A 56,660-nucleotide genomic window follows, 5' to 3' on the forward strand; every position below is an offset into this window, starting at 1 on the left:
TCCCAGCCGGTGAGCTGCGGGTCAAACATCGAGCTGAGCGGGAACCAGCCGAGCTTGAAGGCGAAGATCAGGAGGAACATCATTCCGGTCCACCACATCGGCAGACTGTAGGTGAGCAGCGCGAAGATAGACAGACCCCTGTCGAAGACGCTGCCAGCGTGCCTGGCGGCCCTGACTCCAAGGAAGATACCCAGGATGATGACTATTATCGTCGCTGTCGTGAAGAGCAAGACGCTCCTCGGAACGGCAACCTTGATGATGTCCGAGACGTTGTTGGTTCCGAAGATGGGCGTGGTGGTGGTTCCAAAGTCGAGTTTCAGGGTGCGTACGGCCTTGTTGTAAACCTTCTGCCAGTACGGAAGGTCGAGTTCGTACTTCTCCCTGAGGAACTGCTCGTGCTCGGCCTTCGCCTTCTCGTAGGCGTCCTGGCCCTGTGTCCTCAGGATATTCTGCCCCGTGGTCCTATCCCATTGCATCATCTCATCGTTCATCTTTGCCAGGTTGCTCTGTTCCGCAACCTTAACAAAGAGTGCCGAGATAATAAAGGTCACAATCAGTAGAACGAGGATAGCGTTCAGAATTCTAAACACAAGGTACTTTAGATACCCCATTTTTTCACCCCCACGTAGGTTGCTCGTGTTTAATGTATCTTTTTCAACATTGTAAAACTGACTTTATATATCTTACTGCATAGATGTGCACATTTTCATAGAAGTGCACTATGGAGCTTGGAAAGAACCGTCAGAAACACGGGTAAAATTTCAAAAAAGAGGGGAAAGAACGAAACTACTTCACTTCTTCTTGGTGAAGTACCAGGCGGCCGCGGCGATGATGATTATCACCAGGCCGACGACGACGTAGGTGGTCGTGTTGCTACCTCCGCTCGGGGTCTCAGTGGTGGTAGCCGGAGCGGTGGTGGTCTCGCCTGGAGTGGTGGTAGTGGTGCTGGTTATCTCGTCCCAGGTGAGGCCTGAGATCTTCAGCATGACCTTGGCGAGGTCATCGACGTGCTGCTTGGTGAGGAGGTCGAGCTGGAGGAGTCCCTCACCGCTGCTGCTGAAGGAGTACTTGCTGCTGGCGTCGTAGGCGTCACTGTTGGCGACGAGCTCACCCATGGCCCAGTACATCTCCCACGGCATGCTCGGGTAGAGGATGTAGTTGCCGGCGGTAACGTCGTCCGCGAACGGGTGGACGTAGTTGCCGTAGACAACGTAGCCGTTGTCGGTGAACTGGAAGCCGAGGAAGGTCTGGTAGGTGGCGGCCGTGTCACTCAGGGCGCTGTCGTAGTACGGGTCGTCCGGGGTATCCTTGTAGGCCCAGGTGTAGTAGAAGGCGATGTAGTACTTGATGTCGTCAACGGTCATCCTCACGCCGTTCTGCCACTCACCCATGTCACAGGTGACGGTGACCTTAGCCTTGGCGGTCTCGCCAGCGTGGGCCGCAATCCAGCCCTGGGTCTGGTTGTAGATGACCGCATCGTCCGGAACCTTGAACTCACCCCTCTCAAGGGTCCACTTGCACCTGTACGGGACGTAGATTCCAGAGCCTGGTGCTGTAAACGTCGGTGATACCTCCGACCGGGTTGATGGCGCTCATGAAGAGGGCACCGGTCGAGGCGAACTGGGCAACCTTGAGGTGCTTGTCCGAGGTCTTGGCGCTCATGAGGCTCCACCTGCTGGCAATACCAACGCTCGGGTCGCTGATGATGTCGGTAACCCGCTCCTTGTTAACCGGGTAGAACTCCCAGTTCTCAACGAGGAAAATCCTGACACTGTCCATGATACCGATTGTGATACCGATCTTCTGGAGGTCCCAGTACTGGTCGGCGTTGTTGAGGATGATGGTGATGTTGGTGGCCGGGTCAGTGTACTGGGTCATAAGCAGGAGGTAGCCGATCTCCTTGGTCGTCCAGTTGAGTATCGGGCCGAGGCTCTCCTCGCTGGTGTAGTACTTGGTGTCGAGCTTCTGGAGGCCAGCGGTAACGCTGCCGTCTCCAATGTACTTGAGGGCGTCCTCAACGGTGACGTCCGGCTGGTGCCTCGGGTCGTTGAAGTTCGGGTAGTAACCGAGCGGTGAGTACCAGTAGTAAATCTGCCAGTCGGGGTACATGCTTCCGAGACCACCGGCACCCCAACCGCCGGTGTAGAGGGTCCACTCGTAGGTGCTTATCGGCTTCCTGAAGACGATCTCGCTCGCCTTCTGCCTGTCGAGGAGCATCCTGTCAACCTTGAATCCGACCTTCTTCTCGAGGAGGTCAGAGATGTAAAGGCCTATGTCCTTCCTCTCGTCCTCGGTACGGATGACGAACTTGACCTCAACCGGCTGGCCGTCGAAGTACCAGTAACCGTCATCCTTCTTCTCGAGGGTGTGGCCGGCGGCGGCGACCTGCTGGGCGGCCTCCTGCATGGCGTCGCTTATCATCTTGAGGGCGAGGTCCTCGTTGCCGTCGGCGGTGAGGTGGAGGGCGTCGTAGACCGGGCCGAAGTATTTGGCGGCCGGGTCGCTCGGGGTTATACCGCTGAGGGCGGCGGCACCGCTACCCTGGTAGATGTTCTGGATGATGTAGTTCCTGCTGATGAGCCAGTTCATGGCGAACCTAACTTCCCTGATGGCGAACGGGTTGAAGTAAACGTTGTCACCAACGGTGACGATCGGGAGGTCCTGGTCCGGGTCCTTGTACGGGTTGATGCTCAGCTCGACGGAGGAGCTGGCACTCTTCTTGAGGTCGAGGTTGGCGAGAACGTCGCTTCCGAGACCCTGGTACTTGTTGGCGCCGAAGGCGAAGAGACCGAGGTCGAACTCACCTTTAGCGACCTGGAGGATTATGGTCTCCTCGTTCTGGACGCCCTGGTACTCGATAACATCGGCGTAACCTTCCTTCGGGAGCTTGGGGTCATCGTTGAAAACAGTCCTCTGACCGTTAAACTTCTCAAGCTTGAGGTAGAGGTTCTCGGGTGAGTACAGTGAGATGATGTACGGACCGTTGCTGATCACGAAGTGGCCGTACTTGAGGTACCACTGGAGGTCGGCCTTGAACCTGTCCTTTGCATCCTGGCTGTCCAGCGGTATGTCCTTCGGCGTGTAGTCCGCCGCGCTAACCGGGTGGATGGCAAACAAACTAAACAACATCAAACCCATAATAAACAATCCCAAAGCCTTCTTCATACTCTACTGCCTCCTTCACTTTTTGGCAATATTGCCACATGTGGTGTATAATGGCATGACAATATACATTGAAAGCCTATTTAAGGGTTACGTTCTTGTAAAAGTAACGCCGATGAAAACAAGAGGACATGCGGCCAATCGCCCCGAATAAAGCCCTCACATTGTCCCCAGCCAATTGTGCCACCGCATACACTTGTACTACCATTAAAAGACAGCAAAACTCATGAAATTTCCAAAAAAGAGCACACAAGCGTGGAGAAAGCCCAAAAAATCGTTAGCAGCCTTTTTGATGGACACCCTCTCATCGAGCGAGGCAAAAAACTTAAAATGGCAACGTATCCATCCCCAAGCGGGCACTATGTACGACCTAGTTCTAAAAGGGAAGTTCCTGACGGGTGGGAAACTGATAGAAGGGAGCATAGGGGTTTCTGACGGCAAGATTCTGCGCGTCTCAACGGGCGAGCTGAGGGGAGAAGAAACCATTCAAATTGGTCGTGGAAAGGTCATACTCCCGGGCTTGATAGACGTACACGTCCACCTAAGGGATTTTGACCAGAGAAAAAAGGAGACCGTTGAAACCGGAACGATGGCGGCGGTTCACGGGGGGATAACGGCGGTCTTCGACATGCCCAACACCCAGCCACCCGTCTTGGACGTTGAGACGTTTGAGAGGAGGAACGCGCTGTTTGAGGGGAGGGCCTACGCCGACTACGCCCTGAGCTTTCTGATAAGAAACAACTGCGGGGATGCGGTGAAGGCCGGTGCGGACTTCTACAAGATATTCATGGGGGCCTCAACGGGAGGAGTTTTTTCGGAGGATTTTGAAGGGGACTACTCCTGCGCCCCCGGGATCGTAAGCGTCCACGCGGAGGACGCCGAAATTATCGCCCAAAATCCAGAGAGGCCGCCGGAAGCCGAAATCAGGGCAATAAACAGGGCATTAAACGCGGCGGAAAAGCTGGGGAAGCCACTTAACATCTGCCACGTGTCGACTGCCGATGGAATCGGGGCGATACTGGGGAGAAACCTTCCGCGGGTAAGCTTCGAGGTCACGCCGCACCATCTCTTCCTGACGAGGAAAGACTACGAGGAAAACCCGCTCCTCAAGGTTTACCCCCCTCTGCGGGACGAGGAACACAGGAGGGCACTCTGGAGAAACTTTTCCCGCATTCCACTCATAGCCAGCGACCATGCACCACACACACAGGAGGACAAGGAATCCGGCGCGGCAGGGATACCCGGACTGGAAACCGAGGTGGCCCTCCTCCTTGACGCGGTGAACAGGGGGATGCTCGAGCTTTCGGATATCGTTGAGAAGATGCACAGTAATCCAGTTAGGATATTTGGAATAAGGAACAAGGGTCTCGAAGTTGGCAAAGATGCCGACTTCACCGTGGTGAACCTTAAGAAAGAGTGGGTAGTTAAGCCGGAGGAGTTCTACACGAAGGCAAAATGGAGCCCGTGGGAGGGCAGAAAACTGAGGGGGAAGGTAGTAATGACGATTCTCAGGGGAAGAATCGTTATGGAGGACGATGAAATCCTAGGAAAGCCCCAGGGGGTTAGGATAAATGCTGGAAAGGGTAGCGCTTAGGGAAGTTTGGGATGTGGCCAAGGACGTTAAAGCCTTCCGCTTCGATAAAAAGCTCGAATTCAACGCGGGGCAGTTCATAATGGCATGGCTCCCGGGTGTTGGTGAAAAGCCCTTCAGCCTGGCCTGGAACGATTTGATAGTCGTCAAGCGCGTTGGACCTTTCACGAGCAGGCTCTTTGAGCTGAGGGAAGGGGATTACATCTGGATTAGGGGCCCCTACGGCAGGGGCTTCGAACCCGAGGGAGAGAGGATAGCTCTCGTCGGCGGCGGCATAGGAATTCCCCCGCTCTATGCCTTCGCGAGGCAGCACCGGAACAGATTTGAGAGGATAACCCTCATCTACGGTGCCCGCTCAAAGGACGAGCTAGCACTGATGGACATCGAGAACTACGTGGACGAAGTAGTAATCACCACCGACGACGGCTCCGCGGGGAGAAGGGGCTTCCCGACGGAGGTTCTCGCCGAGAGGAAGGGAGAGTTTGACCGGGTCTATGCCTGCGGCCCGGAGCCGATGCTGAGGGCCGTCCTCGGAGTCATGGACTACGAAAACGTCCAGGTATCGGCCGAGCGCTACATGAAGTGCGGAATCGGCGTCTGCGGCTCCTGCAACCTCGGAAAGTACCTCGTCTGCAGGGACGGGCCGGTCTTCGACGGCTTCCAGCTGAAGGGACTGCTCTGACCAGTGAGCTTTTTAAACCCCTTTTCTCCGCTTCGGCCGGTGAGAGAATGAGGAAGATGAGCTGGGAGGAGTTTGCGAGAAGCATGGGCGTCGAGCCCCAGATTCTTGAGAACAGGGAAGCGAGGCTCTTAAAGAAGTTCGTCATGGATTTGGAGTTCCCCACCCACTGTCAGGGCTGCCAGGGACTGGATTTGAGCAACCCGAATCCCGTTCACCACCCGAGCTATGAGCTTACCCCCGCCTGCAACCACGACTGCATCTTCTGCTACTCGAACGTTGCGGTAAAGCTCGGGAAGGCCCCGAAGCCCGGCTACTACGGCTGGGATGATCCATACGCGATAACCGTTTCGCAGTACGGCGAGCCGCTGATAAGCCCGCGCATAGTTGAAGTGAACAAGATGCTCCGCGAGAGGTTTCCAAAGGCGAGACTCGACCTCCAGACCAACGGTTCCCTGCTGACGGAGGAGCTGTGGAGCAAACTCGACTTCGACCTGGTCATGATAAGCCTCGACGCGGCGAGCAGGGAGAAGCATTTGATGATAACCAACGCGGACACCTTTGAAAACGTCGTGAACGCCCTTAGGATAGTCGGCTCGGACAAAAGCGTCCGCTCCGTCGTCAGGACGATATTCATGCCCGGCATCAACGACGATGACATACCGAAGATAGCGGAGCTTGCTTCCTCCCTCGGAATAGACGAGATGATGCTCCAGCCGCTCACAATCCATGAGCTGAACGTTGAACGCTTGAGAAAGGCCGGCCTCGACTTCGAGAGGGCGGAGAGCGTGAGGGAGTACCTGAAGGCGGCCATGGAGGCGAAGGAGCACATAGACGTTCGCATAAGCGGCTGCCAGCTGGCCGTTTACAGGACGATGGACCCGCTGACGCTCTTCAGCGCGAGGCGCGTCGCCAGGGACGTGGCACCGGCGATGAAGAGGGAAAGGGTGTAACCCCCGGCACCATTTTTCTACACAACGGGGAACATTTCCCCATCTTAATCTCTGACTCTGTTACGATGGAAATCTTTTTAAGTGGGAGGCGTACATTACCACGGTGCTCCAGGAATGGGATTCATTGGTAAAGTCCTGGAGAACGTAACACTGCTCATAATTGTTCTCATCATCACGGGCGTTCTAATAGCCCAGGCCGAGCACAAGATACACTCGATCGAGATGAACAATCTCGGAATTCCAGCGGATGGTGGGAGGGGGATAAGGGAGAGCCTGGAAAAAACCTACAGGTACGTCAATTTCTCCCTCGCCCTGTTCAGCAGGAAGAACGGAAGCGTCGTCGTGGTAAGATACGGAAACATGACGACCGAAATATACCACCCCTCTCCCCGCGAGATTTTTGAAAAGGCCTTTCGGACGACACCGGAGAGGGCAATACTGACGACTTTCACGGTTCTCCTGCTGACGATGGCGCTGGTGTTCCTGCTGGGCCTCTACTGGGGGCTGAAGGCCGGCTATCGGGGAGGCTGGTGGGACAGGGTTCTCTCCGCCCTGGCACCGATATTCTCCGCCATTCCTGGCTGGTTCTGGGCGATATTCCTGCTGTGGATGCTCTGGTGGCGGCTGGACCTTTCCACGATAGATTACATGGGCTACATCGCCCACGCCAAGGCCACGGGGGAGATAAGCGTTTTAACCTACCTGAACGCCCTCCTCCTTCCCGTCCTCACCCTGACCTTCGCCAACGTCGTCATCTACGCCTTCAACGTGAGAACCCTTGTGAAGAAGGAAACTCATGAGGAGCACTTCTTCGCCGACGTGCTCAAGGGCCTTCCCGACAGGCGGATAATGAAAAAGCTCCTCAGAACGGTTCTCCCCTCGTTCCTGACCTTCACGAGCTACAACTTCCTCGGCCTGCTGATAAACGCGATGGCCGTTGAAAAGCTCTTCAACGTGAACGGGATTGGCTACGTCTTCGCCCACTCCGCGGGAAAGGACTACTACGTATCGCCCGGCGGTGAGATAACGCAGACGTTCGCCTTCAACGGCGGGCACATCTTCTTCGTCGCCCTCGTCATGGTCCTGCTCTACTTCATCAACTCGACGGTCATGGAGGCGCTGTACCTGAAGCTCGACCCCAGGGTGAGGCGGAATGTTTGAGAGAAACCTCTCAACCCGGGCGGCGGTGGCGATAATTCTATCGTTCATCCTAGTCTCCATCATCGGTCCCCACACCCTGAACCACGAGGACGTTGAGAACTGGGACAATCTAAGCTACTGGCGTCTTAACCCGCAGGGGGTTCCGCCGGAATGGTACGGCGAGCTGGTGGGGCTTCCAAAGACGGAGTGGCTCCAGGGGGAGCGTCAGGCGGGGGCGTTCGTCTTCACCTACGACTTCCACTACTCGTCCTCACCCTCGGATATCATCTTCATTCCAAACTCGACGGGAGTGATGAGGATAAAGATCATCGGGCCGGACGGGCGGGAATACATCCTCTGGGACGGCTACGTTTTCGGCGAGATACACTTCTCCAAGAACCCCAGCGTGTTCGTCAGGATAGCGGGGGAGAAGTGCAACGTGACTCCAGACGGCGGGAACCTGCTGTTCCATGATGCCTTCAACGTGATATTCTCGAAGCCCACCGAGGACTGCCTGGACCATCCGGAATTCCTGAAGGGGGAGTACAAAATAGTGGTCGAGGGCGCGGAGAAGGAGCCGAGGATAAGGGTGCTTGGAAAGAGCTACGGCCTCCTGGGAACCGACACCGTTGGGAGGGACGTCTGGACCGGCTTCATCTGGGGAATGAGGGAAACCATAGTCATAGCCATCCTCGGCTCCCTCGCAACGGTTGGCCTGGCCCTGGTTCTGGGAACTCTGAGCGTCCTCTCGAGCTGGGTGGGCAAGATAGCGGATTTCGTATCGCGGCTCGTGACGGTAACCCCGGTTCTTCCTGTGGCCGTGTCCGCGGTGGTTCTCGTGGCGGCGATAGACGAGAACTACGTCATCAAGGCCAGTCCACTCGCGATAGCCCTCATCGTGGGAATCCTGATGATGGGGAACGTCTCCCGAAACGTCCGCTCGATGGTGGAGGAGGAGCTGAGAAAGGAGTACGTCGAATCCGCCAGGGCGCTCGGCGGGAGTTCCCTCTGGATTCTCAGGAAGCACGTCTCAAAGGTTCTGGTGCCCTACACCGTCTATCAGTTCGCCCTCGCCGTCCCCGGAACGATAGCGTTCATAACCCTCCTGGGCTTCTTCAACATCGTGCCGGGCTTCAACTGGGGAACCATAATGAGCCAGACCATAAGGGAGGGGGCAACCTACAGGCTGGCATGGTGGCAGGTGGTTCCGGTCGGGGTTTCAATAGGCCTTCTGGCGCTCTCCTTCGTGTCTCTGAGCAGGAGGATAGAGGAGGAGTTCCTGAAGCGCTGAGGGGAAGCGTTAAATAAGTGCCCGACAAAATAGAACCAGAGGGACATGGGGGGATACCCCGTGCTTCGGGAGCTCTTCGCATTCCTCTTCCTGACCGCGTTTCTCTTCATCAACCTATTCCTGATGCTGATGAGGGCCTTCGGAAGCCTGACCGGAATGGCTTGGAGGAAGGTTCTCCGCCTCGACGTTCCGGAGAACGAGAAGAAAGGCATCGCGAGACTCTACACGCTGGTCTGGCTGGCCGTGGGAGTCTGGGCGTTCTGGAAGCTCTGGGGGGCCAGCTGGAGCGCGGCATTCTTCGGCTTCCTCGCCTTCAGGAGCGGGGCGAACATAACCAAAACTCTCGTCTACGGCCTCCACGACCAGAAGATCATAGAGGAGCACACGGAGGAGGGCACGGTTCTGGGGATAGTTGGGATGGCGACCAAGCTGTCGATACTTCTCGAGACTATCTTCGTCGTCGCCTTTGCGCTGGCGTACAAGGCTTTCTCTGTAACCCTCGGCCCCAACGGAATGAGCGCAAACACGTTCATCCTCTCCCTCTGGCTCTCAGGACTGGCCTTCGGTCTGCTCTTCGGCTGGTTCATAGCCAGGAACAACAGGGGGATACTCCTCAAGAACGCCATAGCTACAGTAGGCTTCTTCGCGACGAAGAAGGGCAAGAGAAAGACCGACGAGACCGTGAAGAAGGCAAAGGACACCACAGGCAGGCTGAAGTCAAAGGTTTCAAAGAAGTCCGGATAAAGCTTTTAAGAGTCCTTCCTTTTCCCAGACCATGCTCAAGTGCTCACTCTGCATTCACGACGAGAGGACTGCGAAGATAGACATCATCGACGGAAAACCCGTCTGCAGGGAGTGCCAGGTCTATATGAGGCACCCGATGGACCGGGAGGGGATAAGGAAAGAGCTCGAGGAGCTCATGAAGGGCGTGGACAGGGCAATCGTCGCCTACTCCGGCGGTAAAGACAGCGTAGTTGCCCTCTACCTGGCGAAGGAGGTCTATAAGATTCCCAGCCTGGAGGCGGTCATGATAGACCACGGGCTCATGGCAGAGGAGGCCATAGAGAACGCCCGGAGGATAGCGGAGCACCTTGGGGTTCCATTCAAAATCCTCCGCTACGACTACTCCGACATCTTCCGCGAGGCCCTTTTGAAGGCCGAATCCCCCTGCAGGCGCTGCTCCAAGAGAACGATGGAGAAGCTGAGGAAGTACGCGCTCAAAAACGGCTACAAGTACATCATCACCGGCCACGAGCTTCCCTTCGGCCACCATCCGTACAGGCTCATGAGCGGAGGAGTGGTTCAGATAAGGCTCCTCTCCATGATGACCGAGGGGGAGAGGCTCGAAATCCTGGAGAGGCTACCCTTCGAGTTTCCAGAGCTGCCGGGCTACACCACCAACTGCCTAGTTCTGGGCCCGGCCCTCGAGAGGTACTGGGAGGTTCACGGCCACAGCTTCGAGCACCGCAGGATAGCGGCCCTCGTGCGCTACGGCCTCATGGACAGGGAAAAGGCCGAGAGGGAAGTGGCAAAGCCCAGTGTGCCGAAAGAACAGAAAAAGCTTGTATACCTGAAATTGGGCCTTGATACATCCTTACTGGAATAACGCGAGCCGCGAAAAAAGGAATAGGATCACTGGAGGGAGGCCCTCAGAGCCTCCAGGGCCTTCTTCAGGACCTCTTCCGGCGAAAGTTTGAACCCACCTCCCCTCGCCAGCACGTCGCTACCCCCACCGCCGCCACCGGCCTCCGAGAGAACCTCCCCGAGCAGTTCCCTCATTGAAATTCCCTGAACGTTCTCGTTTTTGGCAAAGACCACGTAGTTCTCCCCGACCACAAGGGCCACGGTGTTCGGGTTCTTGTCCACCAGATACACCACGAATGCCTGGGCGTCCTTCATCGGTGCCTCTTCAATGTACGAGACCACTTTAATCCCGCCGATTTCCCGGGCCTCCTCCAGGAGCGCCCTGGCCTTCCACCTCCAGAGCTCCCGCCTGAGGCCGTCCTTTTCCTCCTCCAGCCTGCCCATCTCGGCCTTAAGCTCCCTAACCCGCTCGACGAGGGGGCGGTTCTTGTTGGGCATCTCGTCGAGGCTCAGCCAGTAGTCTCCCAGGAGGTCGTCGAGGTATTCGAGCGCCCTGTTCCCGCAGACGAACTCCACCCTCCAGAGCTTCCGGCTCTTGCGGTAGAACCTGACGACCTTGATGAGGCCCACCTCGCTGGTGTTCCTCACGTGCGTCCCGCCGCAGGGTATGACGTCGACGCCGGGAATGGAGACTATCCTAATCGGGGGCTTCACCTTGTCGGAAAGCTCCTTCCTCAGCTCCCTTCTCAGGTTATCGGGAAGCTCGTCATAGACCTCGACCTCAACCTGCAGGTTCCTCCACACCACCTCGTTGGCCCTCTTCTCGGCCTCAAGAACCATCTCCCACGTCAGCTCACCGGGGTAGTCGATCTCTATCTTGTTGTTGGTTTCAAAAATCTGGAAGCCGGTGGTGTTGGCGTCGTAGAGGTCCTTGAGAACCGCGGAGAGTACGTGCTGACCGGTGTGCTGGCGCATGTTCTCATATCTCCACTCCCAGTCGAGGAGAAGTTTCACCCTCTCGCCCGGCTCCGGGAGGCGTCCCTCAAGCCTTCCCTCGTGCCATACCTCCCCCTTGCCTTCGACTCCGTCCACGAGAATCCTAAAGCCCTCGCCCACTATCGTCCCCCTGTCCGAGGGCTGGCCGCCGCCCTCGGGGTAGAATATCGTCCTGTCAAGGAGAATCCTGACCCTTCCCCTTTCAACTTCAACGTTTCTGATTACCGCCTCGGCTTCCCGGAGGTAAGCGTCGGCATAGAACAGCTTCTCAGTCATGTCATCACCGGAGAGAAAAGGGGAACTGGAAATAAAAGGTTGTTGCCTCAGGAGCCCTCGGCCTGGGTCCTGGCCTCGATGAGGGCCTTAACCCTCTTCAGCCTGAAGAAGTTCTCGCGCTCCATCTCGTCGAGCCTCTGCTTGATGAACTTAACCGTTGCCTCCATGCGCGGGATTATGATGTACTCGAGGGCATTGACGCGCCTCTTTGTGACCTCTATCTCCCTCGCGAGCCTCTTGAGCGTCTCCTCAACCTCTGCGAGGCGAACGGCCAGGTCGAGAACCTCCTCGAACTTCTCGGCGGCGAGGTCGACCTTGGCGGAGCTGGAGACGAAGGCGTAGCCGCGCTCGTTCGTGCCCCTTCTGAAGGATTCCGCCTCGATGAGCGGAACCGGGACACCCATGACGTTCCTCCTCTTTATCTCGACCTCCCTGTTGGGCTCGACGCTGAGGCTTATCTCCTTGAGACGGAGCATTCCCACGTCTATCTCCGCCGCCTGAAGGGCCCTGAAGGCCTCGTCCATTTTCCTCCCAAGCTCCTCCCTGAGCTGGAGCGCCTCATCGTATATCGTGAAGAACTCCATGATGAGGGCGTCCTGCTTGTCCTTGAGGAGCTTGTGGCCCTTCTTGGCCAGCTTAATGCGCCTCTTGAGGTTCAGGAGCTCCATACGGGTGGGCTTGACGTTGAGCAGCTCTGCCATCTCGACCACCTAAAGATTGAGGGGAGGTCAGCCCTCCCTCTTCCTGTACTTGGGGTGGTACTTGAGGATGTACTCCTTCCTGACACGCTTGAGCTCGCTCTCCGGAAGCTCGGCAAGGAGCTCCCAGCCGAGGTCAAGGGTCTCCTCGATGCTCCTGTCCTCGTCGTAGCGCTGGGCGACGAACTCCTTCTCGAAGCGCTCGGCAAACTTGAGGTACTTCCTGTCGGTTTCACTGAGTGCCTCCTCACCAACGACGGCGACGAGGTCCCTGAGCGACCTTCCTTCGGCGTAGGCCGCGTAGAGCTGCTGGCTGAGCTGCGGGTGGTCGTCACGGGTCATGCCCTTACCGATACCGTCCTTCATCAGACGGCTGAGCGACGGAAGGACGTCAATGGGCGGGTAGATACCCTTCCTGTGGAGGTCCCTGCTGAGGACTATCTGGCCCTCGGTGATGTATCCGGTCAGGTCCGGAATCGGGTGGGTGATATCGTCGTCCGGCATCGTCAGGATGGGCACCTGGGTGATGGAACCCTTCCTGCCCCTGACACGGCCGGCGCGCTCGTAGATGGTGGCGAGGTCGGTGTACATGTAACCCGGATAACCACGCCTTCCGGGAACCTCCTCACGGGCGGCTGAAATCTCACGAAGGGCTTCCGCGTAGTTGGTCATGTCCGTGAGGATGACGAGCACCTGCATGTCGTAGTCGAAGGCGAGGTATTCGGCAACGGTCAGGGCCATACGCGGGGTGATGATACGCTCGATGGCCGGGTCGTCGGCGAGGTTGAGGAAGAGACCGGCTCTCTCTATTGCACCGGTCTCCTCGAAGCTCTTCTTGAAGAAGTTGGCCTCCTCGTAGGTGATACCCATGGCCGCGAAGACGACGGCGAACTGCTCCTCCTCACCGAGGACCTTGGCCTGCCTGGCTATCTGGGCCGCGAGCATGTTGTGCGGAAGACCCGAACCGCTGAAGATGGGCAGCTTCTGACCGCGGATGAGGGTGTTCATTCCGTCTATGGCGGAGACACCGGTCTGGATGAAGTCCCTCGGGTAGGCACGGGCGACGGGGTTGAGCGGTGCACCGTGGACGTCACGCCTGTCCTCCGGGATGATTTCAGGGCCTCCGTCGATGGGCTTTCCGATACCGTTGAATATCCTTCCGAGCATGTCCATGCTGACCGGGACCTTGAGGGTCTCTCCGGTGAAGCGAACGCGGGTCGTCTTGACGTCGAGGTCTCTCGTTCCCTCAAAGACCTGGACGATGGCCATGTCCTGCCTGGCCTCGAGGACCTGACCCTTCCTCTTCTCGCCCCTCTCGGTTTCTATCTCAACGACCTCACCGTAGGCGACGCCCTTGACGCCCTGAACTATCATGAGCGGTCCGTAAATCTTGCTAACGGTTGAGTACTCCATTCCCGGCATCGACATCACGCCCCGTACCTCTTGAAGAGCTCCTCAAACTGAGCGTTCGTCTCATCAATGAGGGCCCTGACGTTCTCAATCTCGGGTTCGTATTTCATACGTCCGATCTTCTCCCTAACCGGGAGCTTGGCTATCTCGTCAACCGGAACGCCCCTGTCCACGGCCTCCATGGTCTTGTCGTAGAAGTTGAGTATAACGCGCATCATGGTGACCTGCTTCTTCGGCGGGCAGTAGGTGTCAACCTCGTCAAAGGCGTCCTGCTGGAGGAAGTCTTCACGTATCATCCTGGTGACGATGAGCACAGCTTTCTCCCTGTCAGGGAGGGCGTCCGGACCGACTATCCTGACTATCTCCTGGAGCTCGGCCTCCTTCTGGAGGAGCTCCATGGCCCTGTCGCGCATGGCCTTCCATTCCGGATCAACGTTCTGGTGCCACCAGTCCTTGATAGCGTCGACGTAGAGCGAGTAGCTCCTGAGCCAGTTGATGGCCGGGAAGTGCCTCCTCCTCGCCAGATCTGCATCGAGCGCCCAGAAGACCTTGACGACACGGAGGGTGTTCTGGACGACCGGCTCGCTGAAGTCTCCACCGGGCGGCGAAACGGCACCTATGACCGAAACGCTTCCAATCCTCTCATCGCTTCCGAGGGTCACGACACGTCCAGCCCTCTCGTAGAACTCCGCTATCTTGCTCGCGAGGTAGGCCGGGTAACCCTCCTCACCGGGCATCTCCTCGAGACGGCCCGAAATCTCACGGAGCGCCTCGGCCCACCTGCTCGTCGAGTCGGCCATCAGAGCCACGTCGTAGCCCTGGTCGCGGAAGTACTCGGCGATGGTGATTCCGGTGTAGATTGAGGCCTCACGAGCCGCGACCGGCATGTTCGAGGTGTTGGCTATGAGAACCGTCCTCTCCATGAGCGGCTTTCCGGTCTTCGGGTCCTTGAGCTTGGGGAACTCCTCAAGAACGTCGGTCATCTCGTTTCCGCGCTCGCCGCAGCCTATGTAAACGACGACCTGCGCGTCACTCCACTTGGCGAGCTGGTGCTGGGTAACGGTCTTCCCTGAACCGAACGGACCGGGGATAGCGGCCGTTCCACCCTTCGCCTGGCTGAAGAAGGTGTCTATCGTCCTCTGGCCGGTGATTAGCGGAACCTCCGGCGGGAGCTTGTTCTTGTAGGGCCTCTTGACACGGACGGGCCAGCGGTGGTACATCTTGAGCTCCTCAATGCTCCCGTCCGGCTTCTTGACCTTGGCTATGACCTCCTCGATGGTGTAGTCGCCCTCTTCGGCTATCTCAACAATCTCTCCCTCAACCCACGGGGGAACGAGGATCCTGTGCTCGATGATGCTGGTCTCGGGAACAACACCGAGCACGTCGCCGCCAACGACCTTGTCGCCGACCTTGACCCTGGGCGTGAAGTGCCACTTCTTGTCCCTCGGAAGGGCCGGGGCGGTGAGACCTCTGGCTATGAAGTCTCCGCTGAGATCCCTGAGGGCCTCGAGCGGCCTCTGAATTCCGTCGTACATTGCGGTGAGCAGTCCGGGACCGAGCTCAACGCTCAGGGAGGCACCGGTTCCCTCGACCGGCTCACCCGGCCTTATACCTGCGGTCTCCTCGTAGACCTGGATAACAGCCCTGTCACCCTCAAGGCGGATGATTTCTCCTATGAGACCCATTTCGCCGACGCGAACGACCTCGTACATCTTGGAGCCCTTCATCTCGTCGGCGACGACCAGGGGACCCGTAACACGAATTATCCTTCCCATTTCCTTTCACCTCTTCAGCTCAACACCAATTGCCCTCCTAACTATCTCCTTAATCGCCTCTTCGCCGAACCTAGAGCCGGACTTGTCCGGCACCTGAAGGATGATCGGAAGCGTAACCTCGGGTATCTCAACCCTCTGGGCGAACCTCTCAGTTATGAGTATTATTCCCACGTCGCCCCTCTCGATAAGCTCCCTGAGCTTGTTCCTGAGCCTCTCAACCTCCAGAGGCGTGTCCTCAAAGGAATAAACCTCATGGGCGCCGGCGAGCCTGAACCCCAGCGCCGTGTCCTTGTCCCCGAGCACGGCTATCTTCATGCGGCATCACCCGCCATCTCCTTTATCCTCTCTGGCTCGAGGCCGTCGCTGATGAGCTTGGCTATGGCCCTGAGCTTCCTGACCTCGCGCTCCTTCTGAATGACGTAGCCGAGCGGCGCGGCCACGCTGAGCGGGTAGAACCTGTTGAGCTCGTTCACCCGAGTGAGGATGTGCCTCTCAAGGGCCCTCTCGAGGACGCTCAGGTCCCTCTCGACCTCCTCCCTGACGTCCCTGATGACCGGGCCGTACTTGGTGGAGTCCAGCTCGGCCAGTGCCATGCTGAGGTCGTCCACGTGCAGGAGCGGGTCGAGCCTGACGCTTCCGCCGGGTATGAGCATGGGCCTGATATCCTCGGCGGACATTCCAGCGGCCTTGGCCCTGAGGACGGTGAGGATGTTCAGCTTGTCTATCTTCAGCCTGACGAACTCCTCGAGGATGACGCGTTCATCCTCCTTTCTGGAGAGGGCGTAGCTGAGCAGCTTGCCGTAGTGCATCCTGTAGAGTTCGGTCTCGAACTCCCTGGGGGTTATCTCCCCGAGGATGAGCTTCTGGTAGGGCTCCTCGTAGGGGGTGCCCTCGAGCACGACGAGTATCTCCTCCATGGTCTTGGCCCCTGCGATGGCCTTGATCTTCGGGAGCATGGTTCCGATTTCTATGACGTAGTCCGCTGCCGGCTCCCCCGCCAGCTTGGCCTTGACGACGCTCGCCACGTTCCTGACGTCCCACTCCTCAAGCATGAGCCTGAAGAAGGGAGCGGACCTCTTCGGGAGGATTTTAATCATCAGCTCATAGGTTCCGGCCAGGGCTCTCTCCAGGGCCCTCTCTATCGATTCCACGTCGTAGCTGGAGAGATCTGCGAAGTAGTCCCTGTATTCCGTGTCCTCAAGACCGACGACGAAGTTCTGGAGCGTCCTGCTCTCCGCCAGCTCGTTGAACCTCTGCTCGGTGAGGAGCTTCGCCTCCATCGCCCTTATCCTGGCGTTGGGATAGGAGTAGGGGGTGTATTTCCAGATTATCCTGGCCGTTTTGTATCCCACCCAGGTGAACACCACTGCAAGGGTAGTGTCCAGTATTCCGCTCACCGCTCCTGGTTCCATCGCCCTCACCCGAAGAGAGCCTTGGCGATTTCCGCCCTGAGCTCGCCTTCAAACCTCTCTATCCTGGCCTCGAAGGTGTTGTCAACCCTAACCGCGCCGTCGGGGGTCTCAACGACGAGGCCGCCTATGGTGCCGACCGGCTCCCCGAGGCTTACATCGATCTCCCTGCCGAGCCTCTCGCCGAGGGCTTTTCTGAACTCATCGGCCCTCTCTGAGAGGAGCTTCAGAGTTCTCTCGTTGGAGCGAACGACGACGCTCTCGGAACCGAGCTCCTCAACAGCCTGAACCGTAAGGTCAACGAGCATCGGGAAGTACTCCTCGTCGGGAAGCTCCGCAAGCCTCTCACGAAGCGCGGTGATGACCTCCTGGATGAGCTCCTCCTGAACGGCGAGCCTCTTCTTCCTGACCTCGAGGCGGGCGTTGGCTACTATCCTCTGCTTCTCTATCTCTGCCTGGGTCTGGGCCTTCCTCATTATCCACTCGGCCCTGGCCTCGGCCCTCTTCCTCGCTTCCTCCTTGATCTTCTCCGCTTCCTGCTGGGCCTCACTGAGGATGTACTGTATCTTCTGCTCCGCTTCCCTGTTTATCTCCTGAATGATCAGCTCTGCTCCATCCATCCTCCTTCCTCCTCGCTGCTATAAAGAAAGTTTTGGACGGAGTCAGAAGCCGACTCCGGTAACTATCATGATCAGGGCACCGACGAGACCGAAGATGGCCATGGTCTCGGCCATAGCGGCGAAGATGATTCCCTGGGTGAAGGTCTTCGGGTTCTTGGCGACGGCACCGATACCGGCGCTGGCGATGATACCCTGCGGGATGGCCGAGAGGCCGGTGAGGCCGACCACGAGACCAGCACCGAGGAGTATGGCGCTCTTGACGATGTTGTCCATGCTGCTCGGGTCGGTGAACTTGAAGCCGCCACCGAGGATTCCCGAGACCATCAGGATGAGGAACAGGGTAATGAGGCCGTATATACTCTGGGTCATTGGGAGACCCTCAAGGATGAGGGCGTTCTTGAAGTTCTTCTCATCCTCGGCGACGACTCCTGCCGCTGCTGCACCTGCTATACCAACACCGAAGGCCGAAGCGGCTCCGGCGAGACCGGCCGCAAGGGCCGCACCAAGGGATACGTAAACTATCGGGTCCATCTTTCATGCACCTCCTTAAGCTTCAAACTCCAACTCGGAAACTTCTCTTTTTGCCCTGAAGGGCTCGAAGGGTTTACCTTCACCTGAATAGAACGTACCGAAAAATTCAACGTACTGGAGACGGAGCGAGTGGACGAACGCTCCGAGGGCGTTGATGGCGACCGAAAACAGCTGGCCGCCGACAAAGAGTATGAGACCTATAACTATGCCTATCGGAACGGGGCCTACGCTCACGCCCCAGACCATCTGCACGAGGATGTTGATGACCATCGCTATTCCTGCCGTCGCTAGAGCCAGCGCCATCAGCCTGGCGTAGCTGAGCCAGCTTCCCACGAAGCCGAAGAAGTCCGAGATTATCAGCAGCACCGCCAGCCCGCCGTTGTTGACTATCTCCCCTATCGCGAAGAGCACCAGGCCTATTCCAAAGAGGGCCTTGCCCACCATTCCGGCGCTCGGGCTGTTGGTTCCCAGGACAAGAGTCACTATTCCAAGTATTATGAGCATCCAGGACAGCTGGTCGAGCACAGCCCCCTTCCTGTCGCCGTTCTTGAACTTGACCACGAAGCCGAGGGTGTAGCCGAGGAACAGGTGGGCTATTCCTATCGCGAGGGCGAGCTGGAGCACCACGAGGGCATCCTGGAAGGTGTCCCAGACGCGCGGAACGGTGAATCCAGCGAGGTCGAGGGCGTTGCCGAAGTAGCTGCCGAAGATGGCACCCATAATCATGGTGAAGAACGAACTGAGGAGCAGGGTGTAAGAGAACTTGTAGGTGCCGTCGTCGAACTTCCTGTGCCCCTTGACGAGGAGGGCCGCTATTATGGCTATGATGAGACCATACATGAAGTCGGTGAGCATGAATCCGAAGAAGAACGAGTAGGTGAAGGTTATTATCGGCGTCGGGTCTATCTCGTCGTACCTGGGAACGCCGTACATCTCGGTGAGCATCTCGAAGGGCCTGGCCCATCCGGGGTTCCTGAGCTTTATCGGAATCTCGTCGAGCTCCTCCGCACTCGGCTCGCGGACGTTTATGTAGGCCTTGTTCTCGGTGACCCTCTTTATCCCCTCGAGAACCTCCGGCACGTCGGCCCTAGGGAGCCATCCGGTTAAAGCGAAGGTCATGTTGGTTCTGGCGAGCATCGGCAGCACGGTTGACTTGTCGCGCTCGTTCTCCATCAGCTCCTGGTAGAAGACGACGTCGTCGTAGTACTTCTCCGCCAGCATCTCGGCGTCCTTCTTGGCGCTCTCAAGCTCTTCCTCCTTGGCGCGGAGCTTCTCCTCGTAAACCGATATGAGCTCCCTCGGCGTTCCCTCACCCTCGGGAACCTCGAGCCTCTCGAGGGAGTACTTGGCGAGTATCGGGTTGGCCTTCTCGTAGTCGCGCTTGAGGAAAGCGAAGACCGCCAGAATCTTGTCCTTGAACTCCTTGGAGACGACGACGGCCCTTCCCTCCGTGGCCTTCTCGACCTCCTCAATGAGGGGCCTGAACTTGTTCCTGTCAACGGTTCCAACGATTATCTCGAGCATGTCGGTCGATTTGAGGTATGAGACGTCGAGGTTGAGCGCGGAGAGCAGCTCAAGAATCGCGATATCGTTCTTTATCCTCTCGATCTCGGTCTGGGTGGAGGTTATCTTACCCTCGACGGCCTTTATCTCAGGCTCGACTGTGGCCAGGAACGCCTCAACGTCCTTGATGAGCTTCTCCACTCCCTCGTACCGGTACTTCTTCTTCGCCCTCTCACTTGGGAAGATGAACTCCCTTATGCCGCCCCCGGTCTGCTTCTTATACGCCTTGAGAAAATCGACGAGCCGAGATATGGTTATGCTGTACGAGGCGGCCTTCCTGTGGTACTCGTTCGGCGAGTCCTTCTGTGCCACGTCAACGCTGAGCTCCCTTATTTCGATCACGCCGTTCTCGTGGAGGTAGGTGAGGAGGCTGTCCTTGTAGCGGTTGAGCGTGATGACCTCTATTTTGACCATCTCTTCAGGCTTGAACATCGTCAGCTCCCTCTCACGAGTGCTATACCAGCCGAGATGGCCCTCTCGAAGTTGTTGGTGGCCTTCACCTTGAGCTCCTCAATCTCGGCGTTGCCCTCCTCGAGGACCTTTTTGGCCTCCTCCTCTCCCTCGGCGCGGGCCTTCTCGACGAGGGCTTCCGCCTGAGCCTCAGCTTTCTGTATAATCTCCCTCTCGAGAAGCTTGGCCTCCTCACGGGCCTTAAGCACTATCTCCCTGGCGTCCTCTTTGGCCTTCTCAATGCGTGCCTCGGCCTGCTTCTCTGCATCAACAATCTGCTTGATGACGTCCTCCATGATTAGCCCCCCAATGACCCTGAAAACAGGTTTCCTCACACGTCGCTTTTGGCTTCCCTAACCGGTTTAAATAGTTTTTGGCCCCCACACCAAAGATATGACGAGGAAGGAACAGAAATGGACATAAAAGTTGAAAAAAATGTCATATTAACTTTCATTGTCGGGTTTTCTCCTCTCGAGTAGACCCTTCACGTTGTCCAGTATGCTGTTCTTGGCGAAGACTATGACCTGACCCCTCTCCGGAAGCTTCGTGTCGCCGGACGGGATTATCAGGTTGCCCTTCTCGTCGTAAACGGCTATCATGAGGGCGTCCCTGGGCAGTTTGAGGTCGCGGACGTACTTGCCAGCTATCTCGCTGTTTTCGTCGATGGTGAAGCGGACTATCTCGGCGCCCTCCTTCGGGAAGAGGACGCGGTCAAAACCGGGAGTGACTATGTTCCTGCTTATGTACTCCGCAGCTATCTCCTCGGGACTGATGACGAAGTCGAAGTAGCGCTTGAGGTCGGTGACCTCCTCGAATATGCGCCTGTTCTTGGGGTTCCCCAGTCTGAGGGAGGTTTTCACCTTGGGATTCAGGTGCTTCGCCAGTATGCAGGCCAGCAGGTTGGCGTCGTCCTTGCCGGTCAGAGCCGCGAAGGCGTCCGCCTGCTTGATGTTGGCCTCCTCGAGGGTCTTCGGGTCGGTCGCGTCGCCCTCAATAACCAGGCCGTTGATGAGGAGGGAGAGCTCCTTGGCCCTCGCCTTGTCCATCTCGATTATGGTGACGTCGTGCCCCTCCTCCTCCAGCATCTTGGCCACGAGGTAGCCGACCCTTCCGGCACCCATTATCACGACGAACATCAGTCCTCACCGAGCAGGTATTTGGCTATTTCAGCGTAGGCCGGCCTGGTGATGAGGATTCCAATGAGGACGCCGAGTATCGTGGTGAAGGCAAATCCCTTGAGCGTTCCGACGAAGTAAACCAGCAGGAAGCTCATGGCCGCTATGGTCGTCGCCGCGGATGCGAAGATGACGAAGAACGCCCTTCCCATCCTCCTGAGAACGCTGGCGCGCCTGGTTATCCTCGTGGTCCTCTCGCCGCTTAGAAGCTCGTCGGTTATGACTATCTGCTGATCGACGCCGGTACCGATCGCCGCGATGATACCCGCGATGCTCGGGAGGTCGAGGTTCCAGTTTATGAGGGACGCGAAGCCGAGGATTATTATGACCTCAAAGAGGCTGGTGCTCGCGACTGGTATTGCGATCCTCCAGTTCCGGTAGTGGAAGTACACTATGAGGAGCACCGCTATCAGGGCGGCGAGGCCCGCGTAGAGGGCCTGCGTCCTGAAGCCCTCACCGAGGCGCGGGGATATGAACTCCATGCCGACGACGTTGAGCTTGACCGGGAGCGAACCGCTCTTGAGGACGGTGTAGATGGTGCTGGCCTCCTGCTCGGCGGTGAGTCTGTCCGGGGCGGTTCCAGTTATCTGAACGTCCTGCTGGGGTTCACCGACCGTGAGACCCTCTCCGAGCGAGTAGGGGCCGTAGAGACCAAGAACCCTGACTATGAGCGCGTGGTCGCTCTCGCCAGGGGCCCTAGGAACGTAGCGGACAGTGAGGTTCATTCCCTCCAGCTGGGTCTGCAGGTCCTGCGGGACATCGACGAGAACTATCTTATCCTTGCCCTCAGCGAGTTTGGCTATCTCATCGGCGCTCTGGTTGGCGTAGGCGACGACGGTTACGTTGAAGGCTTTACCGATCCTCTCCATGAGGGTCGGGGCGTTCGGAGCCTCGGCGTTGAATTCCGTGCTGTTCATGAGTTTGTAAACCGAGTCAGGCACCACCACCAGGGAGTTGACAGGGGGATCAAGGAACATGTCAACGGGCCAGCCCTTCTTACCGTAGGCGAGCTCGGCAAATTCCTCGGCGGCGGATTTTGAGATTCTGAACGGAACGGCCCAGCTGTTGTCGGGCTTTATCTGATATATTCCAACGTACTCAACGTCCTCACCGGTTCCGAACACGGTCCCGGTGAACTCCATGTAGAACACACCCTGGCTCTCGATGACGGACTTTATCTGGTTGGCCTCCTCTGTGGTGCTCACGTTAGCGACCTTGACAAGCACTATCTGGTCTCCCTGCGCCTCGACGGTTATGTCCCTAAGTCCAAGGGTGTTGAGCCTCTTTTGCAGTGAATCAACGACGAGCTGCATCGTATCACTGTCAACGGGGTGCTCCGTCTGAGCTACGAGGGCAACACCACCGGATATGTCGATTCCATACGTCAGGGGCCTGAGGGCCAGGGTGGCCACCGAGCCCACGAGGAACAGGATGAGCAGGATTACCCTCCAGTTGAGAAGGAGATTCCTGGTTCTTCTCTTCATTCGCTACCACCCCTTGCCGGGTTTGAGAGGTACCACTTCAGCACGCCGGCGTTAAGAACCCAGGTGTTCATGAAGTCTGCGAGCAGACCGAAGATGAGGACGATGGCTATGTTGTCGATGGTCTGGCTGGTGGAGATAATCCAGAGCACGAGCAGAGCACCGAGGGTGGTGGTGCTCATCGTGAATCCAGTGGAGACCGCGGCTAGGTAGGCCTCGTCCAGAGTGTCCTCCTTTCTTCTAAGGAGCTTGGTGGTCAGGAGGATGTTGCTGTCAACGGTGTAACCTATGAGCATGAGCAGAGCCGCTATCGTGGCCGTTGTCAGCTCGATGCCGAAGAGGCCCATGAGGGCGACGGCTATTGTCATGTCCGAAAGGGCAGAGAAGATTATAGTCATCGCCGGCACGAGGTTCCTGAAGAACAGGAAGACCACCACAGCCATTGCAAGGAACGCGAAGACGAGGGCCCTGATGCCCTGCTGCTGGGCGATTTTACCGAAGGTGGGCTGAACCTCGCTGTGGGTGTACTCCGCGTTGGGATAGTCGCTCTTCAGTATCTTTATTATCTCCGCGGGATCGGTACCGACGGGAGCGTAAACCCTGATGCCGCTGGTATCGACGCTGGTGAAGCTCTCGACCCTCACGTCCACTCCCAGCTGAGCGCTCAGGGTCTTGGCGAGCTCATCGGGGTTCGCATCGATTCCATAGGCGGTGACGACCACACCACCCTGGAGGTCTATTCCAAGCGTGGGGAAGTTGACCGCGAGCAGAATCAGAGCCGCGAGGAATACCACCAACGGGTACATGATCATCTTTTTGTATTCCATCTCGGCCAAAAATCCAAGCGTCTTTCGTTTCCTTGCCCTCACGGCATCGCCGGCCGTGGGCTTTGCCTTAGTTTTAGGCTTCGACATACCTTCACCCCGTCGTTAGTTTTTGCAAAACTTGTCGTTAGTTGGAAGCGCGGGTTTTAAAATTAGTGGTTCATGCCTGGAAATGACCAGCGATGAGCAGGCCAAACGGGGATGGAGAGGGGACTTAATTCATGAAATCGCCTTCAAATCGGGACTAGGCCCAATCCCCCAGGAGCTTTCGGAAAATTTCGATAACAGCCAGAACTTAACAGTTCAATGCATTCCAGGCCAATTCAGAGCAGTTCAACGGCAGAACGGCGCACCCATAGTTCCCCTCTCAAGGGCTTAACTTTAAAAAGGGTACGTAATAGGAGCAACAAGAGGTGAGAGACCATGAGCGAGATAGAGACCATCGGGTTCCACTACGTTGTTGAGGCCGCCGGTTGCGATCCCGAGATCCTGGGTGACGCTGACAGGATAAGGCAGATATTCCTGGAGGCAGCAAAGATAGGAAAGATGGAGGTCAAGTCAAGCTATTTCTTCAAGTTCTCCCCAACCGGTGTCAGCGGCGTCGTCATAGTCGCTGAAAGCCACATCTCAGTTCACACCTGGCCCGAGAGGGGCTACGCCGCTCTGGACGTCTACACCTGCGGCACCAAGGCAGATCCGGAGAAGGCCGTCGACTACATACTCGAGCAGTTCAAGGCCAAATACGCCCACGTCTCCGAGATAAAGCGCGGAATAGAGGAGGACGACAACACCTACACCCACATGATAATGACGTGGGAAGAGGCCCTCAGAAAGAACGGGAAGGAATAAGAGGCCTCACAGAAGCTTTTCTATCTCTTTTACCCTGTCCAGCGCGTCGTCAAGTATCTTCTTGACGTTCTCGAGCTTCGCTTGGAGCTCGCGGTTCTGCTCCTCGAGCTCCCTGACCCGCTCCCTGAGCTTCCCGCACTCCTCAAGCCCAGCAGGCCTGCCGCCTTCTGCAAGGACCTCGATGTTTCTGACCAGATCATCGAGCTGGCCCCTCTTTATGAGCTCGTAGGTCTCCCTAACGAGCTGACCTGCCTTGGTCTCGCCCTTGAGGTGCTTCCTTATCGTTGCCTCCGTCCTGCCGAGTTCCTCGGCGATTTCTCCAATAGTCATCCCCGCCTTCTCCCTCGCTATCGCTCCAGCCGCCACCGCAAGGCTGTCCACCCATGTCAGCCTCTCGGCCTGGTCTTTGATCAGCTCTATGACCTCCGGCCTGAAGAGCGTCGCGAAGAGCAGTATGCTCTCCAGCCTGTGTATCTCCTCCCTCCCCAGGGGGTTCAGCGGAACCTCCATCCTCTCACCCCCTTCCAGTTTTCACTCGAGCTCAACTACGGCCTTCCTCTTCAGCACCTTGTCGGGGTAAACCACTATTCCGCTGTCGGTTATCTCAAACGGGTGCCTCCTCATGCTGTGGCTAGTCCCGCGCATCTTCCAGACTATGAGTGAGCGCTTCAGCTCGCCGTCAATCTCGTCGAGGTCGAGCCTTATTATGCCATCAACGCCATGCTCAACGCCCGGCCCTCCAAAGCCGCGCTCACCGACGCTTATCTGGCTCACGAGTATGCTCGTAACACCAAGGCCAGCCAGAACGCGCTTGAGCTGCATGACGATGCTCCTCGCCATCGCGGGCTTGTTGATGTAGAGGGTAGTGACGGAGTCTACCACCACCCTCCTGGCGCCGATGTCCCGGATAGCCGTCCTCAGGACGTCTATGAACTCCCTGATATCCGTCAGGTCGTGGACGATGTACCTCTCGTACTCCTTGCTCTTTCCCACGCCCGCGGTGAACGCGTCCACCATCGCGAACAGGCCTTCCTCCTCATACTTCCTGACGTCCCAGCCGAAGCCCGCCATGTTTCCCCTGACCTGAAGGGGGTGCTCCTCCAGTGCCACGTATATGCCGGGCTCGCCGTTCTGAATGCCGCTCCACAGAAACTGCTGTGAGAATATCGTCTTACCAGTTCCAGGGCCGCCGCTCAGGAGAACGACGTTCCTCTCAGGGATTCCGCCGTGGAGAACCTCGTCCATCCCGGGGATGCCCGTTCTCACCCTCCCAACCATCGGGCATCACCCCTTTAGTTACTTTTTGTTATCAATTGGTTCATGGGGGCAAGACCTTAAAAAAGTTATGGTACGTAAGAAAAATCAGCGGTTCCGCCTTATGAACTCACCGATGTCGGTAACGTTCAGGATGAACTTCCTCCTGCTCTCAGGGTTTATCCTGCCGATACCCAGGATAACACCGTTATCGTCGTAAATCACCAGCTTCTTCGTCCCCTTCCAGTCGTACCGCCTCACGCCGCTCCTGGGCACGTCCTTACCGGTCGTGAAGAGGAATCCCGCCTTGGGGGTTAGAACGGCGTAGTTCTTCGCAACGTCAACGAAGTAGAAGAACTCGACGTTGGGGTAGAACTTCTCGACCAGGTTTTTGTCCACCTTTATCGTGCCCACGAAGGTTCCGTAGGCGTAGGGCTTGATGGGCATCCCCTCAATCTCTGCCCAGAGGGTTTCGTTTACCGCGTAGACGTCGCGGAATTTACCCTCAACCACTGCAAAGAGGTGGTGCCTGAGCTCGCCGTACTTCTCGGCCTCGCGGAGGATTAAGTCGTATTCCCAGGATGAGGCGCGTCTGTACCTGAGTTCCCTCTCCATGGTTTCAGCCTCGACACCGAGCTTAAAAGCTTAGCCCGTTGCGTTTGGGGGGCTGACGTTTTCGGGGTAGGCCACGATAACGGTAGCGTTCTCGGGGATTTCCCCTATGTGGACGTGAGCGTAGTAGTCCTCAACGACCCACTGTGCGGTAGAGGCGCTGACGATGGCGGATACGCCGAGGAGAAGCATCGCCACGAGCGAAAGCTTCCACGAAACCTCAATTCCACGGAAGAGGAGGAGCGTCCCGAGGAGGGACAGCGCCAGCCAGAGGGCAAAAATCGCCGGGAGCATGGGCGTCTCGTGAATGAACTCCGAGAGAACCGCGGCCGAGCCCAGCGCTCCAGCGCCGAAATACAAAAATCCAAGAAACCTTCCCCTGCGGACGTTGGAAGCGGAGAGGTAGTAGAGGGCCAGTATCCCGAAGGCAAAGTAGCCGAAGATAAGGAATGGCAGGGCCCAGGCCAGCTTTCCGTATAGGCTCGCAGGAATGACCACCGAGAACATGACCGCTGGAAAGCCGTAGAACACCAGGTTGATCCCCGCCTGAATGAGAAAGAGAGCGGGCAGCAGGTAGGACTTCCAGTTGGTCATGATAGACGTTTGCCCCCGCATGTATATTTACTTTTCCTTTCCCGAAGCCGCACCCATCACGACCGTGGGAAGGTTAGCCCTCGAGTTTATCTAGCAGCTCGGCGAACCCCGCCATGCCAGTTCTCTCGAACTCCCTCTCGAAGCGAAGGCCGAGCTCCGCTATCTCCTCGGGGGTTATCGTCGTCTCCGGCTCCGCCGCGTTTATCCCCGGGCAGCTCTCGTCGTAGTAGAGCCAGAACTTCTCACCCTTGTACTCAAAGGGCATCTCCCCCTCAACGCCGAGGGGCTTGCGGGAGACCATGAAAGGATAGATGCGGCAGATTATCGGGTTCGCGTCGTGAACACGGCACTTTCCGGTTTCCGGGTCGTGGAAGACGCAGCCCAGGTCCCACTCCCTCACCGCGAGGACGAAGCGTATCTTATCCCCCTCAACGGAGAACGTCACGAAGTCCTGGGGGTCGTGACCGGCCTTCGCTATTCTCTCCATATCATTCAGAGTTAGATAGATGTGCCTCCCCCTGCAGCAGTCGAGGCAGTAGAGACACCTGAAGGGCACCGGTTCCCTGAAGGGTCTGGGTTTGAATCTCATAGAACCACCTTCAAAAAACCGGTTAAAAATGCACCGGATGCTTCCGAAAACTATTCGACGAAATGTTTTTATGGGTTTGAAGTGTACACTACATTTGCAAAAAAAGTTTTGGAGGTAATACCCATGGATGAGATTAAAGAACCCGCCGGGGATGAGGAGAAGAAGCCAATGACCCCGGAGGAGTACAGGGAGGAAATGGCCGAGAAGCAGGTGGCCAGCCTGATGGCGCACTGGCAGTGGTATCTGGTTCTGGGAATCGTCCTGCTCGTTCTCGGTATCGTCGGTCTCGGCATACTGCCGTTCGTGACCCTTGCCAGCATCGCCGTCTTTGGAGTGTTCCTCATAATCGGCGGTGTCATCCTGATAGCAGTTGCACTGTTCACCAGCGGTGAGAGCGGGGGAACGCGGATATTCCAGCTCCTGCTGGCGGCACTCTACATAATAGCGGGAGCGGCAATGCTGGAGGAACCCCTTCTATCGGCCCAGATACTGACGTTCATACTGGGCGGCGCGTACTTCATCTTCGGTATCGTCAAGGTTCTCATGGGCTTCAAGACCGAAGGCGGGGGCATAGTGATCTTCTCGGGCGTCATCGACTTCTTCATAGGAGTCATGATACTCGCCAACTGGCCCGAGTGGAGCCCGTGGGTCATAGGAATCTTCGTGGCGATTGAGCTCATAGTCGCAGGTGCGAGCTTCATAGCGCTGTCCCTCGGGGCAAGGTCCATGAAGAACAAGCCCGAGACCCAGGCATGAGCCAAATGGAAGCGAGAGAAGCGAAAAAAACGAAACCTTCTCTCTTCCCCTCTTTTAACATCAGTCCTTTGGATACGCGGCCTTAAAGGCCCCCCAGTCGGACTTCGGGCCGTAGGTGACGGTGAAGTTAACCAGCTCGTAGTTCTGTGGAACCCCGTCCGGCTTGTAGAGTACCAGGTGGTAGGAGCCGTCGAGGTACCAGTAGGAGCCTGGAGGTATGCGGAAGGTGTATTTGGATATCGTGACCTCCCTAACGCATTCCGCCTTCCTGATGTACGCAGTTCCGCTCCACACGACCACGTCCATGCACCAGCCGGGGGTCTTGAGGTCAAGAACGACGTAGTCCCCGTAATCCTCGTCGCCCTTCAGAACCAGGTTGTTGTACAGGTCAACGGCGTTCTCCCATTCCATGCCGCCGAACGTTATGTTCTTCATGAGCAGCAGCTGCCCCTTGGGAGAGGCAACGCCGTACGGCACCGGGTTGTAGGATATTATCGGGTAGTACACTATGTAGAATATAACCAGCCCGAAGAGCGATGCCACGAGAAGAACCTTAAGACGAAAAGAGGTTTCGTAGGAGAGTTTCATAAAAAACCACCTCACGAGCTTTTAACAGACACTTTGAACGCCCCCCAATCCTTCTCTCCCCCGTAGGTCACGGTGAAGTTGACGAGCTCATGCCTCTGAACCGGGCCGTTCTTGTGGAAAACGAGGACGTATCCCGGCTCCAGGCTCCAGCGGGCTATCTCCTTCGCCTCGTGGGTCGGAACTCTGTTGAAGGCGTACTTGCTCAGCTGAAGCTCCCTCGCACAATCATACTTCCTCACCCAGCCGTTGGCCGAGCCTCCCCACGTCCACAGGTCAACGCACCACTGCGGCGTGGAGACCGCAATCGTGAGGGTCTCGTCCAGCTCATCACTTCCCCCGAGGACGAGGGCGTTGTTCTCGGCAGTGAACGGAACGGCGTTAGTGTAGTTGACCCCAGCGATGGAGAAGTTCTGGGCGAGCAGTATCTGGCCCCGGGGAGACTCCACTTTAAGCGGATCGACCTGGTGGGAGATGAGGGGGTAATATACTATCATGAATATAGCGATTCCAAAGATGAGAGCGAGGATGATAACCTTCACTCTGAAGGTAGTCTCATACGACATCCGGGGTTTACCACCCTTCACCATTTGGACGCACCTCGGCTCATACTTGTTCAGTGGTGCTTAAAAGTTTTACTGAAGAGAAAAGGTTTTCCTCAGAAACCGACGATAGAAATAAACTGAGGCCGAAGAGGTATAAACCACCGTTCAGGTGTTCAGGTGTCCATCGAAGTGTCCGCGGGTTTCGAAGTCAGCATAGCCCCTATCGAGCCGCTTTGCAACGTACGGCCCGTTCTTCCGGTAGCCGAACTTCCGGTAGTAGTTCCTGACGCCGACACCGCTTATGACGAGCATCTTCTTGACATCAAACTCCTCCCTCGCTATTCTCTCGGCCTCCGCAAGGAGCTCCCTTCCGTAACCGCGGTGCTGCCACTCGTACTTCGGCTTTCCGCCTATCGGCACGAGCGGCCCGTAAATGTGGAGCTCCCTAACTATCGCGGAGGGACAGCAATTTATCTCCTTCCTGTGGGCCTTCTCGCTCGGAATCCTGAGGCGGATGAAACCTATCAGGATGTCGTTCTTGACGTCCTCGAAGCTGAGGAAAATCTCCCTCCCGCCTGCCGCCTCGTAGTCCTCGCGGAGGAGTTTGATATGTTCGATCTCTGGCTGAACCCCAAACTTCTCCATCATGTGGCCAACTTCCCTGAACCTAATCTCCCTCGGCCTTATGCCGCGCTTGACCAGCTCGTTGAAGACGAGCTGACCGAGGTTGGAGTGCTTGACGCCGTCAACGATGAGCTGAACGGGTATATCGCGCTGGATTCTCATCACACGAACCCACTTCGGGAAGAGCTTGTATGCCTCGACGAGAAGCTCCACCGCCTCCTCCGTGCGGTAGGGGCGGTATTTACCCTCCTTCCACCAGCGGTAGAGGGGAGCATCGGCGGTAACCAGGGTGGGGTACACCTTCAGCATGTCCGGGCGGAAGCGGGGATCCTCGAAGATGGCGCGGAAGGTGTAGAGGTCGCGCTCAAAGTTGCTCCCCGGCAGGCCGGGCATTATGTGGTAGTTGATTTTAAGCCCCGCGTCGCGGAGGAGCTGTGTAGCTTTAACTATCTCCTCGACGCCGTGACCGCGCCTCGTCCTCTCATGGATGAAGTTGAATATGGTCTGCACTCCAAGCTCAACCCTCGTGGTTCCAAGCTTCAGCATCCTGTCTATGTGCCTCTCGAAGGCCCAGTCCGGGCGGGTTTCGATGGTAAGGCCTACCATCCTGACCTTAGCCCTCTCGTTCTTCCTCTGCTCGTCCTCGAGGTAGTAGTAGGGCTTTGAGTGGGTTTTCTCCCACGCCTCCTTGAACTTCGGATCCTCATCAAACACGGACTCATCCTTCTTCACTATCAGCCTGACGAGCTTCTCCTCAAGGTTCTCTATATCCTTAAAGTGTGGGAAGTCGTTCATCGCCTTGAAGGCGCACTTGACGAACCACTCTTGGTAGTCCAGATCAACGGCCGGGAAGGTTCCGCCCTGGATTATGACCTCCACCTTGTCCACGTCGTGCCCTATGTCTGTGAGCTGCTTTAACCTACGCATCATGATGATGTATGGATGATAGGCGCTCTGGACGGCCCTCAGGGCTGAGGGTTCTTTTCCGGTGTAGCTCTGGGGGGAGCCGACACTCGGCCCCCCTGGACAGTAGATGCAGCGCCCATGGGGACACGGGAAGGGTTTGGTCATCATGGCAACCACGGCGACGCCGCTTATCGTTCTCGTCGGCTTTCTCCTGAGCAGGTCCCTGAACTCCTCCCTCCTGTCCTCGGGGATGGCCTTGAGGATGTCCGAGTTACCGGGAATCTTCGAGAGATGATACTTCCTGGATACGGCTATCTTGTACCTGTTGAGCTCCTCACGGCTCTTTATCTCGCCTTTCATGACGGCCCTCGCGAGCTCCTCGACGGCCTTTCGGAAATCCTCACCCATCTCAACACCTCTCGGCTGGAGTTAAGGCTCGGTTTTAAAAGGGTTTGCCGGAAGGTTTATATTCACTTAGTGAATAATTCAGTTGGTGAATAGAATGCGCTTTGTAGACAGGGAGCGCGAGATGGAAGTTCTTGGGAGGGCCAGAAAACGCTCTCGGAGGAAGCTCTACACCCTCGCAATCTACGGCCTCAGGCGGGTAGGCAAAACAAGGCTTTTGAGGGAATTCTTGGGCGAGGACGACATTTACTTCTTCGTGAACCGGGGTAAGAGCTCCGTTTCGCTCCTCAGGGAGTACTCAGAGATTCTCAAGGAAAAGGGTGTCCTCTCAAAGAGGGAAACCATAACGAGCTGGAGTGACTTCTTCGAGGTGCTCTTCGAGAGATTTGAAGGGGTCGTAGCCTTTGACGAATTCCAGGACTTTAGGTTTGTTGATCCTGCCGTCTATCCAACACTCCAGAGGTGTATAGACGAGAACGAGGATAGGCCAATCCTGTTGATCTTCACAGGCTCAACCATTGGCATGGTGGAGAAACTCTTTAAGGACTCAAAAGAACCCCTCTACGGCAGGATTAAGCGAGAACTTCGCCTTGAACCGTTGAACATCAGGGGAAGTTATTTAATGGCCAAAGAGCTTGAAATAGAGAACCTAGATAGCTTCATGACGCTCTACGCCGTCTTCGGAGGTTTTCCCCGCTACTGGGTGGCGGTTGAAGATGAGGGACTTGAAGGCGAGAGCGCGGAAAGAATCCTTGAGGAGTTAATCTTCACGTACTCAGCACCGCTTGAGGAGGAAGTTCCAAGAATCCTCTCAATTGAGTTCGGCAAGCGCTCTGGGATTTATTATGATATTCTCGAGGCCATAGCCAACGGCTCAACATCGCCGAGTGAAATCGCGGGCTACCTGAACAGAAAGGAGACCTCTATAACGAGGCAACTACACGAACTTGTCGGCTATTTCAAGCTTGTTGACTACGACAGGGCAGTCCTCGGAAAGGGGGGAGTCCTCCACATAAAACATCCCTACCTCAACTTCTGGTTTCGATTCATCCAGCCAAGGCTCAGCGAGTACGAGGTAAACAGGGAAAAGCTTTGGGAAAATGTCCTCCACAAACTTCCAGACTACGTTGGTCAGAGGTTCGACTTCGCCTGCAGGGAGCTTGTGAGACTCGCCGAAGAAAGAGGCCTCATCCCCCTCGAAGTCTCAAAGATTGGGAGGCACTGGGGGTACTACAGAGAAGAAGGAAAGAGAAGGGTATACGAGATCGATATCGTCGCACTCGACGCCGAGGGGAAAAGGGCACTCTTTGGCGAGTGCAAATGGAGGAAGAAGGCTATAAACACCAAAAAACTCGTTGAAGAACTGAAAAGAAAGGTAGAACTAACCGGATGGAAAGGAGAAAGTTACTATCTTGTAATCGGGAGAACGCTAAAGAACGTCCCGGAAAACGTTATAGCCCTTAACGAGGAAGACATCAAAAACCTGCTGGAGGGAAAGTTATGAACCGCGACGAGCTCGTTGCCTTCCTTGACGAATACCTCAACGTTCAGGCTTACCCCGACAAGTCGAGCAACGGCCTCCAGGTGGAGGGGAAGACGGAGGTCAAGAGGGTAGCGTTTGCAGTCGATACAACGCTAAGAACCATCGAGAGGGCCGCAAAGGCCGAGGCCGACATGCTCATCGTTCACCACGGCATGATATGGGGCGGCCTCGGCTACATCACGGGGATACATTACAAACGCCTTAAGGCCCTCATGGAGAGCGGGATAAACCTCTACGCCGCCCACCTGCCGTTAGATGCGCACCCAGAGGTCGGCAACAACGCCGAGCTGCTCCGCCTCCTAGGCATTGAGCCCCGGGGGCCCTTCGGCGAGTACAGGGGGCTCTCCGTCGGTTTCTGGGGAGAGTTTGAGGAGCCGCAACCGATAGAGAAGGTTGCACAGATTCTGGCCGAGAAGCTCGATACCACGGTCAAAACCTACAAGTTCGGGGCGAGGGAGATAAAAAAGGTCGGTGCCGTGAGCGGCGCCGGGGCCTTCGCACTTGAGGAGGCGCACAGAAAGGGAATCGACCTGCTCGTAACGGGCGAATTCACCCACGCGGATTATCTAACGGCCATCGACCTGCCCCAGAGCGTCCTCGTTGCCGGCCACTACAAGACCGAGACGCTCGGGGTTAAAGCGCTCATGGAGGTCGTGAGAACAAAGCTCGGGCTGGAAGTCTTCTTCATAGACGAGCCAACCGGGCTTTAACCGGATAAAAAAATTTAAATAACATCTGTTAAATAAGCCTTACACAATGACCAATGGGGAAGAAAATAAATATGGTGGGGTATCTATCCTACTCATAATTTCAACACTACTTTTTCAGCTAGTATTCACAGAAATCCATGACCAACAAAACAAAATATATGAAGTGAATACAACAATACACCTAGCTATGGTAGATAATACTTATAAAACAGCCCTCACTACAACCCTTTCAAAAATCAATGAGTCTCTGATAATAAAATCAATAATCCTAGAAGTGGCTATAATTTTGCTATTTAGTACGTATTTTTATTACTTGTTGTTTTATCTGCGTAATGACAATGATTACATAACCATCTCAATAACCATGCTAGTCCTTCTGAACGGATTTTTGTTCGCATTACTGACCTCGGATGTGACTAATACTATCCTTAGGGGAGTACCAACGGACAATTTATTTCTCACAGTTGAGTTCTTGATATTTATAGTATTACCTCTTACAATCTTACAAATCAGTGGCATTGATACTAAAAGACTCCTTGGAATACCCTCAAGAAAAGACGAAGCGTGGGTTTTTCTTTCAATATGGTGGGCAATTGCCATTATTGTGATATACCTGATGATTATTGGACCATACCTAGTCAATACTAAAGCAATAAACATTGTAATCCTGATATATCTTTTTGTGGGCCTTCCATTTTTAGCTACCAAGAAACAGTGGAAAAACATAGGTATTTCACTAATACCCAAGCAGAATATTGGTATTCATGTGAACTCAGACTTGATTTCATTTTTAGTTAGTACAAGCGTTATAGCTCTTCTTTGTTTAATCGTTGACATTATGGCAAATTTAGACTTCGTAGTGAAAATACTTAATATAATTTCCCGAGTATTTTCTCCATTATCCCAGCAAACCATCATTGTGGAAATTATAAAATTAGCATCTACCCACAAGGCATTAGCTATTGGAGCTATTGTTGGAGGGATAATTTATTTTGGATATTTACTGAGCCTATTTATTTTAAATAGCGAATGGACAGAAAGAGAGTTAGGTATCTACATCAGTATGTCAATTTTCTCATTATTAACCGTGTTTTACAACAAACTAACCGGTGGATCTCTGAAATGGTCGTCTTTGCTCATACTCTCCCTCAGTGGGTATGGGGTTGTAACATATTATACAATAAGAAAGATATTTGAATGGATTGATAAGAAATCTCAAAACATTCCCAAAGACAAATACCACTCATAAAACATGACAGTAATTTTTTTATCGCTTTTTATCTCCATTTTCAGGCCAAGCTCTTTGGCGTAGCTCTCGACCCAGCCGGGGCTAGTCCTGAAAGGTGTTACCACCCACAGCTCCGGAAACCCAGCCCTGTGGGCCTTAACAACGTCGTAGAGGAGCCTTTGAGGGAACCACTTAAAGGAAGCTTCAAGCTCTATCGCGAGGAGCTTCCGCTCGCCGTCGAGAATCGCTATGTCTATCCTCGTGCCGTCGGGCGTTCGGTATTCCGGAACCGCATTCAAGCCGAGCCCATCGGCGAGCGCGACGATCTCTCTCGTGAGGGTTTTGACTTTGATTTTGAACCACCTATAAGTGTACGAGGACATTAGTATAAAAGGTCAATCCCAAGAGCTGAAATCAATTCTCAAAAGTCTGAACCTGGCAAGCAACAGGAAGAATACCGCAAGGAAAGCAAAGACAAGAGAGGCCACGCTGGAGTTGATGGCTGGAGCAAACAGCAGGGCAAGGACAGGAATTCCAAGTAACGCACCTTTTTTAGTAAAAAGCCCGACAAGGAAAGTTAACGACGCAAGAAAGAACGCTACCCCAAAAGAAGCTCCAACAAATGGAAGCGAAATCGCAAAGAGAGCAGAAACTACCAGAAAACGCCGAATAATGTAGTCTCTTCCAACAGGCTTGCTGAGGAGTAAAACCGGATTCTCGGAGAGAACCTCCAGAGTTGCTAGGGGAAATAAGAAGAGCAGGACAAAGGATTTTAGGGTTCTCCAGAAGGGCAGAAGCATCAGGAATACAAAGACAACAAAGGCCCTCGAAGCCCATAGATTGGCCAGCTCCTTCCTGAACCACCACGGGAGAAAGGAAAGATAGAGGGACGGCGGAGAGGGCATTAGAAATTCCCTAGGCTCAAAGTGAAGGAAGATAACGAACGAAACGGCAGTAAAGAAGATAAAAAGTCCCATAGATAAACTCAGTCTGAACACAGCGTCCTTTTTGTCGCCTGTTTCCAAGGCCCTCGCGAAGAGTTCAAGCTGGGCTCCCGGGGAGAAGAAGACGTAGGTTGTGTATCGCTTTTCAAGTTCAGAAACCATTTTGTGATACTCGGTTCTCCTAGCATTGTAATCTTCCAAGCTATGGACATCTAACATTGTCTGTGCCTTTTCTTGGGCTTTCATCTGGACAATTCCCGGTGGAACAAAGGTCAAAATGAGGAACAGAACGATACCCACGAGGAAGGTTTTCCTAGGGTTCCTTAGAACCAACACGGTAACATAGCCAAGTGGGAGGAAAGGAAGGGCAAAGACTGAATAAAGGGCAGAAGTGGGGTTCAGAAAGGCAAACGGAGCCACTATAATAGATGCCACGATGATGTTTGAGAACAAAAGTCCCAGAAAAAGACCGGAGCGCCTGAATGGCTTTGAGAGAAAGAACCCAACCGTTACACCTAAATCCCTGGGAAACACCGTTGAGAATAGAAAGCCCACTATGAAGTATGGAATTACCGGGGACAGCTCTCCAAAGGCCATTGCTGCAAATAGAGCCACCACGAGCAAAAGGAGAAACTTCCCCCGAAATCTCAAGAGTTCAAGATGGATCAATGGGATTGAAACCCTAGGCACCATTTTAACCAACAGTTAGAAAGAAAAGAAAATTTAAAAACCTAACCCTCAGCCGAGCCTCTTCTTAACCTCCTCTATCGCCTCCTCGGCCTTCAGCGGGTTCTTTATTCTGCCCTGGGCAAGCTCTTTCCTTCCGCCGCCACCGCCGCCGGCGACACTCGTTACCGCCCTGGCCAGCTCCCCGGCCTTTACGTCCAGGCCGTCGCCAACCGCAACGACGAAGTGGCCCTCCCTGCTGATGAGAACTATAACCCTCTTCTCCTTCCTGAGCTTGTTTGCCGCCTCGCGAAGGTCGTCCATCGCGCCCTCAACGACGGCTCCGATGAACTCAACCTCCCCAACCTTCTCGACCTTCCCCTCGAGCTCGTAGACGAGGAGCTTGGCCAGCTCCTTCCTGAGCTTCTCGACCTCTTTCTTAGCCGCTTTCCACTCGTTGAAGAACCTCTCGGCGGTCTCCGGCACCTTCTCGGGCGGGACGCGGAAGACCTCGGCGGTCTTCTTGAGCAACCTCTCGGTCTCCTGCATCCAGTCAACAGCGGCCTCTCCGGCGGCGAAGATTATTCTCTCAACGCCGTCCTGTATGCGCTCGGTTCTCAGAATCTTGATCGGGCCCACGAGCCCGGTGTTCGGCAGGTGGGTTCCACCGCACGCCTGAACGTCCCAGTCCTCGATCTTGAGCACCCTGATGACCCTTCCCGGAACGACTCCACCCTGGTAAAGCCTGAAGCCGTACTTCATCTCGGCCTCGGTCCTCGGGAGCCACTCCCAGGTCACCTTCCTGTTCTCCATGACGACGCGGTTGGCGAGGCGCTCTATCTCCCTGAGCTCCTCCTCGCTTATGCGCTTGTAGTGGCTTATATCAAGCCTGGCCCAGTCGGTGTGGAGCTGTGAACCGGCCTGCCAGACGTGCTTTCCGAGAACCCTCACGAGGGCCCCCATGAGGACGTGGGTTCCCGTGTGGTGGCGCATGTGCTGTATTCTCCTGTCCCAGTCGATCCTTCCGTGAACCTTCGCGCCGGGTTTGAAGAGTTCCGGCCTCTCGACCCTGTGGAGGATGACCTTACCTATCTTCTGAACGTCCCTGACCTCAACCTTCTCCCCCTCAACCTCGAGCTCACCGAGGTCGCACGGCTGACCGCCGCCCTCGGGATAGAAGGCGGTCTGGTTGAGAATCACCCAGTCGTCTATGACCTTGAGAACCTCCGCATCGAACTCCTTCATGAACGGATCCTCGTAGTAGAGCGTCTTCGTGTCGGGGAGATCCTTGACCAGCTCGAAGTCAACGGCGTATTCAGCGGCGGTCTTCTTCTCCGTCTTCTCTGCCTCCTTGGCGACCAGCGTGTAGAAGTTGTCGGGGATCTCGACCTTTATACCTTCTTTCTGCGCCACCTCGGCCACTATCTCCGGCGTTAGTCCGTGGCTCTCGTAGAACAGAAGGAGCCTTTCGAGCGGAATCTCGTCCCTGCCGGCCTTCTTGAGCTTGGCCACCTCGCGCTTCACGAGGTCGCTTCCGCGCCTGAGGGTCTCCTGGTAGCGCTTCTCCTCGACGTTGATTATGTCCAGGATAACGTCTTCCATCTCCTTGAACTCAGGGTAGGTAGGCGAGAGCTCCTTGATGTGCATGGCGACGATTTCAGCGAGCGGTATCCCCAGACCGAGCTCGCGGAGGTGTCTTATGCTCTTTCTGATGAGAAGCCTCGCAAGGTAGCCGGCCTTAACGTTGGACGGGATAACGCCGTCGGCGAGCATGAATGTGAGCGCCTTGGTGTGGTCCGCTACAGCATATATCAGCTCGTAGGGTCTCACAGCCTTTGTAAGCTCCTCGACGCTTATTCCAACGCGTTTAGCGACTTGCTCGCGGAGGTACCTCAGGTCGCCCATGTCTTCTATGTCAAACATTCCGGCCAATCTGGAGTTCTCCATGAGGATGCGCTCGTCTATCTTTTCAACTCCCGCCATCCTCTTGAGCGGCTCGACGACGTAGCCGAGGACGGCGTCGTAGGCGGTGGGCGTTCCGTGGCTCATCCAGACGAGCCTCTCGAGGCCGTATCCGGTGTCAACAACGCGGGTCTCCATCGGGACGTAGTAGTCGCCCTTTATCTCGACAACCTGGGCGGGGTCGGCGTCCTTTGGCGCCTTCTTGTACTGCATGAAAACCAGCGTTGCCACCTCAAGACCGCGGTAGAGCACCTCAAAGGCCGGGCCCGCGTTCCCACCGCCGGCCCACGGGTTCTCCTTGAAGGTGATGTCCTCGGCCTTCATGCCCAGTTCCTTGGTGAAGAACTCGAAGGCCAGTTCCACGGTCTCGTCCATCCAGTAGATCGGCTTGCCCGGGTAGTTGAAGGCGTGGTGGGCCATCATCTCGAAAATCGTGAAGTGTCTGCCGGTTATTCCAACGTTGTCTATGTCGGTGAAGCGAATCGAGGGCTGGCTTATGGTGAGCGGGTTGGCCGGCGGGTCAGCTTCGCCGCTTATGACCCACGGCTGGAAGTCCATGATCGAAGCCCCGACGAGGAGAACGTCGTCCCTCCAGCGCGGAAGGACCGGGAAGCGCTTCACCCTCCCGTGGCCGTGCTTTTCGAAGAAGCTCAGGAACTTCTCGCGCATCTCCTCGAGGGTGTACTTCTTCGGTATCCCAGGCTTTCCAATGAACGAGTACTCGTCACACGGCGGGTCACCGCAGGTCTCCCTGTCCGGGTCGAGCGTCCAGAAGAATTTGCCGCACTTGGGGCACTGCTTCCTTATCCACCCCTCTTCCTTAAACATCCTCGTGGTCATGTCCATGCTCATTAGCCTCACCTCTTAAACTGAAGTAGAAAAGGGGGTTGGGCTATTAAGGTTTTCCTCAGTCCTTCGAATCGGGCCCGAGGTCCACATCCACGTCCTCGAACTGCTCCTCGTCGATGTATATCATGGGAATCTTAAGCTTCCGGAGAAACTCCACCAGCCGTTTCTCGCGCCGCTCCATCATCTCAATCCTGTGCCTCAGGCTTGCGTTCTCTATGGCGAGCCTGTTGGCCTCGTCCACCTTGAGGTTCAGCTGCATCCTCAGCTCTACAAGCTCATCCTCCAGCTCCCGGAGCGAGCGCTCCAGCCGGTCGATTTCCTCCAGGTACTCCCGACAGAGGCGTTCCCTTATCATCTCGGTCAGCCCCGCGAAACCTCCTCACCGATCAGGGGGCTCCAGACTCATCATCCCAATCACCCGAGGTAGGCGGAGGACGTTAAAAGGTTTCACCCGCTAAAGCTTTAAGGCGTATTCTCCTACGACCCCCCATGCGGTCAAAAATGTACCTCGCGGCAATACTGGTGGCAGCGATGCTCGTAACTTCTGGCTGCCTCGGAAGCACGTCAACCCTGGAAGCCACCGTGGAGAAAACCACGACCCTGGAAAAAACCAGAACGGTCACCGAAACCATCACCGTGACAGAAACCAAGTACATTGAGAACCGCAGCGTTGAAATGGAGCTCAGAAAGAACCTCACTGCCTGCATCGAGAACCTCCGGCTCCTGAACTCGACGTTGGCCCGGACGAGTGAGAGCCTTGAGGAGCTCAGCGCGAAGTACCGCGACTGCCTGCTGGAGGGGTCAAAAAAGGAGGAGAACGTTCCTCCTGCGAAACTGCTGGTGGATGACGCGTATTATAGGAGCCTCATCGAGGACATACGCGGTGCGCGAGAGAGCGTTTACGTCACCATGTTCCTCATGAAGTACGACCCCACCGACAGCTACGACCACGCCAACGACCTGATAAGGGCGCTGGTGGAGGCCAGGAAGAGGGGCGTGAGCGTCCACGTGATACTCGAAAACGGCATCGAGGACAACAGTGCCACCTACGACTACCTCCGCTCCAACGGGGTCGATGTGGTCTTTGATTCCTCCTCGGTAACCCTCCACACAAAGATGGTCGTGATAGACGGCAGGGTGGTTTACGTCGGAAGCCACAACTGGAGCGAGGCCGCGCTGGACTGGAATCACGAGGTGAGCGTTAGAATCGAGTCCCAGGAGATTGCGGAGTCGCTCTTGGAGTACTTCGAGGAGATTAAAAGGGGGCATTAGATCGATGAAAATGCTGGGTGGATTGAAGAGGGCATACTGGCGCTGGCGCTCCCGCTGCCCGTTCGTGAGGAAGCTCGAGGAGTGGAGGATGAAGAGGAAGGCGCGGGAGTTCAGGGTGGAGGTGAAGAAATAGGTTTTGCTGTTTCCCAAACTCTTTTCCACAAGACATTATTTTGATACACCTCCCACTGAGGCTTAAAAAGGGAGTGCTTCATGTCTCCCCATGCAGTTTTCCATTTTTTGTATACTATTTTTAATAGTAAGTAAAATGTGAATAGAAAAGTCTTTTAAGTTCCGATTTTTGATAGTACTTTGGTGAAATCTTAATGAGGAAAGCAGTAGGAGTGTTGCTGATAACCCTCCTGCTGGGATCGATAGTAGCGGCGGCAGGGAGTACGGTCTACGCCACCACCGTTGAAGCCCAGGACGACCCGTACGAGAAATTCTGGGAAATCCTCAACAAGGAAGCCGAACTCGTGGTCCAATTCAATGCTACCGGGAACATCGTCCTCGCCAGAGAACTGATTCAAAACTCTCGCATTGGTGCAGAGAATGCAGCCAACATTTCAGCTTTAATCTGGCAGGCTCTGGAAGAACTGAAGGCTTCCGGCGTGAAGACGCACTACACTGCGGAAGAATTGAGGGAAATAGCTCGGAACATCAGCCGGAACGGTCTCCCCCAAGAGACGGTAGAGGCTCTAAAGACCCAAGGCTGGACTGATGAGCAGATTCAAGCATTGGAAGATTACATTGCCAAGAACGCTGGTGAGATTAATGAGGACTTCAACATGACGGCTTTCCTCGAGGAGTTTTCCATGGCCTTCATTGATGTAGCGTTCAAATACAACGAGTACGAAACATGGACGCTAAAGAAATGGAAATGGATTCATTCTGCCGAATTCCAGCAGACCCGTGACAATGAGATAATAAACCCAACACTCGCCAAAGGCTGGCTTGAATTCTATAAAGCTTACTCCTCCAGGGATTACAAGGGAATGGAGAAGAAAGCTCGTCAGTTGAGAGATTCAATGTACGAACTGCTGACTGGTGAAAAAATATCCGGTAATCTGACCTTCCTCAAAGATGAGAAAGTTGTAACCCAAACAGGAATGATCAAGAGTGTCAACCATACCACAAACGGTTCCTTAGTCTTCACAGTGCTAGTTACTATTCCAGATGGCGATTATCTAATCTGGAATGCTACTACTTATTACTGGCACAATGCATTAAATGCCTACGAATTGCTAGATAATGTTCTTACATTGGCAACCGCAATAGCGTCTGGAAACGAAAATTGGGAAACTGAAAGTATTTTACACCAGAAAGTTGCCGAATTAAAAGATTCTCTAAAGGTCGTAATAGTCAAAAGTGAGAGTTATAGAACTAGGAAAAAAGATGAACCAATAAAACCCACAGAGCCGATATATCCAATAAACCCGAAACTCCCCGTACAGCCAGTATATGCAGGTTCTACAGAAGAGCCCACAATATCAACAGAACCCTTTACCAGCATAGTCACAATAACCCCTGCCGATGAAATCACCACAATAGCCCTGAATCCAGAAGACAGCCAGAGAATCTTAGAGATAAACCATATAACGATCACTCCAGTCGAAGTATCAACAGACTATGCAACATACAAGGTCTCAATGGACATCACGGCCAGTAAGGCAAGTGCCGTGAACGTGAAGGTGAAAATCGAAGGAACAGAGCTTGAGTACTCCAAAAACATCGGAGCTATAAACAACGGGGAAACCATCACAGTTGAGAGTACAATCAGCGGAAGAGTTTATGGGGATTACGAAGTGGAAGTCAGCGGAAAGATTAAGGTGACGTATCAGTTCATCACGGAATATCGCACCAACTCAGAAAGCGGCTTAAATCTAGATGATACTTCCTCAAAATATTCAACACGCCAAGCCGTTGAGGAGTACTCCTCAACGATAAAGCTTCAATACGACCCCACAAAGAACATAGACGTTGAAGTCACAACAATCCCTCAGAGCAGAAATATTGAAGAGGGTGACTCCGTCCAATTCAAAATAAAAGTTAGCAACCTCAATCCCTTCAGCGTTACTGGCAACTACTCCCTGAAAGTTGAAGTACCGTACATGGTCGAAAATAACCTCATAGAAAGTAAATTCAAAGAGTTTACCGGCTCTCTTTCGCTTCAGGGATTCGACGACTCAACTGTGTACGTTGGAAGTGTAACCTATCCCAAGCATGGAACTTACAAGTACGAGGGCTACTTTAAGGTGGGACAGTACTACAAGAAGTTCAACGGTACCATAGAAGTCAAACCACGTCCAGATGATGACTCCCCAAGCATCAAAATCACCCCACTGGACTGGCCATCAACTGCCCGCAGAGGAAATACCGTCCGCTTTAAGGTACAGCTCGACAGCACGTACAAAGATGACAGAGAGGCAAAGATAGAACTGATAATAGACGACGAACTTTCTCCAGTCCACACGGTTGAGACGTCTGTTAAAGGAGGGTCCAGCACCATGGTGACGCTCTCATGGAACGTTCCGAGCGCCTTTCCTATAGGTGAGCACAGTGTAAAAGTGAAGGTCATGTCAAGACACGTTAATTCAAACGATCCATGGGACCTCGAAGCCAGCGAGACAAAGTCAATTACAATCCAGAACCTTAACGACAGGTTCGGTATTAAGTTGGTCGCTTACCCGACTGAGCTTGAGGGTGGCGGAGAAGTGTATTTGCAAGTGAAGGCGTGGAATTACGATGGATCAATGATTCCAGTTAGAGGATTCATTGAAATCAATGGGAAACGGGAAAATATTGACGCTAAAATTCCGATCAGCGCTAACGGTGATCCCATAATAACACTCAGACGGAACATCGTTGGAGTCGGCGTTCACACGATCAAAGTATTCCTCGACAATCACGATGGCGAACCTAACGGAGCAGGAGAAGAGCACTGGAGCGAAGCGACAGTGGAAGTGAAGTCAATGAACGGAACAGAACTCAAACAAGTGAGCTTTGAGTGCGATAATCCTAAATTCAACTGGAACGGAATAGAATACAAGGCCACATTAGTGTGCAAGGCATTTGTCTATAATCCCACTCAAGAAAATGTCTTCTTGAACGCTGTGAGTGTTAGCGAGTGGCATACTGATAACTCAGACTTTACGCGATCTCTTGGCTCCTCGTGGACAGTTGAGTATCCCACCGTAATACAGAGCTCTGAAACTGCTACGATAATCTTCAAGAACACAGCACACACAGGACTCATCACGCTTGAAAGAGACCTGTTTGGAGATTATATCTCAATATCGCTGAAGTATGTGGTGTCCCCACAAAATGGAAACGACATTATATTCACAGGCATTGACACAATAAACATAGGGCAAGATAACAAGGACGTGATAGTAGACGTTGGAACCAATGTTATACTTGTGGGAGCAGACGTCAAAGCAGGGATCACAATATTGAAACTGGCACGTAATGGTGAGGTGGTGAGTGCTTTCAAAAATTCATGGCCCTACCTAGTGAGCTTCTTTAGATGGGCGTGGCCAAAGCTCCACAATTGAGGGAGGTGATGAATATGTTAGACGAAAAACTACTAATCCTTTTCTTATTTGTTTTTTCCGGTATTTATGGGACATTTATATATCAAGGAAAGACTACAAAGGGATTTAAAATATCTATTACCATTCTGCTTTCATTATACATAGCAGGAAAAATACTCTCAGAATCTGATTCCAAGCTATGGGGATTATTAGTACCTGTATTAGTGTTCTATCTCACGAGTATTGGGTACTACTCATTAATGGATATCAACGGACGTCTTGATGAATTCCTTTCAGGAAGAAAGAGACAAGAATGGAACCCGAGGAATATTTTCGCTCTAACTCTGTTAATCCTTTTGTTTGAGATTGTTCCATTGATTGCGGTATACCTTACCACTCACAGTGTTTTCCTTTCTATTACAGTTGGACTTGGCACAGGCCTTTTCTTTTTCACTTTGCCGAATTTTGACAAAATGACGTTTAAGTTTGTGTTTAACATCTACACAATCTTAACAGTTGTGACGACAGTATTACTCGTTTCAGGATTATGTGTGTAGTGGAGGTGATGTGAGTGCTAGCAGTTGAGGGTAGATTTGTAATTCCCGCTTTTATGTTTTTTATCTCAGTAGCAAGCACGTTTTATCTTGCAAAGTATCTAATCCTGCAATTTATAATCACCGCGTATATTGTTGGATTCCTCGCCGTGTATTGGAAGAAAAGGTTATCTCCCAAGGAGAAAACCATGATAGTCATTGTAGTTAGTTTTCCACTGTATTTTCTTCCAGCATGGGCGGTGACGGATAATATAACTCTCGCCCTCTCACTTGGAGCATTGTGGGACATTTCCACAGGCTTAGGAATTCATACAACACTAACAAAAAGACCAGATGGGAATCAAACATGGCCAAGTAGTAGCTAGTGTCCTTTAGCCTCTAGTTTTTAAACTATTGACAGAGAACCAAACGAAGCAGGAGAAGAGCACTGGAGCGAGGTGAAAGTGGAAGTAAAGTCATGGAAAGCAGATTTGAAGTTAGAATGCGATGATGAAGTTGTGCTGGGTGAAAATGATGTAGACGACCTTGACTGTACTTTATACTTATTCCGAACTAACCCAGAAGAATCGGTGCAAGTCAGAATATCAGGAATCGACGTTGGGGGAGCAAAAGTCTGGCCAAGCGAGTTTAAAGGACTCACATTGTCAAAGGATACTCTTAGAGTGACTCCGAATGATCCAGATGACGAGATCCACATCAAGATTACGATAGATGAGAACTTTGCAGAGTTTTACTTTGGGATCGATCCTCGCTTCCCATGGCACTCTTATGTGGATAAACTTGCCATGGAGCAACCTTGGGAGATAGTGATACACTTTGAGAATGCGCCACCAATAAGCACGACATTCCAGATACTAAAGAACAGCGGCACCACGATTGAAGACGCAGTTGAATACGGCGGTTCGGGAACATTTGTAGTGACAGAGATACTCGAAAAAGCAGGATATATAACAACCGAGGCAACAGGACCTGGATCACTGGCAGTTGTTGGATCTAAACTATTCGGATATGTTGGATTACTCCTCTTCGTATCAGATATAGCGGAGGAAGCATATTTTTATGGCTGGAGACAGCCAAGAGATTTCGATAACGATGGTTTTGTGGGGTGATACCATGGACGAACTCCGCGTTCATAACATTCTGACTTTTTATCTTCCTCTTTTGATTTTGACTAGTTTTATGTACGAATTCTTGAATAAGAACTCTAGGGCGCTGATTTATGTTGTGGGATATTTGATAGCATATCTGGCAATTAGACTTGAAATTCATCACTACACCCACAAATGGAGTGCACATAGAGATCCGGAGGTTATCAAAATTCTTTTGATTTATAACCTGCTTGCAGTGGGTTTTCTATTACCTACTCTTCTTGCGTATTCAACAAAAGCAACTCTTATCAGGAATATCATGATTTACATTATTGTTGTACTTGTCCTGTATGTGCCAATTTCCAAAATGATCGTTAGATTATTAGGACGTGGGTTATTTATCTTATCCTTTGGATCTTCGCTTGTAATCTTCATAATCACGCAAAACATTCTAGAACCCACGATATTCGCTCTCCTTAGTTTATGGACATACTTGGTACTGAAACATGATTTAGTAGCTTATACCCAAGAAAGGAGCGTTAGCTAAAACATAAGCTCTCCTCAAAAGACTGTGACCAAAACTAGATGAACAAGAGGAGAACACTGGAGCGAGGTGAAAGTGGAAGTGAAAACTGACGACAAACTTAAACAGGTAACATCGGACTGCAATCCACTGTACTCCAAATATAACATGGGAGACTATGAAGCAACTCTCACTTGCCGACTAACAATATACAATGGATACAATTAAAAGTAACGGGAGACATTGTTTCAAGCATAAACGCCTCGATATTAAACAGATATCTGCAACTCCAACCAGGAAGCACCTCTCCAGTGATCAGTTACATTGATCCCAAAACAATACCCGCCAAAGGTTACGCCACCATAACTTCCACCGCACACTTCAAAATACCAAAACCCGATATCTTTGTAATTGGAGACATATTCCCATATTGGGAAGACGCATAGAATGATATTCAAGTGGAGGGGATTTATGGAGCAAGGGTTCCAGTAAAAATAATTCATGACGTGCCTTTTGATAAACTCGGGATTCGGCGCTTCACTCTTCAAAGCAGTACCTACGTGGAAGTAGACCACATAGCAGTAGTTGCAGACATTGCTGCCGATACATACTTAACGTACAAACTTGGATCAAAAGTTCAGCCTATTGCTAATATCAAGTTTATCAAAGATGCTCTCAATAAGCTCCACCAGAAGTCAAGGAGAAGGTAAAACCAATAATCGGACAGATAAGTGTCAATTGGCTTGCTAATTGGATGAAAGAGTACGCTATAACATGGTGGAGGGGATGATAGATGTCGGAAAGGGTGCCCTTCAAGGGGATATGGAAGTCTCTCTTTTTATTTATCTCTTTAGTCTCTTACAGTTAGGAATTGCAGTTCTCTTGCATCATGAAGGTGCTCATTCAACCAAAGTTCTGGGATTGCTGACAATGCCTGTAATTCTAATCCTGTTTTTCTTAGTATACGTCGGGGATGATCCCAAGTTTGCAGGGTTCTTCTTTTATTGGCTAGGTTTTTTGATGGTCGCAAGCATAAAAGCATCACTTCCTGTTAGGATACTGATTTTTGTCGGTTTGCCGGCATTCTGGTTTTTCGTGTATTTAGATTTAAGGAACGTACGCTGGACTTTGCTCTTGGAAAGGGTTTTCAATATGGGTAAAGTCGCCTCTTTGCTTCTTGCGATAATAGCCATCGTAAGCCTTGTGGGGATTAATTACAAACTGTTCGTCATCTCAGAGGCATCTATGTATAGGATTTTCCTCATTATCTGTGAAGTAATAGTATTTGTAGTCCTTTACAAATTAGCTAGCTCACAAAATGAGAGCACTAAGAAGAAAATAATCAAACTCACACCGTGGGTTTATATATTCTTGTACATCCCATTAGTTCCGACTACAGTGGACCTTTGGGCAGGCCTTTTACTGCTGATTGTCGGCCCCATTGCATGGGCACTTCTCTTGACACTTGTGATGATGACATCACTAAGAACAAAAGACGTCGAAGGAGGCGGAACATGAAGGGACTGCTTAGATACATTCCAGCTGTTATCGGCCTGCTTTTTCTGGCTTATTTATTTCACACCGGCGACTATCACTCTGAAACTGCCTACCCGTTGCTTCAGCTGAACCTGTATTTAACGGCACTGGTTATAGTGCTTCCATGGTTGGAAGATGAGCGTTTTGGATTTGAAGTGAAAGTCTTTGCGCCCTTATGGTTGCCGATAGCAGCGGTATTGGCTGGGATGGAGTTCTTGGGCGGTCTTGCAGCAATTTTGTGGTTGACATGGCTATTCCTACCACTCTTCAGGATTGATAGTGTGCTTATCTTTCTTAGGAAATTAACGGAGAATCTAAATCTGCGAAAGAATCCAGTGAGGGCGCTAATAATAGTGTTAGCACATCCCTTGTTAATTGTAGTGTGGTATCATGCAATTTTTGGAGTACAGGCAGTTGTTCTAATGGCAATATATGTTATCTATGTCATTCCCATAGAGTTTAGGAAGTCTAGAGATACTAAAGATAAAGAGTAGGGGGTTGCTAACTGCAGGTCTGTTGGTACTAAATCTCCACGACTGGCTCTTTGGACCAAGACCAAATACCGGTGTAGACAATAACAATGTAGTGGGGGGATAATTATGAGAGGTGCAATTACAAAAGGTGTAGTGGTTATTGTCACTGCCATTTCAATTATCTTTACTTTTTGGTGGGGAGAAATTACAAACAGCCAATATTACTACACCTTGTTATATTTTGGAGCCTAGCCTTTGGAATATTGTTCCGGTCTACTACTTGGGAGAAATTCTTTGAAAAGACAACGTTCATTCCGTACTGAATTACTATTGCAAACTTTGCAGGGGCGTGTCTTGGAAGTCCCATCTTGTGGCTCCTCGTCCTGTTTACCCCATGGCTTTTAATAGACAAAACGTTCACAATGTGGGAGATTGTGCTAAGTAGGCTCAGGATTACCCCAACTAGAAAGACACGTGCCTTCATGTTCACATTTTTGCCCTCCGTACTGGCAATCATAATTGATGGGGTTAATATCGGCAGTTTGTATCTGCAAGCCATCGGTATAACATACTCAGGAATGCTTATCCTGGAAATTTCTCATCAATGATCCTCCAGCATTAACTGGCTCGCCAATTAGATAAAAGAAGCTGCCATAACGAAAGATTCCGAACATGAGTGGTGGTTAAGATGAAGAGGGAATGCCTGCACTCTATATATTCTCTTTTTCATTTCGACGTTAATTTGGGAATGTTCCTTTCCAAGGGGCCGTTTGGTACGGAGGACATAGTCTTCCTGAGTTTAGCCCCATTGGTCCTCGCGTTCCTGTTCCTGCTGGAAGACAGCACGACACTGTCCAGCCTAGTTTTTATCTACATTCTATTCGGCCCGATGATGATACTCGAAGACCATATTTCCCAGCCATACCGGCTGCTCGTGTTTGTAACAGTACCAGCCCTCTGGGCGGCGGGTTATGAAAATGCACGTAAATGCAGGTACGTCACATGGAAGAACATCAAAAAATTACTGGCGATAGCAGTTGGACGCCTCACAAAAAATGGCAATGAACGGAGGCCAGGAAATGATTGAAAAGGCCAAAGTGGAACTAAAATCACAGTATCCCAACGATGACCTCCACAACCTTCTCCTTTTCCACCGTTCTCTGCTCTCCGCTCTCCATGTCCCTTACCGTGACCTTTCCTTCCGCCAGGTCCTTCTTTCCAACGAGGACGACGTACGGAACACCGAGCTTTCCAGCGTAATCGAGTGCCTTCCTGAGCTTTCTTCCGGTTAGCTCGCAGTCGGTTTTGACGCCCGCGGCCCTCAGAGCGCTCGTTACCTCAACGGCGGCCCTCCTCAGCTCGGCGTCCTTCCCTATGGGCACGACGTAGACATCTGGCCTGAGCTTCGGCTCCGGGATGAGCCCCTTCCACTCGAGTATCGGAATGAGGCGCTCGATTCCGATGGCAAAGCCCGTCGCCGGAGTTGGTTTTCCGCCGAAGACGGAGATGAGGTTGTCGTAGCGGCCGCCGCCGCCTATCGAGCCTATGCCGAGGTCGTTGGGGGCGATTGCTTCAAAGACTATGCTCGTGTAGTAGTCGAAGCCCCTCGCTATTCCGAGGTCTATCCTTATCCACTTCGAGACGCCGTAGGCATCAAGCAAATCGACCAGCCCGTAGAGGCGGCCAATCTCGGCCCTCGCCGCCTCGCCCGCGAAAAGCTCCTCTGCCTTCGGAAGAACCTCCTCGGGGAGGCCCTTTATCTCCACCAGCGCCAGAACTTTCTCGACGCCCTCATCGTCCAGCCCAAAGTCTTTCAAAGCTTTAACGAAGTCCTCGCGGCTCATCTTGTCCTTCTTGTCTATGAGCCTCATCAGGCCTATGTCGTCCTCGACGCCGAGCATCTTTGCGAACTCATCGAGGAGAACGCGGTCGCCTATGTTCACGGTGAAGTCCTCCAAACCGGTGGCGAGGTAGCTCTCAACGAAGAGCGCTATAACCTCCGCGTCCGCCTCAACTTTATCGCTTCCGAGGAGCTCCACCCCTGCCTGCCAGAACTCGCGGTAACGGCCGCTCTGGGGTTCCTCATAGCGGAACATGTTGGCCATGTAGTACCATTTAACGGGCTTCGGGGCGTTCTGGAAGCCGTTGACGTAGAGCCTCGCGACGCTGGACGTCATGTCGGGTCTGAGCGAGAGGTTCCGTCCGCCCTTGTCGTCGAAGGCGTAGAGCTGCTCGACAACCTCCTCACCGCTCCTCAGCTTGAAGAGCTCGGTGTACTCAAAGGTGGGCGTGAGAACCTCATGAAAGTTATACCGCTCGAAGACCTCACGGATTCTCTCGAAAACCCATCTCCTCTTCGCCATCTCCTCCGGGAGCAGGTCTCGCGTTCCCTTAACCTTTTCAAGCCTTACCTTCATTCTCAACCCTCCTTTCCTGAAAAAGCTCAAGAGGTTAAAAGGTTAGCCCAGGAGTTCTGGCCCTGCCCGTTCACAGGACAGCGGGCCGAAGGGCCGTCATGCAGCGGAAGTCATCAGGAGGTATATCCCCACGACTCCCTGAACCATCATCTGGGCACCAATAGCCATCGTGAACATACCGATTATCCTTATGAAGACGCCCAGGGTCGTTTTGCTGACGTTCTTGATCAGGTACAGCGTCACGAACATGACGAGGGCAGTCATCAGGATGGCAAGGAACACCGCCGCGGTGGCGTGGTAGAGGCCCTTCTCGGCGGTCAGGGTTATCGCGGTGGTTATCGCGGCGGGGCCGGCTATCAGGGGAGTTGCAACCGGAACCGCGGCCAGAGCCAGTATGTTCTTCTCCCTCTTGAGGGTCAGCATTCCACCGCTCTCGAGGGCCTCGAGACCTATCTTGAAGAGGACGAAACCCCCGGCGACGCGGAGGGCGTTTATGTCGATATGGAATATCTCCTGGAGAATTATCTGGCCGGAAACCGCGAACAGGAAGAGTAGGAGAAAGCCTATCAGGTTCGCCCTCACTATGAGGGTCTTTATGTCCTCTATGTGGAAGTCCTCCCTCAGGAGGCTGACCAGGAGTATCTTGTCGCTCGGGTCTATCATGATGAGCATGAACAGTGCCGAACTGAGTATCGAAAGCCACTCGCTCATGTTCGCCACTGCGGTGAGGGTTTTATAAAGCTATGCCATAAAGTGTGCACTCGGGTTACCTGGTGTAGAGGGACTTGAGGAGGGGCGGCGTTATCACCGTCGTGACGAATACCATGAGGATCGCCACCGTCAGGGCGTCGGGGCCGATTATTCCGCTCCCGATTGCAACGGCCAGCATCGCCAGCTCCACACCCAGCCTGGGTATCATGCCGACGCCTATCCTGAGGGAGGAGTTCCAGTCGAACCCGGAGACCCTTGCACCGAGGCCACAGCCGAGTACCTTACTGAGCACGGCCGCGAGGGTGTAGAGGACCGCGAAGGCCCCCGCGTGGAGGATGTAGCCCAGTTCTATCCTCATGCCGACCTCGACGAAGAACAGCGGGATGAAGAGGGAGTACCCCAGGACGTTCATGTGATCCATTATCGACTTTTTCCTGGAGCTCTGGCCGAGGGCGAGGCCCGTGAGGTAGGCGCCGAGTATCGAAGCGAGGTTCAGGTGCTCCGCAAGGAAGGCGAAGGCTATCAGAAATATCAGGGCGAACGCGGTCTCCGCCTCGGGCAGGTCTATGCGCGAGATGAAGCGGAACGCCCTGTCGGCGAGGCCGGGTCCGAAGTAGAGAAAGAAGAAAAGGAGGAGCGAGACCGAGACCACGACCTCGGCTAGGCTCGCGTAGTTGACCGCGCCGCCCTTGATCATGGATATCGCAATGGTGAGGATGAGGATGCCGAGGACGTCGTCGACGACCGCGGCGGCGAGGATCGTCGTCCCCTCGCGGGTGTTGAGCCTCCTGAGTTCCATGAGAACCTTGACGGTTATGCTGACGCTCGTCGGGGTCATCATGGCGCCGTAGAGAACCGCCTCGTGGATGGGGACGAAAAAGTAAGCAACCGAGAACCCGAAGACGAACGCCACAAGGACTCCCAGGCCCGCGACCACCACGCTCTGCTTTCCAACGCGCTTGAACTCCTCCAGCTCGCTCTCAAGACCGGCCATGAAGAGAAGCAGGAGGACGCCCAGGTTGGCGAACTGGCCGATTACCGGGTTGGTGTCAAAGAATATCCCTATGAGGAGACCCCCGAATATCTGCCCCAGCACCACCGGCTGACCGAGGCGCTCGAAGAGGTAGCCCACGAGTTTGGCCATTGCCAGCATGAGGGCCATCAGGAGGAGTATCTCCATATCACTCCCTCGAGAACGCCCACTTGAGGAGGAAAGGCGTTACAAGCGTTGTTATTATCACCATGCTGACCGGTATCGAAAACGTCCCCCTGTCGAACACCCCTTCTTTCAGTCCGATGTTGGCCATGATGAGCGCGACCTCCATCCTCGGAACCATTCCCATTCCAATCTGCAGGGCCTCCCTGCCCTTGAACCTGGTCAGCAGTCCACCGATACCGCAGCCGAGTATCTTTCCGGCTATCGCCAGAACCGCGTAAAGTCCTGCAAAAGCTCCGATGTGGGCCAGAACGTGGATGTCGGTCTCGACACCTATGCTGACGAGGAAAACGGGTATGAAGAGGGAGTAACCGATGGTCAGGGTCTTGCTCGTCACCTCCCTTGCCTCGGCACTGCCTGCCACGATGAGACCGGCTAAGTAAGCGCCGGTTATGCCCGCCAGCTGGAACCGCTCGGCTATGGAGGCGAAGATGAGCATTATGGCTATGGCGAAGGCCGTTATGGTCTCGGGCAGGTTTATCCTCTCTGATGCCCTGAGGGCCTCCTTTACTGCCGGACTGCCGAGGAGGAGGCCGAGGATAAAGAACAGGGTGACCTCACCGAGGATTATGAGGACATCCACAGGATAGACGCTGCCCTTTGTGTTCATGGCGACAAGAACCGTCAGAATTATGATGCCGAGGACGTCGTCGACGACCGCGGCGGCGAGGATCGTCGTTCCCACGCGGCTCCTCAGCTTCTTCATCTCCATGAGTATGCTCGTGGTGAGGCCGACGCTCGTGGCCGTGAGGATTCCACCGAGAAAGAGTGCCTGAATGTCCGAATAGCCCCACGCGAGGGCTCCGACGTAGCCCAGAACGAAGGGTATTATGACACCGAGAACCGCCACTATGAAAGCAGGGACACCCACGTTCTTGAACTCCTCAACGTCGGTCTCAAGGCCCGCCAGGAAAAGGAGCATGACGACCCCAAGCTCGGCAACGAGTCTCACTCCCTCATCGTAGGCCACCAGATTCAGCAGGGATGGTCCTATGAGGATTCCACCGAGGAGCTGCCCGAGGGCGGCTGGAAAGCCAAGCCGAACCGTGAGGTAGCCGAACAGCTTTGCAACCACGAGTATCAGCGCCAGCTCCAGGAATACGTCCATGATTATCATCCCTTAGACGCTTTAGATTCGAGCGGTTTACTCAGACACTATGCGTATCAGACGGATTATGTCCTTGACCTCCAGGACGCCGTGGACGCGGTTCTCATCATCAACGACGGGGAGATGGTGCTTTCCGGTCTCTATCATGACCTTTATCGCCCTGCCGAGGTTGTCATCGACGTGGATCGTTACGGGCCTCCTGACCATTATGTCAGAGACGTTGGAGGCACGGTTTACAGAGTACTTCTTCAGGAGACCAACGCCAACTATGGAGTACCTCCTGGGAGGTTCGAAAAAGTGGAGGAGGTCCTTCATCGTGATGAAGCCCATGAGGCGCCCTTCCTCGTCTGTAACGACCGCGGAGCTTTCTTCGCCCCGGAGCTCCTGGACAAGCCTGGAAAGGGAATCACTCGGATGGAGAACGAGGAAATCCCGGTCCATGGCGATCCTCACCGGGACCTTGGAGATGTAGCGGATGTTATAGCTCAGTTCCTCCTTCCTCCTGAGCTGGAGCATTCTGCGCTTGCTGTGGATTATTCGTATCTTCTTCGCCTTGGCCTCATGGGATTTCTCTCCAGCATTCAAAGTGTCCATACGCCCCACGTTTAAACACTAATGTGCGAAAGTGTTTAAAGATTTCGGAGAGTTTTTTGAGTGCTAAATGTTAAAAGCACTGCACATCCCAGACAGGTTAACCAAAAACTTGCCAAAAACTTTTTAAGTGGCCACTCAGAGACATAGGCAAGGGAAATATGGTTTCTGAAGCAGAAAACGGAAAGACCTACGATGTCGTGATTATAGGTGCCGGCCCCGCTGGCCTTTTCGCGGCCTACGAGCTGGCGGAAAAGGGCGATTTTAGGGTCCTTGTGATAGAGGAAGGCGGCAACGTCGAGCAGAGGATCTGCCCGATGTACGATCTCGGCTACTGCATTGGCTGTCAGCCCTGCCACATAATGAGCGGGGTGGGCGGTGCCGGCGGTCTAAGCGACGGCACGATAAACCTCCGCCCGGACATAGGCGGCGATCTGAGCGAGCTGACCGACGATGAGAACTACGCCTGGCAGCTCGTCTGGGAGGTTGACAGGATTCTCCTGCGCCACAGGTCGCCCAGAAACCTGTTCAGGGGAAACCCGGAGGAGATCCGCTACTGGGAGCAGAAGGCGGCGCAGGCGGGTGTGAAGTTCATCCCCATAATCCAGCGCCACATAGGCTCTGACAGGACGCCCGAGGTCATAGCCGACATAAAGAGGCACCTCGAGGGCAGAGGCGTCGAGTTTCTCCTCTGGACCAAGGCCCTTGAGTTCGGGAAAGGCTGGGTGAAGGTGAAGCGGGGGAAGAACATCTTCACGATCAGCGCCCGCTACATAATCGTCGCCCCTGGGAGGGGCGGAGCGGACTGGTTCCACGACGTGGCCCAGAGGATAGGGCTTGAGGCGAGGCACGGGCCGATCGACGTTGGAGTCAGGGTTGAGGTTCCCGCGATAGTGATGGAGCCGATAACGAGCATAAACCACGACCCCAAGTTCCACATCTACACCGACACCTACGACGACTTCGTTAGAACATTCTGCACCAATCCAAACGGCTTCGTCGTCGAGGAGAAGTACGACTCCTACGTCGGCGTCAACGGGCACTCGATGCACGAGAAGAAGAGCAACAACACCAACTTCGCATTCCTGACGAGGATAGAGCTGACCGAGCCGGTTGAGGACACGACGGCCTACGGGAAGAGCATAGCACAGCTCGCGACGACGATCGGCGGCGGCAAACCGCTCCTCCAGCGCCTCGGCGACCTCAGGAGGGGTAGGAGGAGCACGTGGGCACGCATAAAGAGGAGCGACGTTGAGCCGACCCTGAGGCACGTCACGCCGGGGGACATAGCGATGGCCCTGCCGCACCGCGTCGTGACCAACATCATAGAGGGGCTTGAAAAGCTCGACCGCGTTCTTCCGGGCGTTGCGAGCGACCACACCCTGCTCTACGCGCCGGAGATAAAGTACTACGCAATGAAGGTCGAGGTGGACGAGAACCTTGAGACGAGCATAGAGGGCATCTTCGCCGCCGGCGACGGTGCAGGCTTGAGCAGGGACATAGTGAACGCGGCCGCCACCGGATTGCTCGCCGCGAGGGGGATACTCAAGAAGGAGGGCATTTTCACGGAGAAGGACTTCAGGAAACCCGGGAACTGGAGGCACTCGATAGAGACCCTCGACGGGTAGTTCCAACATAATCCAGTAAAGTTTCTAAACCTCAATTCATATTTATTTTCTGGGTGGTTGTGTGGAAGCGCTCGCAATGGTGATAGGCTCGGCGGTTGCGTACCTGGTTCTATCAGGGAGGAAGGAAAGGGAATGGGAGGAGGAGCTCGATCTCAGCAGGGGCCTCAACATCGTCAGGATGTTCAAGGACCCGGAATACAACATAACCCCCAAGAACCGGCAGAATACCAAGGTTGCGGTCAAACACGCAGTAAAGATAAACAAACGCGCCCTTCTGGATGGCATGCCAAAGAGCGCGACACTGATTATCGTGGACAGCGCAGGGAGGGCCTACGCGGGCAAGTTCGGGGGAATCGAATATGAAAGGAGGGGCCTGATCCTCAAGAGGGACGTCCCGAAGATCAAGGTACGAACGGCAAAGCAGGGACGGCCGGTCGTGAGGGAGTACGACGACATCCAGGAGGTGTACATCAAGCTCATGAAGAGCACCGAGCACGTGGCAAACGAGTGGAGAAAGGATAAGTTCTACTACGCCGCCATCGTGGCGAAAAAGAAGGGCACGTATCCGTTTAAGATAAAGAGAGGTTAACGTTAAAAGCCCCCAATCTCTTCTAATTTTCGGTGGGAGAAATGCCCATGAGGTGCAAGTTCTGCGAGAGGCCGGCGTTCATAAAACTCCACTACCCAAGGATGTACCTGTGCCCCGAACACTTCACCGAGTACTTTGAGAGAAAGGTCAAACGCACGATAGAGCGCTACAAGCTGATAAAACCCGGCGAGA

At 54.0% G+C, this 56,660-nt stretch carries 59 protein-coding genes (2 of these 59 cut by a window edge); 25 read left to right on the forward strand and 34 right to left on the reverse strand.

Annotation, left to right across the window (positions count from 1 at the left end; translation table 11 throughout):
* From GQS_RS06450 to GQS_RS06455, 3 genes are all read right to left on the reverse strand, one after another.
* Positions 1-611: the 5' portion of an ABC transporter permease gene (locus GQS_RS06450; protein WP_014012864.1), read on the reverse strand. The gene continues 445 nt to the left of window position 1, outside the view; the window shows 611 of its 1,056 coding nt (coding positions 1-611); it begins with the start codon at positions 609-611; its stop codon lies beyond the left edge, outside the window.
* 180 nt (positions 612-791) lie between these two features.
* Complete coding sequence (locus tag GQS_RS11140) at positions 792-1,370, reverse strand: LPXTG cell wall anchor domain-containing protein (RefSeq protein WP_369782823.1); 579 nt, start codon at positions 1,368-1,370, stop codon at positions 792-794.
* Positions 1,371-1,503: 133 nt separating this feature from the next.
* Complete coding sequence (locus GQS_RS06455; protein ID WP_369782824.1) at positions 1,504-3,129, reverse strand: ABC transporter substrate-binding protein; 1,626 nt, start codon at positions 3,127-3,129, stop codon at positions 1,504-1,506.
* Positions 3,130-3,523: 394 nt separating this feature from the next.
* Between GQS_RS06455 and GQS_RS06460 the strand changes: the two genes are divergently transcribed.
* From GQS_RS06460 to GQS_RS06490, 7 genes are all read left to right on the forward strand, one after another.
* Positions 3,524-4,756, forward strand: a complete 1,233-nt coding sequence (locus GQS_RS06460; RefSeq protein WP_014012868.1) for a dihydroorotase — start codon at positions 3,524-3,526, stop codon at positions 4,754-4,756.
* Positions 4,734-5,435, forward strand: coding sequence for a dihydroorotate dehydrogenase electron transfer subunit (locus GQS_RS06465; RefSeq protein WP_014012869.1), 702 nt, complete (start codon positions 4,734-4,736; stop codon positions 5,433-5,435). Before GQS_RS06460 ends, GQS_RS06465 begins: the two co-directional genes overlap by 23 nt.
* A 47-nt stretch (positions 5,436-5,482) precedes the next feature.
* Positions 5,483-6,385 carry a radical SAM protein gene (locus tag GQS_RS06470; RefSeq protein WP_014012870.1) on the forward strand — a complete coding sequence of 301 codons (903 nt, stop codon included), beginning with the start codon at positions 5,483-5,485 and terminating at the stop codon, positions 6,383-6,385.
* 114 nt (positions 6,386-6,499) lie between these two features.
* Entirely contained in the window at positions 6,500-7,546 is a 1,047-nt protein-coding gene (locus GQS_RS06475; protein ID WP_014012871.1) for an ABC transporter permease, read from the forward strand.
* Positions 7,539-8,816, forward strand: coding sequence for an ABC transporter permease (locus tag GQS_RS06480; RefSeq protein ID WP_014012872.1), 1,278 nt, complete (start codon positions 7,539-7,541; stop codon positions 8,814-8,816). Before GQS_RS06475 ends, GQS_RS06480 begins: the two co-directional genes overlap by 8 nt.
* 60 nt (positions 8,817-8,876) lie before the next feature.
* Positions 8,877-9,560: a hypothetical protein gene (locus tag GQS_RS06485; protein ID WP_014012873.1), complete on the forward strand. Its 684-nt coding sequence runs from the start codon at positions 8,877-8,879 to the stop codon at positions 9,558-9,560.
* A 31-nt stretch (positions 9,561-9,591) separates the two neighbouring features.
* The gene (locus GQS_RS06490; protein ID WP_014012874.1) at positions 9,592-10,422 is read left to right on the forward strand and encodes an ATP-binding protein; all 831 of its coding nucleotides are present in this window, start codon (positions 9,592-9,594) and stop codon (positions 10,420-10,422) included.
* Positions 10,423-10,448: 26 nt separating this feature from the next.
* On the opposite strand, the gene GQS_RS06495 is transcribed toward GQS_RS06490, so the two are convergent.
* The 13 genes from GQS_RS06495 to GQS_RS06555 form a co-directional block, all read right to left on the reverse strand.
* Entirely contained in the window at positions 10,449-11,672 is a 1,224-nt protein-coding gene (locus GQS_RS06495; RefSeq protein ID WP_014012875.1) for a DHHA1 domain-containing protein, read from the reverse strand.
* Positions 11,673-11,719: 47 nt separating this feature from the next.
* Positions 11,720-12,373 (reverse strand): V-type ATP synthase subunit D, encoded by a 654-nt coding sequence (locus GQS_RS06500; protein ID WP_014012876.1) that lies wholly within the window; start codon positions 12,371-12,373, stop codon positions 11,720-11,722.
* A 27-nt stretch (positions 12,374-12,400) separates the two neighbouring features.
* Complete coding sequence (locus tag GQS_RS06505) at positions 12,401-13,792, reverse strand: ATP synthase subunit B (protein ID WP_014012877.1); 1,392 nt, start codon at positions 13,790-13,792, stop codon at positions 12,401-12,403.
* Between the two features lie 5 nt (positions 13,793-13,797).
* The gene (locus GQS_RS06510) at positions 13,798-15,555 is read right to left on the reverse strand and encodes an ATP synthase subunit A (RefSeq protein WP_014012878.1); all 1,758 of its coding nucleotides are present in this window, start codon (positions 15,553-15,555) and stop codon (positions 13,798-13,800) included.
* Positions 15,556-15,561: 6 nt separating this feature from the next.
* On the reverse strand, positions 15,562-15,870 hold the full coding sequence (locus tag GQS_RS06515) for a V-type ATP synthase subunit F (RefSeq protein ID WP_014012879.1): 309 nt from the start codon (positions 15,868-15,870) through the stop codon (positions 15,562-15,564).
* Complete coding sequence (locus GQS_RS06520; protein ID WP_014012880.1) at positions 15,867-16,967, reverse strand: V-type ATP synthase subunit C; 1,101 nt, start codon at positions 16,965-16,967, stop codon at positions 15,867-15,869. The genes GQS_RS06515 and GQS_RS06520 overlap by 4 nt, the downstream gene beginning before the upstream one ends.
* Before the next feature lie 5 nt (positions 16,968-16,972).
* A complete protein-coding gene (locus GQS_RS06525; protein ID WP_014012881.1) occupies positions 16,973-17,584 on the reverse strand; it encodes a V-type ATP synthase subunit E in 612 nt (203 codons plus the stop codon).
* A 42-nt stretch (positions 17,585-17,626) separates the two neighbouring features.
* Positions 17,627-18,115: a V-type ATP synthase subunit K gene (locus GQS_RS06530; RefSeq protein WP_014012882.1), complete on the reverse strand. Its 489-nt coding sequence runs from the start codon at positions 18,113-18,115 to the stop codon at positions 17,627-17,629.
* Between the two features lie 15 nt (positions 18,116-18,130).
* Positions 18,131-20,110, reverse strand: coding sequence for a V-type ATP synthase subunit I (locus GQS_RS06535; RefSeq protein ID WP_014012883.1), 1,980 nt, complete (start codon positions 20,108-20,110; stop codon positions 18,131-18,133).
* 2 nt (positions 20,111-20,112) lie between these two features.
* Positions 20,113-20,424: a V-type ATP synthase subunit H gene (locus GQS_RS06540; RefSeq protein WP_014012884.1), complete on the reverse strand. Its 312-nt coding sequence runs from the start codon at positions 20,422-20,424 to the stop codon at positions 20,113-20,115.
* A 147-nt stretch (positions 20,425-20,571) separates the two neighbouring features.
* Positions 20,572-21,264, reverse strand: coding sequence for a TrkA family potassium uptake protein (locus tag GQS_RS06545; RefSeq protein WP_014012885.1), 693 nt, complete (start codon positions 21,262-21,264; stop codon positions 20,572-20,574).
* Entirely contained in the window at positions 21,264-22,787 is a 1,524-nt protein-coding gene (locus GQS_RS06550; RefSeq protein WP_014012886.1) for a preprotein translocase subunit SecD, read from the reverse strand. Before GQS_RS06550 ends, GQS_RS06545 begins: the two co-directional genes overlap by 1 nt.
* On the reverse strand, positions 22,784-23,698 hold the full coding sequence (locus GQS_RS06555; RefSeq protein ID WP_014012887.1) for a protein translocase subunit SecF: 915 nt from the start codon (positions 23,696-23,698) through the stop codon (positions 22,784-22,786). The genes GQS_RS06550 and GQS_RS06555 overlap by 4 nt, the downstream gene beginning before the upstream one ends.
* A 333-nt stretch (positions 23,699-24,031) precedes the next feature.
* On the opposite strand from GQS_RS06555, the gene speD reads away from it, so the two are divergent.
* On the forward strand, positions 24,032-24,457 hold the full coding sequence (gene speD, locus GQS_RS06560) for an adenosylmethionine decarboxylase (protein ID WP_014012888.1): 426 nt from the start codon (positions 24,032-24,034) through the stop codon (positions 24,455-24,457).
* Positions 24,458-24,463: 6 nt separating this feature from the next.
* Here speD and GQS_RS06565 read toward each other — a convergent pair whose 3' ends face one another.
* From GQS_RS06565 to GQS_RS06585, 5 genes are all read right to left on the reverse strand, one after another.
* Positions 24,464-24,967, reverse strand: coding sequence for a hypothetical protein (locus tag GQS_RS06565; RefSeq protein ID WP_014012889.1), 504 nt, complete (start codon positions 24,965-24,967; stop codon positions 24,464-24,466).
* Positions 24,968-24,988: 21 nt separating this feature from the next.
* Positions 24,989-25,735 (reverse strand): KaiC domain-containing protein, encoded by a 747-nt coding sequence (locus tag GQS_RS06570; RefSeq protein ID WP_014012890.1) that lies wholly within the window; start codon positions 25,733-25,735, stop codon positions 24,989-24,991.
* 84 nt (positions 25,736-25,819) lie between these two features.
* Positions 25,820-26,326 carry a PUA domain-containing protein gene (locus GQS_RS06575; RefSeq protein WP_014012891.1) on the reverse strand — a complete coding sequence of 169 codons (507 nt, stop codon included), beginning with the start codon at positions 26,324-26,326 and terminating at the stop codon, positions 25,820-25,822.
* 30 nt (positions 26,327-26,356) lie between these two features.
* The gene (locus tag GQS_RS06580) at positions 26,357-26,917 is read right to left on the reverse strand and encodes a hypothetical protein (protein WP_014012892.1); all 561 of its coding nucleotides are present in this window, start codon (positions 26,915-26,917) and stop codon (positions 26,357-26,359) included.
* Positions 26,918-26,990: 73 nt separating this feature from the next.
* Positions 26,991-27,506 (reverse strand): YkgJ family cysteine cluster protein, encoded by a 516-nt coding sequence (locus tag GQS_RS06585; RefSeq protein ID WP_014012893.1) that lies wholly within the window; start codon positions 27,504-27,506, stop codon positions 26,991-26,993.
* Positions 27,507-27,629: 123 nt separating this feature from the next.
* On the opposite strand from GQS_RS06585, the gene GQS_RS06590 reads away from it, so the two are divergent.
* On the forward strand, positions 27,630-28,262 hold the full coding sequence (locus GQS_RS06590; RefSeq protein WP_014012894.1) for an HdeD family acid-resistance protein: 633 nt from the start codon (positions 27,630-27,632) through the stop codon (positions 28,260-28,262).
* 60 nt (positions 28,263-28,322) lie between these two features.
* Here the strand turns inward: GQS_RS06590 and GQS_RS06595 are convergent, their stop codons facing one another.
* From GQS_RS06595 to GQS_RS06605, 3 genes are all read right to left on the reverse strand, one after another.
* Complete coding sequence (locus tag GQS_RS06595) at positions 28,323-28,850, reverse strand: hypothetical protein (protein WP_014012895.1); 528 nt, start codon at positions 28,848-28,850, stop codon at positions 28,323-28,325.
* 11 nt (positions 28,851-28,861) lie between these two features.
* Complete coding sequence (locus tag GQS_RS06600; protein WP_014012896.1) at positions 28,862-29,413, reverse strand: hypothetical protein; 552 nt, start codon at positions 29,411-29,413, stop codon at positions 28,862-28,864.
* A gap of 144 nt (positions 29,414-29,557) precedes the next feature.
* Entirely contained in the window at positions 29,558-31,330 is a 1,773-nt protein-coding gene (locus tag GQS_RS06605) for a tRNA uridine(34) 5-carboxymethylaminomethyl modification radical SAM/GNAT enzyme Elp3 (RefSeq protein ID WP_014012897.1), read from the reverse strand.
* 94 nt (positions 31,331-31,424) lie between these two features.
* Between GQS_RS06605 and GQS_RS06610 the strand changes: the two genes are divergently transcribed.
* The 3 genes from GQS_RS06610 to GQS_RS06620 are packed head-to-tail and all read left to right on the forward strand — an operon-like array spanning position 31,425 to position 34,829.
* Positions 31,425-32,831: an ATP-binding protein gene (locus GQS_RS06610; RefSeq protein ID WP_014012898.1), complete on the forward strand. Its 1,407-nt coding sequence runs from the start codon at positions 31,425-31,427 to the stop codon at positions 32,829-32,831.
* On the forward strand, positions 32,828-33,580 hold the full coding sequence (locus GQS_RS06615) for a Nif3-like dinuclear metal center hexameric protein (RefSeq protein ID WP_014012899.1): 753 nt from the start codon (positions 32,828-32,830) through the stop codon (positions 33,578-33,580). Before GQS_RS06610 ends, GQS_RS06615 begins: the two co-directional genes overlap by 4 nt.
* A gap of 46 nt (positions 33,581-33,626) precedes the next feature.
* The gene (locus GQS_RS06620; RefSeq protein ID WP_148236375.1) at positions 33,627-34,829 is read left to right on the forward strand and encodes a hypothetical protein; all 1,203 of its coding nucleotides are present in this window, start codon (positions 33,627-33,629) and stop codon (positions 34,827-34,829) included.
* Here GQS_RS06620 and GQS_RS06625 read toward each other — a convergent pair.
* The 4 genes from GQS_RS06625 to GQS_RS06640 are packed head-to-tail and all read right to left on the reverse strand — an operon-like array spanning position 34,796 to position 39,584.
* Positions 34,796-35,191 (reverse strand): hypothetical protein, encoded by a 396-nt coding sequence (locus GQS_RS06625; RefSeq protein ID WP_014012901.1) that lies wholly within the window; start codon positions 35,189-35,191, stop codon positions 34,796-34,798. The two genes, GQS_RS06620 and GQS_RS06625, sit on opposite strands and share 34 nt — an antisense overlap.
* A 12-nt stretch (positions 35,192-35,203) precedes the next feature.
* The gene (locus tag GQS_RS06630) at positions 35,204-36,454 is read right to left on the reverse strand and encodes a hypothetical protein (protein WP_148236376.1); all 1,251 of its coding nucleotides are present in this window, start codon (positions 36,452-36,454) and stop codon (positions 35,204-35,206) included.
* A gap of 36 nt (positions 36,455-36,490) precedes the next feature.
* Positions 36,491-39,232: an alanine--tRNA ligase gene (gene alaS / locus GQS_RS06635; protein WP_014012903.1), complete on the reverse strand. Its 2,742-nt coding sequence runs from the start codon at positions 39,230-39,232 to the stop codon at positions 36,491-36,493.
* Between the two features lie 55 nt (positions 39,233-39,287).
* Positions 39,288-39,584, reverse strand: a complete 297-nt coding sequence (locus tag GQS_RS06640; protein WP_014012904.1) for a hypothetical protein — start codon at positions 39,582-39,584, stop codon at positions 39,288-39,290.
* 134 nt (positions 39,585-39,718) lie between these two features.
* Here GQS_RS06640 and GQS_RS06645 point away from each other — a divergent pair, with 134 nt between their 5' ends.
* The 9 genes from GQS_RS06645 (at position 39,719) to GQS_RS06680 (ending at position 48,229) form a co-directional block, all read left to right on the forward strand.
* Positions 39,719-40,501 (forward strand): phospholipase D-like domain-containing protein, encoded by a 783-nt coding sequence (locus GQS_RS06645; protein ID WP_238515722.1) that lies wholly within the window; start codon positions 39,719-39,721, stop codon positions 40,499-40,501.
* Between the two features lie 4 nt (positions 40,502-40,505).
* A complete protein-coding gene (locus GQS_RS11120; protein ID WP_014012906.1) occupies positions 40,506-40,634 on the forward strand; it encodes a hypothetical protein in 129 nt (42 codons plus the stop codon).
* Positions 40,635-40,827: 193 nt separating this feature from the next.
* A complete protein-coding gene (locus tag GQS_RS06650; protein WP_014012907.1) occupies positions 40,828-44,055 on the forward strand; it encodes a hypothetical protein in 3,228 nt (1,075 codons plus the stop codon).
* An 8-nt stretch (positions 44,056-44,063) separates the two neighbouring features.
* Entirely contained in the window at positions 44,064-44,591 is a 528-nt protein-coding gene (locus GQS_RS06655; RefSeq protein ID WP_238515724.1) for a hypothetical protein, read from the forward strand.
* Between the two features lie 14 nt (positions 44,592-44,605).
* A complete protein-coding gene (locus GQS_RS06660) occupies positions 44,606-44,953 on the forward strand; it encodes a hypothetical protein (protein WP_014012909.1) in 348 nt (115 codons plus the stop codon).
* Positions 44,954-45,031: 78 nt separating this feature from the next.
* Entirely contained in the window at positions 45,032-45,697 is a 666-nt protein-coding gene (locus GQS_RS06665) for a hypothetical protein (RefSeq protein WP_014012910.1), read from the forward strand.
* Positions 45,698-45,701: 4 nt separating this feature from the next.
* A complete protein-coding gene (locus tag GQS_RS06670) occupies positions 45,702-46,223 on the forward strand; it encodes a hypothetical protein (protein WP_014012911.1) in 522 nt (173 codons plus the stop codon).
* 762 nt (positions 46,224-46,985) lie between these two features.
* Positions 46,986-47,717: a hypothetical protein gene (locus GQS_RS06675; RefSeq protein ID WP_014012913.1), complete on the forward strand. Its 732-nt coding sequence runs from the start codon at positions 46,986-46,988 to the stop codon at positions 47,715-47,717.
* Positions 47,714-48,229, forward strand: a complete 516-nt coding sequence (locus GQS_RS06680) for a hypothetical protein (protein WP_014012914.1) — start codon at positions 47,714-47,716, stop codon at positions 48,227-48,229. Before GQS_RS06675 ends, GQS_RS06680 begins: the two co-directional genes overlap by 4 nt.
* 184 nt (positions 48,230-48,413) lie before the next feature.
* On the opposite strand, the gene GQS_RS10900 is transcribed toward GQS_RS06680, so the two are convergent.
* Positions 48,414-48,698: a hypothetical protein gene (locus tag GQS_RS10900; RefSeq protein ID WP_148236377.1), complete on the reverse strand. Its 285-nt coding sequence runs from the start codon at positions 48,696-48,698 to the stop codon at positions 48,414-48,416.
* Positions 48,699-48,896: 198 nt separating this feature from the next.
* Between GQS_RS10900 and GQS_RS06690 the strand changes: the two genes are divergently transcribed.
* Positions 48,897-49,295, forward strand: a complete 399-nt coding sequence (locus GQS_RS06690) for a hypothetical protein (protein ID WP_014012916.1) — start codon at positions 48,897-48,899, stop codon at positions 49,293-49,295.
* Between the two features lie 22 nt (positions 49,296-49,317).
* On the opposite strand, the gene hisS is transcribed toward GQS_RS06690, so the two are convergent.
* From hisS to GQS_RS06715, 5 genes are all read right to left on the reverse strand, one after another.
* Entirely contained in the window at positions 49,318-50,625 is a 1,308-nt protein-coding gene (gene hisS / locus GQS_RS06695) for a histidine--tRNA ligase (protein ID WP_014012917.1), read from the reverse strand.
* A 96-nt stretch (positions 50,626-50,721) separates the two neighbouring features.
* Positions 50,722-51,336 carry a MarC family protein gene (locus GQS_RS06700; protein WP_014012918.1) on the reverse strand — a complete coding sequence of 205 codons (615 nt, stop codon included), beginning with the start codon at positions 51,334-51,336 and terminating at the stop codon, positions 50,722-50,724.
* 55 nt (positions 51,337-51,391) lie between these two features.
* Positions 51,392-52,516: a cation:proton antiporter gene (locus GQS_RS06705; protein ID WP_014012919.1), complete on the reverse strand. Its 1,125-nt coding sequence runs from the start codon at positions 52,514-52,516 to the stop codon at positions 51,392-51,394.
* A gap of 1 nt (position 52,517) precedes the next feature.
* Positions 52,518-53,660 carry a cation:proton antiporter gene (locus GQS_RS06710; RefSeq protein WP_014012920.1) on the reverse strand — a complete coding sequence of 381 codons (1,143 nt, stop codon included), beginning with the start codon at positions 53,658-53,660 and terminating at the stop codon, positions 52,518-52,520.
* Positions 53,661-53,696: 36 nt separating this feature from the next.
* Positions 53,697-54,254 carry an HPP family protein gene (locus GQS_RS06715; RefSeq protein ID WP_014012921.1) on the reverse strand — a complete coding sequence of 186 codons (558 nt, stop codon included), beginning with the start codon at positions 54,252-54,254 and terminating at the stop codon, positions 53,697-53,699.
* Positions 54,255-54,412: 158 nt separating this feature from the next.
* Between GQS_RS06715 and GQS_RS06720 the strand changes: the two genes are divergently transcribed.
* The 3 genes from GQS_RS06720 to GQS_RS06730 form a co-directional block, all read left to right on the forward strand.
* Positions 54,413-55,879, forward strand: coding sequence for an NAD(P)/FAD-dependent oxidoreductase (locus GQS_RS06720; protein WP_014012922.1), 1,467 nt, complete (start codon positions 54,413-54,415; stop codon positions 55,877-55,879).
* A 61-nt stretch (positions 55,880-55,940) separates the two neighbouring features.
* Positions 55,941-56,468: a hypothetical protein gene (locus tag GQS_RS06725; protein WP_148236378.1), complete on the forward strand. Its 528-nt coding sequence runs from the start codon at positions 55,941-55,943 to the stop codon at positions 56,466-56,468.
* 47 nt (positions 56,469-56,515) lie between these two features.
* Positions 56,516-56,660, forward strand: the 5' end (the start) of a protein-coding gene (locus GQS_RS06730; RefSeq protein ID WP_014012924.1) for a TIGR00269 family protein. It continues 764 nt past the right edge of the window; only the first 145 of its 909 coding nucleotides appear in the window; its start codon is at positions 56,516-56,518; the stop codon falls past the right edge of the window.

Origin of the sequence: Thermococcus sp. 4557 (assembly GCF_000221185.1) — an archaeon.
GTDB lineage: Archaea > Methanobacteriota_B > Thermococci > Thermococcales > Thermococcaceae > Thermococcus.

Coding starts and splice junctions, on each gene's coding strand:
- GQS_RS06455 (WP_369782824.1), bottom strand. CDS start 3,129: ATGTTGTTTAGTTTGTTTGCCATCCACCCGGTTAGCGCGGCGGACTAC.
- GQS_RS06460 (WP_014012868.1), top strand. CDS start 3,524: ATGTACGACCTAGTTCTAAAAGGGAAGTTCCTGACGGGTGGGAAACTG.
- GQS_RS06465 (WP_014012869.1), top strand. CDS start 4,734: ATGCTGGAAAGGGTAGCGCTTAGGGAAGTTTGGGATGTGGCCAAGGAC.
- GQS_RS06470 (WP_014012870.1), top strand. CDS start 5,483: ATGAGGAAGATGAGCTGGGAGGAGTTTGCGAGAAGCATGGGCGTCGAG.
- GQS_RS06475 (WP_014012871.1), top strand. CDS start 6,500: ATGGGATTCATTGGTAAAGTCCTGGAGAACGTAACACTGCTCATAATT.
- GQS_RS06480 (WP_014012872.1), top strand. CDS start 7,539: ATGTTTGAGAGAAACCTCTCAACCCGGGCGGCGGTGGCGATAATTCTA.
- GQS_RS06490 (WP_014012874.1), top strand. CDS start 9,592: ATGCTCAAGTGCTCACTCTGCATTCACGACGAGAGGACTGCGAAGATA.
- GQS_RS06495 (WP_014012875.1), bottom strand. CDS start 11,672: ATGACTGAGAAGCTGTTCTATGCCGACGCTTACCTCCGGGAAGCCGAG.
- GQS_RS06500 (WP_014012876.1), bottom strand. CDS start 12,373: ATGGCAGAGCTGCTCAACGTCAAGCCCACCCGTATGGAGCTCCTGAAC.
- GQS_RS06505 (WP_014012877.1), bottom strand. CDS start 13,792: ATGCCGGGAATGGAGTACTCAACCGTTAGCAAGATTTACGGACCGCTC.
- GQS_RS06510 (WP_014012878.1), bottom strand. CDS start 15,555: ATGGGAAGGATAATTCGTGTTACGGGTCCCCTGGTCGTCGCCGACGAG.
- GQS_RS06515 (WP_014012879.1), bottom strand. CDS start 15,870: ATGAAGATAGCCGTGCTCGGGGACAAGGACACGGCGCTGGGGTTCAGG.
- GQS_RS06520 (WP_014012880.1), bottom strand. CDS start 16,967: ATGGAACCAGGAGCGGTGAGCGGAATACTGGACACTACCCTTGCAGTG.
- GQS_RS06525 (WP_014012881.1), bottom strand. CDS start 17,584: ATGGATGGAGCAGAGCTGATCATTCAGGAGATAAACAGGGAAGCGGAG.
- GQS_RS06530 (WP_014012882.1), bottom strand. CDS start 18,115: ATGGACCCGATAGTTTACGTATCCCTTGGTGCGGCCCTTGCGGCCGGT.
- GQS_RS06535 (WP_014012883.1), bottom strand. CDS start 20,110: ATGTTCAAGCCTGAAGAGATGGTCAAAATAGAGGTCATCACGCTCAAC.
- GQS_RS06540 (WP_014012884.1), bottom strand. CDS start 20,424: ATGGAGGACGTCATCAAGCAGATTGTTGATGCAGAGAAGCAGGCCGAG.
- GQS_RS06545 (WP_014012885.1), bottom strand. CDS start 21,264: ATGTTCGTCGTGATAATGGGTGCCGGAAGGGTCGGCTACCTCGTGGCC.
- GQS_RS06550 (WP_014012886.1), bottom strand. CDS start 22,787: ATGAAGAGAAGAACCAGGAATCTCCTTCTCAACTGGAGGGTAATCCTG.
- GQS_RS06555 (WP_014012887.1), bottom strand. CDS start 23,698: ATGTCGAAGCCTAAAACTAAGGCAAAGCCCACGGCCGGCGATGCCGTG.
- speD (WP_014012888.1), top strand. CDS start 24,032: ATGAGCGAGATAGAGACCATCGGGTTCCACTACGTTGTTGAGGCCGCC.
- GQS_RS06565 (WP_014012889.1), bottom strand. CDS start 24,967: ATGGAGGTTCCGCTGAACCCCCTGGGGAGGGAGGAGATACACAGGCTG.
- GQS_RS06570 (WP_014012890.1), bottom strand. CDS start 25,735: ATGGTTGGGAGGGTGAGAACGGGCATCCCCGGGATGGACGAGGTTCTC.
- GQS_RS06575 (WP_014012891.1), bottom strand. CDS start 26,326: ATGGAGAGGGAACTCAGGTACAGACGCGCCTCATCCTGGGAATACGAC.
- GQS_RS06580 (WP_014012892.1), bottom strand. CDS start 26,917: ATGACCAACTGGAAGTCCTACCTGCTGCCCGCTCTCTTTCTCATTCAG.
- GQS_RS06585 (WP_014012893.1), bottom strand. CDS start 27,506: ATGAGATTCAAACCCAGACCCTTCAGGGAACCGGTGCCCTTCAGGTGT.
- GQS_RS06590 (WP_014012894.1), top strand. CDS start 27,630: ATGGATGAGATTAAAGAACCCGCCGGGGATGAGGAGAAGAAGCCAATG.
- GQS_RS06595 (WP_014012895.1), bottom strand. CDS start 28,850: ATGAAACTCTCCTACGAAACCTCTTTTCGTCTTAAGGTTCTTCTCGTG.
- GQS_RS06600 (WP_014012896.1), bottom strand. CDS start 29,413: ATGTCGTATGAGACTACCTTCAGAGTGAAGGTTATCATCCTCGCTCTC.
- GQS_RS06605 (WP_014012897.1), bottom strand. CDS start 31,330: ATGGGTGAGGATTTCCGAAAGGCCGTCGAGGAGCTCGCGAGGGCCGTC.
- GQS_RS06610 (WP_014012898.1), top strand. CDS start 31,425: ATGCGCTTTGTAGACAGGGAGCGCGAGATGGAAGTTCTTGGGAGGGCC.
- GQS_RS06615 (WP_014012899.1), top strand. CDS start 32,828: ATGAACCGCGACGAGCTCGTTGCCTTCCTTGACGAATACCTCAACGTT.
- GQS_RS06620 (WP_148236375.1), top strand. CDS start 33,627: ATGACCAATGGGGAAGAAAATAAATATGGTGGGGTATCTATCCTACTC.
- GQS_RS06625 (WP_014012901.1), bottom strand. CDS start 35,191: ATGTCCTCGTACACTTATAGGTGGTTCAAAATCAAAGTCAAAACCCTC.
- alaS (WP_014012903.1), bottom strand. CDS start 39,232: ATGAGCATGGACATGACCACGAGGATGTTTAAGGAAGAGGGGTGGATA.
- GQS_RS06640 (WP_014012904.1), bottom strand. CDS start 39,584: ATGATAAGGGAACGCCTCTGTCGGGAGTACCTGGAGGAAATCGACCGG.
- GQS_RS06645 (WP_238515722.1), top strand. CDS start 39,719: ATGCGGTCAAAAATGTACCTCGCGGCAATACTGGTGGCAGCGATGCTC.
- GQS_RS11120 (WP_014012906.1), top strand. CDS start 40,506: ATGAAAATGCTGGGTGGATTGAAGAGGGCATACTGGCGCTGGCGCTCC.
- GQS_RS06650 (WP_014012907.1), top strand. CDS start 40,828: ATGAGGAAAGCAGTAGGAGTGTTGCTGATAACCCTCCTGCTGGGATCG.
- GQS_RS06655 (WP_238515724.1), top strand. CDS start 44,064: ATGAATATGTTAGACGAAAAACTACTAATCCTTTTCTTATTTGTTTTT.
- GQS_RS06670 (WP_014012911.1), top strand. CDS start 45,702: ATGGACGAACTCCGCGTTCATAACATTCTGACTTTTTATCTTCCTCTT.
- GQS_RS06675 (WP_014012913.1), top strand. CDS start 46,986: ATGATAGATGTCGGAAAGGGTGCCCTTCAAGGGGATATGGAAGTCTCT.
- GQS_RS06680 (WP_014012914.1), top strand. CDS start 47,714: ATGAAGGGACTGCTTAGATACATTCCAGCTGTTATCGGCCTGCTTTTT.
- GQS_RS06690 (WP_014012916.1), top strand. CDS start 48,897: ATGAAGAGGGAATGCCTGCACTCTATATATTCTCTTTTTCATTTCGAC.
- hisS (WP_014012917.1), bottom strand. CDS start 50,625: ATGAAGGTAAGGCTTGAAAAGGTTAAGGGAACGCGAGACCTGCTCCCG.
- GQS_RS06700 (WP_014012918.1), bottom strand. CDS start 51,336: ATGAGCGAGTGGCTTTCGATACTCAGTTCGGCACTGTTCATGCTCATC.
- GQS_RS06705 (WP_014012919.1), bottom strand. CDS start 52,516: ATGGAGATACTCCTCCTGATGGCCCTCATGCTGGCAATGGCCAAACTC.
- GQS_RS06710 (WP_014012920.1), bottom strand. CDS start 53,660: ATGGACGTATTCCTGGAGCTGGCGCTGATACTCGTGGTTGCAAAGCTG.
- GQS_RS06715 (WP_014012921.1), bottom strand. CDS start 54,254: ATGGACACTTTGAATGCTGGAGAGAAATCCCATGAGGCCAAGGCGAAG.
- GQS_RS06720 (WP_014012922.1), top strand. CDS start 54,413: ATGGTTTCTGAAGCAGAAAACGGAAAGACCTACGATGTCGTGATTATA.